The organism is Nocardia sp. NPDC002869, from assembly GCF_046764065.1.
Lineage (GTDB): Bacteria > Actinomycetota > Actinomycetes > Mycobacteriales > Mycobacteriaceae > Nocardia > Nocardia rhamnosiphila.
Genome location: NZ_JBKOOL010000029.1, coordinates 1 through 43,860 on the forward strand (window position 1 = coordinate 1; position 43,860 = coordinate 43,860).

40 protein-coding genes, 1 tRNA gene and 2 pseudogenes are annotated in these 43,860 nt (G+C 69.0%); 39 read left to right on the top strand and 4 right to left on the bottom strand.

From position 1 onward, the window contains the following. The 5 genes from ACLML9_RS08235 to ACLML9_RS08255 form a co-directional block, all read left to right on the top strand. Window positions 1-473 (top strand): replication initiator (locus tag ACLML9_RS08235; protein WP_411944934.1); only part of this gene is annotated, 473 nt, incomplete at its 5' end. A 13-nt stretch (window positions 474-486) separates the two neighbouring features. Then, a complete protein-coding gene (locus ACLML9_RS08240; RefSeq protein ID WP_411944965.1) occupies window positions 487-705 on the top strand; it encodes a helix-turn-helix domain-containing protein in 219 nt (72 codons plus the stop codon). Beyond that, a complete protein-coding gene (gene xerC / locus ACLML9_RS08245; protein WP_411944935.1) occupies window positions 705-1,826 on the top strand; it encodes a tyrosine recombinase XerC in 1,122 nt (373 codons plus the stop codon). Before ACLML9_RS08240 ends, xerC begins: the two co-directional genes overlap by 1 nt. Then, a tRNA-Val gene (locus tag ACLML9_RS08250) sits at window positions 1,827-1,934 on the top strand. A 362-nt stretch (window positions 1,935-2,296) separates the two neighbouring features. Beyond that, window positions 2,297-3,397, top strand: a complete 1,101-nt coding sequence (locus ACLML9_RS08255) for a CapA family protein (protein ID WP_411944936.1) — start codon at window positions 2,297-2,299, stop codon at window positions 3,395-3,397. 170 nt (window positions 3,398-3,567) lie between these two features. Here ACLML9_RS08255 and ACLML9_RS08260 read toward each other — a convergent pair whose 3' ends face one another. Next, window positions 3,568-4,323, bottom strand: coding sequence for a molybdopterin-dependent oxidoreductase (locus tag ACLML9_RS08260; RefSeq protein WP_411944966.1), 756 nt, complete (start codon window positions 4,321-4,323; stop codon window positions 3,568-3,570). Window positions 4,324-4,745: 422 nt separating this feature from the next. On the opposite strand from ACLML9_RS08260, the gene ACLML9_RS08265 reads away from it, so the two are divergent. From ACLML9_RS08265 to ACLML9_RS08350, 18 genes are all read left to right on the top strand, one after another. Next, a complete protein-coding gene (locus ACLML9_RS08265; RefSeq protein ID WP_411944967.1) occupies window positions 4,746-5,276 on the top strand; it encodes a biotin transporter BioY in 531 nt (176 codons plus the stop codon). Next, window positions 5,269-6,390 (top strand): class I adenylate-forming enzyme family protein, encoded by a 1,122-nt coding sequence (locus ACLML9_RS08270; RefSeq protein ID WP_411944937.1) that lies wholly within the window; start codon window positions 5,269-5,271, stop codon window positions 6,388-6,390. Before ACLML9_RS08265 ends, ACLML9_RS08270 begins: the two co-directional genes overlap by 8 nt. Then, window positions 6,387-7,514 (top strand): thiolase family protein, encoded by a 1,128-nt coding sequence (locus ACLML9_RS08275; protein WP_411944938.1) that lies wholly within the window; start codon window positions 6,387-6,389, stop codon window positions 7,512-7,514. Before ACLML9_RS08270 ends, ACLML9_RS08275 begins: the two co-directional genes overlap by 4 nt. Next, window positions 7,511-8,191, top strand: a complete 681-nt coding sequence (locus ACLML9_RS08280; RefSeq protein ID WP_411944939.1) for an energy-coupling factor ABC transporter ATP-binding protein — start codon at window positions 7,511-7,513, stop codon at window positions 8,189-8,191. Before ACLML9_RS08275 ends, ACLML9_RS08280 begins: the two co-directional genes overlap by 4 nt. Further along, window positions 8,188-8,790 carry an energy-coupling factor transporter transmembrane component T family protein gene (locus ACLML9_RS08285; RefSeq protein WP_411944940.1) on the top strand — a complete coding sequence of 201 codons (603 nt, stop codon included), beginning with the start codon at window positions 8,188-8,190 and terminating at the stop codon, window positions 8,788-8,790. Before ACLML9_RS08280 ends, ACLML9_RS08285 begins: the two co-directional genes overlap by 4 nt. Then, complete coding sequence (locus tag ACLML9_RS08290) at window positions 8,783-10,153, top strand: AMP-binding protein (RefSeq protein ID WP_411944941.1); 1,371 nt, start codon at window positions 8,783-8,785, stop codon at window positions 10,151-10,153. The genes ACLML9_RS08285 and ACLML9_RS08290 overlap by 8 nt, the downstream gene beginning before the upstream one ends. 902 nt (window positions 10,154-11,055) lie before the next feature. Next, window positions 11,056-13,362, top strand: a complete 2,307-nt coding sequence (locus tag ACLML9_RS08295) for a SulP family inorganic anion transporter (RefSeq protein ID WP_411944942.1) — start codon at window positions 11,056-11,058, stop codon at window positions 13,360-13,362. Between the two features lie 134 nt (window positions 13,363-13,496). Further along, the gene (locus ACLML9_RS08300) at window positions 13,497-13,937 is read left to right on the top strand and encodes a TIGR02611 family protein (RefSeq protein ID WP_030521565.1); all 441 of its coding nucleotides are present in this window, start codon (window positions 13,497-13,499) and stop codon (window positions 13,935-13,937) included. Then, window positions 13,934-14,581 carry a (2Fe-2S)-binding protein gene (locus ACLML9_RS08305; RefSeq protein WP_411944943.1) on the top strand — a complete coding sequence of 216 codons (648 nt, stop codon included), beginning with the start codon at window positions 13,934-13,936 and terminating at the stop codon, window positions 14,579-14,581. The genes ACLML9_RS08300 and ACLML9_RS08305 overlap by 4 nt, the downstream gene beginning before the upstream one ends. A gap of 238 nt (window positions 14,582-14,819) precedes the next feature. Beyond that, window positions 14,820-16,892, top strand: coding sequence for a threonine--tRNA ligase (gene thrS / locus ACLML9_RS08310; protein WP_411944944.1), 2,073 nt, complete (start codon window positions 14,820-14,822; stop codon window positions 16,890-16,892). A gap of 36 nt (window positions 16,893-16,928) precedes the next feature. Beyond that, window positions 16,929-17,528: an HIT family protein gene (locus ACLML9_RS08315; RefSeq protein ID WP_411944945.1), complete on the top strand. Its 600-nt coding sequence runs from the start codon at window positions 16,929-16,931 to the stop codon at window positions 17,526-17,528. A 78-nt stretch (window positions 17,529-17,606) separates the two neighbouring features. Continuing rightward, window positions 17,607-18,278 (top strand): phosphatidylinositol phosphate synthase, encoded by a 672-nt coding sequence (gene pgsA / locus ACLML9_RS08320; RefSeq protein ID WP_411944946.1) that lies wholly within the window; start codon window positions 17,607-17,609, stop codon window positions 18,276-18,278. Continuing rightward, a complete protein-coding gene (locus ACLML9_RS08325) occupies window positions 18,275-19,246 on the top strand; it encodes a phosphatidylinositol mannoside acyltransferase (protein WP_411944947.1) in 972 nt (323 codons plus the stop codon). Before pgsA ends, ACLML9_RS08325 begins: the two co-directional genes overlap by 4 nt. After that, window positions 19,243-20,367: a glycosyltransferase family 4 protein gene (locus ACLML9_RS08330; RefSeq protein WP_411944948.1), complete on the top strand. Its 1,125-nt coding sequence runs from the start codon at window positions 19,243-19,245 to the stop codon at window positions 20,365-20,367. Before ACLML9_RS08325 ends, ACLML9_RS08330 begins: the two co-directional genes overlap by 4 nt. Beyond that, complete coding sequence (locus tag ACLML9_RS08335) at window positions 20,367-21,416, top strand: NUDIX hydrolase (RefSeq protein WP_411944968.1); 1,050 nt, start codon at window positions 20,367-20,369, stop codon at window positions 21,414-21,416. Before ACLML9_RS08330 ends, ACLML9_RS08335 begins: the two co-directional genes overlap by 1 nt. A 382-nt stretch (window positions 21,417-21,798) precedes the next feature. Then, window positions 21,799-22,719, top strand: coding sequence for a pyridoxal 5'-phosphate synthase lyase subunit PdxS (gene pdxS, locus ACLML9_RS08340; protein WP_411944949.1), 921 nt, complete (start codon window positions 21,799-21,801; stop codon window positions 22,717-22,719). Window positions 22,720-22,836: 117 nt separating this feature from the next. Next, the gene (locus ACLML9_RS08345; RefSeq protein ID WP_411944950.1) at window positions 22,837-23,730 is read left to right on the top strand and encodes a LysR substrate-binding domain-containing protein; all 894 of its coding nucleotides are present in this window, start codon (window positions 22,837-22,839) and stop codon (window positions 23,728-23,730) included. A gap of 114 nt (window positions 23,731-23,844) precedes the next feature. After that, window positions 23,845-24,579, top strand: coding sequence for an SDR family oxidoreductase (locus tag ACLML9_RS08350; RefSeq protein ID WP_411944951.1), 735 nt, complete (start codon window positions 23,845-23,847; stop codon window positions 24,577-24,579). Between the two features lie 48 nt (window positions 24,580-24,627). On the opposite strand, the gene ACLML9_RS08355 is transcribed toward ACLML9_RS08350, so the two are convergent. Then, entirely contained in the window at window positions 24,628-25,242 is a 615-nt protein-coding gene (locus ACLML9_RS08355) for a hypothetical protein (protein ID WP_411944952.1), read from the bottom strand. A 94-nt stretch (window positions 25,243-25,336) separates the two neighbouring features. Here ACLML9_RS08355 and ACLML9_RS08360 point away from each other — a divergent pair, with 94 nt between their 5' ends. The 3 genes from ACLML9_RS08360 to ACLML9_RS08370 all read left to right on the top strand — a co-directional run bounded on the left by ACLML9_RS08360 (window position 25,337) and on the right by ACLML9_RS08370 (window position 27,696). Further along, window positions 25,337-26,155, top strand: coding sequence for an acyl-CoA thioesterase (locus tag ACLML9_RS08360; protein ID WP_411944953.1), 819 nt, complete (start codon window positions 25,337-25,339; stop codon window positions 26,153-26,155). 110 nt (window positions 26,156-26,265) lie between these two features. Beyond that, window positions 26,266-26,928 carry a pyridoxal 5'-phosphate synthase glutaminase subunit PdxT gene (gene pdxT, locus ACLML9_RS08365; protein WP_411944969.1) on the top strand — a complete coding sequence of 221 codons (663 nt, stop codon included), beginning with the start codon at window positions 26,266-26,268 and terminating at the stop codon, window positions 26,926-26,928. A 12-nt stretch (window positions 26,929-26,940) separates the two neighbouring features. Next, window positions 26,941-27,696: a YebC/PmpR family DNA-binding transcriptional regulator gene (locus ACLML9_RS08370; RefSeq protein WP_030521551.1), complete on the top strand. Its 756-nt coding sequence runs from the start codon at window positions 26,941-26,943 to the stop codon at window positions 27,694-27,696. Here ACLML9_RS08370 and ACLML9_RS08375 read toward each other — a convergent pair. Continuing rightward, entirely contained in the window at window positions 27,693-28,052 is a 360-nt protein-coding gene (locus tag ACLML9_RS08375; protein WP_411944954.1) for an SRPBCC domain-containing protein, read from the bottom strand. The two genes, ACLML9_RS08370 and ACLML9_RS08375, sit on opposite strands and share 4 nt — an antisense overlap. A 244-nt stretch (window positions 28,053-28,296) precedes the next feature. Between ACLML9_RS08375 and ACLML9_RS08380 the strand changes: the two genes are divergently transcribed. The 4 genes from ACLML9_RS08380 to ruvB all read left to right on the top strand — a co-directional run bounded on the left by ACLML9_RS08380 (window position 28,297) and on the right by ruvB (window position 31,179). After that, window positions 28,297-28,821, top strand: a complete 525-nt coding sequence (locus tag ACLML9_RS08380) for an O-acetyl-ADP-ribose deacetylase (RefSeq protein ID WP_411944955.1) — start codon at window positions 28,297-28,299, stop codon at window positions 28,819-28,821. Between the two features lie 94 nt (window positions 28,822-28,915). Beyond that, the gene (gene ruvC, locus ACLML9_RS08385) at window positions 28,916-29,485 is read left to right on the top strand and encodes a crossover junction endodeoxyribonuclease RuvC (RefSeq protein WP_411944956.1); all 570 of its coding nucleotides are present in this window, start codon (window positions 28,916-28,918) and stop codon (window positions 29,483-29,485) included. Next, window positions 29,482-30,084 carry a Holliday junction branch migration protein RuvA gene (ruvA, locus tag ACLML9_RS08390; RefSeq protein ID WP_411944957.1) on the top strand — a complete coding sequence of 201 codons (603 nt, stop codon included), beginning with the start codon at window positions 29,482-29,484 and terminating at the stop codon, window positions 30,082-30,084. Before ruvC ends, ruvA begins: the two co-directional genes overlap by 4 nt. A 6-nt stretch (window positions 30,085-30,090) precedes the next feature. Further along, window positions 30,091-31,179, top strand: coding sequence for a Holliday junction branch migration DNA helicase RuvB (gene ruvB, locus ACLML9_RS08395; protein WP_411944958.1), 1,089 nt, complete (start codon window positions 30,091-30,093; stop codon window positions 31,177-31,179). 21 nt (window positions 31,180-31,200) lie between these two features. Here ruvB and ACLML9_RS08400 read toward each other — a convergent pair whose 3' ends face one another. After that, complete coding sequence (locus ACLML9_RS08400; protein WP_356954736.1) at window positions 31,201-31,446, bottom strand: DivIVA domain-containing protein; 246 nt, start codon at window positions 31,444-31,446, stop codon at window positions 31,201-31,203. A 193-nt stretch (window positions 31,447-31,639) separates the two neighbouring features. Here ACLML9_RS08400 and yajC point away from each other — a divergent pair, with 193 nt between their 5' ends. The 9 genes and pseudogenes from yajC to ACLML9_RS08445 form a co-directional block, all read left to right on the top strand. Beyond that, the gene (yajC, locus tag ACLML9_RS08405) at window positions 31,640-32,020 is read left to right on the top strand and encodes a preprotein translocase subunit YajC (RefSeq protein WP_411944959.1); all 381 of its coding nucleotides are present in this window, start codon (window positions 31,640-31,642) and stop codon (window positions 32,018-32,020) included. Between the two features lie 104 nt (window positions 32,021-32,124). Further along, on the top strand, window positions 32,125-33,999 hold the full coding sequence (secD, locus tag ACLML9_RS08410) for a protein translocase subunit SecD (RefSeq protein WP_411944960.1): 1,875 nt from the start codon (window positions 32,125-32,127) through the stop codon (window positions 33,997-33,999). A 2-nt stretch (window positions 34,000-34,001) separates the two neighbouring features. After that, the gene (gene secF / locus ACLML9_RS08415; protein ID WP_411944961.1) at window positions 34,002-35,210 is read left to right on the top strand and encodes a protein translocase subunit SecF; all 1,209 of its coding nucleotides are present in this window, start codon (window positions 34,002-34,004) and stop codon (window positions 35,208-35,210) included. A gap of 18 nt (window positions 35,211-35,228) precedes the next feature. After that, window positions 35,229-36,914 carry an ABC transporter substrate-binding protein gene (locus ACLML9_RS08420; RefSeq protein ID WP_411944962.1) on the top strand — a complete coding sequence of 562 codons (1,686 nt, stop codon included), beginning with the start codon at window positions 35,229-35,231 and terminating at the stop codon, window positions 36,912-36,914. A gap of 96 nt (window positions 36,915-37,010) precedes the next feature. Further along, on the top strand, window positions 37,011-37,517 hold the full coding sequence (locus tag ACLML9_RS08425) for an adenine phosphoribosyltransferase (protein ID WP_411944970.1): 507 nt from the start codon (window positions 37,011-37,013) through the stop codon (window positions 37,515-37,517). Between the two features lie 185 nt (window positions 37,518-37,702). After that, window positions 37,703-38,672: pseudogene (locus tag ACLML9_RS08430) on the top strand (ATP-binding cassette domain-containing protein). 176 nt (window positions 38,673-38,848) lie between these two features. Next, window positions 38,849-41,245 carry a RelA/SpoT family protein gene (locus tag ACLML9_RS08435; protein ID WP_411944963.1) on the top strand — a complete coding sequence of 799 codons (2,397 nt, stop codon included), beginning with the start codon at window positions 38,849-38,851 and terminating at the stop codon, window positions 41,243-41,245. A 432-nt stretch (window positions 41,246-41,677) separates the two neighbouring features. Beyond that, on the top strand, window positions 41,678-43,324 hold the full coding sequence (locus tag ACLML9_RS08440) for a cutinase family protein (protein ID WP_411944964.1): 1,647 nt from the start codon (window positions 41,678-41,680) through the stop codon (window positions 43,322-43,324). Between the two features lie 57 nt (window positions 43,325-43,381). Next, window positions 43,382-43,860: pseudogene (locus ACLML9_RS08445) on the top strand (hypothetical protein); the annotation flags it as partial.

Below are 43,860 nucleotides of genomic sequence, written 5' to 3' on the forward strand. Positions count from 1 at the left end.
CCGACCGCACCCGCGCCCACTACAACCGGCTCCACGCCGAGTTGCAGCACACCCCGTGCTCGAAACGGTGCCCGGTCTGGCTGCGCTACGGCATCATCCCCCAAGGTGCCACCGAGAAGACCATCCCGGGCCGCTGCAAAGGCAAAGCACACCGCCGCGACACCCTCGGCCTGCCCGGTCGCCGGGTCCTGGTCTCCCGGCAGTGGTCGAACAAGACCCTGCCCGACCACAAGGCCGACCGCGCCGAATTCGTTCGGCAACTGCTCGCCTCGGTGGGGATCGTCAAACCCGACACCTCACACCTCAAGCTCTCCATCGTCCGGCCCGGGGACCGTTCGGTACCGCCGCGGGATCACCTGATCCTCTCGGCCATCGCCAAACGCAAGATCTGGCGCGCCGAGTACACCCGCGCACTGCTCGCAGCGGGCCCACCAGCACAGCAAGACACTTCGGCAATTCCAGTAGCGGCATAGGGGAGTGGAAGAAATGGAAGTTCGTTCGCAGTATCTGAGCGTGGCTGAGGCCGCCGCCTACCTGGGTACCGGGGTTCGGTTCATTCGACGGCTCGTGGCTGAGCGCCGGGTGGTGTTCTACAAGGTCGGCGGACATGTTCGGTTCAAGGTCTCGGACTTGGAGACGTACGCGCAGGCAGGTCGGGTGGATCCGGTAGAGGTCCGGTGGTCCGGCGGCAAGGCGGTCGCCTGATGGGTCGTCGTCGCTTCGGTTACGTCCGGCCGTTGCCGTCTGGCCGGTTTCACGCATCGTTCATCGGCCCGAACGGCAAGCGCCAGAATGCCCCCCAGACCTTCCGTACGAAGACGGATGCGGACAGATGGCTGGTCAACGTCGAATCGGATATCAGCCGGGGCGTCTGGCTGGATGAGAAGCTGGGTCGGCAACCGTTCGAGGAATACGCTTCGGCCTACCTGCGTGATAGTCCAGATGTGGGTCCTCGGTGGGAGGAGACGTGCCGCCGGAATATGCGGCTGCACATGGTCGATCTGTTGCCGTTGCCGTTGGTCGCGATCACTGCTCCGGTGGTGCGGTCGTGGCATGCGAAGGCGTTGGCGGGTTCGGGCGGCCGGACCTCGATAGCGCAGTCCTACCGGTTCCTGCGGACTGTGATGAACCAGGCCAAGCGTGACGGTGCTATCTCGGCAAATCCTTGCACCATCAAAGGCGCTGGTACCGATCGTGCGAAGGAACGCGGTATCGCTTCACCGGTTGAAGTGGCGGAGCTCGTGGACAACATCACCCCGAGGTATCGGGCGGCCGTCCTGCTCGCTGCCTGGTGTGGCCTGCGCCGTGGTGAGATTGTCGGCCTCGCGGTGGTGGATCTCGATCTGGTGGCGAACGAGGTATGGGTTCGCCGGAATCGCGTTGAACTGCTCGAATCGCCGGTGGCATTCGACAAGGACCCGAAATCCGATGCTGGCAAGCGCGCGGTTTCGATCCCTCCCCACCTGCGGCCGTTCCTTGTGGAGCACCTACAGAAGTGGTCCGGCGATCCGTGGCTGTTCGTCGGGCGGGATCGGCAGCGGATGCGTGGTAACGCGATCTATCAGGCGTTTGTCCGGGCTCGGAACCGGGTCGGGGTGGAGGTGAGCTTTCACGATCTGCGCCATACCGGTCAGACCCTGGCGGCCAGCACCGGTGCCACGCTCGCGGACCTGAAGAAGCGACTCGGGCACGCCTCCACCGCTGCGGCTATGCGGTACTTGCATGCGGTCGACGGTCGGGACAAAGAGGTCGCGGCCGAGCTGAGCAAGCTGGCTGCACGTGGAAACGCCGTAGACCTTCCTCGAACCATCGTGCTCAAGCACTGAGGCCCTATCGCACGAGGATCGCACGATCGGATGATTCGGCGCTCTGACCTGCGAATGTGTGCCTGCCTCACACGCGGAAGGTCGCTGGTTCGATCCCAGCTGGGACCACAGACAGAAATCGCCCCCTACCTGCCAATCGGCGGGTAGGGGGCGGTTGTCATTTCTGGCCGATTGCCGCTACCGCATCCTTGGGCTCGGTTCTCGCGCCGGTTCGGAGTTCGATACCTGCGGCGCAAGTAGGAGAAGTGCTTCCGCTCTCCGGCACTACGTGTCGATACCCGGATATGCGCATCCGAATATGTCAACCAGCCCGGGGAGCGCCTCGGCCCTGTATCGCCGCAGACTCGGTGATAGCTTTCAGGTATGAGTTTCGGGGCGAAGTCGATGGTTCGCGCGATCGCCCCGACGTGGCTTGTTGTCGGTTCGGGAGTGTGCCGGGCCGGACCCGCGCTGCGCCGGGTGGTGTCGTGATGGCGGTCACGGTTCTTCTCGGTGGTGATGTGATGCTGGGTCGCGGTGTGGACCAGATCCTGCCGCATCCCGGAGCCCCGGAACTGCGGGAGCCCTGGGTCCGGGATGCCCGGCGTTACGTCGAGTTGGTAGAGTGGGCTCACGGCTCACTGCCGCGGCCCTGTGGCTACGACTGGGTGTGGGGTGAGGTGCCGGGCCTGCTGGACGAGCTGGCGCCCGAGGTACGCCTGGTCAATCTGGAAACCGCGGTCACCGCGGACGGGTGCTTCGCCCCGGGCAAAGCCATCCACTATCGGATGCAGCCCGGTAACCTGCCGGCGCTCACCGTGTTCGCTCCCGACGTCTGCGCGTTGAGCAACAACCATGCCCTCGATTTCGGTATCGGCGGATTGATGGACACACTCGACGCATTGGCCGGCGCGGGTATCCGGGCCGTGGGTGCGGGGGACGACCTCGCGGCGGCGCAACAGCCCGTCGCGGTGCCGCTACCGGATGGACGCCGGGTCTTGATCGAGTCCGTATCGACCAGGTCCAGTGGGGTTCCATCGGACTGGGCCGCCACCACCGGCCGCCCCGGAGTCCGGCGCATCGATCACCCGTCGGCGGGGCACGCCGACGATATCGCGGCGCATCTATCGGCCCACCGGCATGACGGTGATCTCACGATCGTATCGGTCCATTGGGGTGCCAACTGGGGGTACGGAATCGGCCTGAGCGAGCGGCAGTTCGCGCACCGCCTCATCGACGCCGGTATCGATATCGTGCACGGCCATTCCGCGCACCATCCCCGGCCGATCGAGATCTACCGCGGCAGACCCATCCTGTACGGGTGCGGTGATGTGATCGACGATTACGAGGGCATCGGCGGCCACGAGTCCTACCGGCCCGACCTGCGGGTGCTGTATCTCGTCACTCTCGACCCCGCCGGCCCGGCCGTGCTGCACATGCTGCCCCTCCGCATCCGGCGAATCCGGCTCGAGCGCCCGGGGCTATCGGATACGCAATGGCTCCGGACTCGGCTCGCCGAGATCAGCCACAGTTTCGGCACGCGGGTCGAGATCGGGCCCGGCGATCTGCTGACTGCCGGGTCGGCGGTGTGAGGCTCGAAGGGCCGGGAATGCAGGTGATCGGGTGAGGCCGGTCGCTGAGCATTGTCTCCCACTTCGAGTAGGCCTCGAAGTCGTGGATTCGGAGAGGGCTGTCGTTCGGCGATGTTCGTGCCGTTGTGTTCCGCCGGCGAATCGATCACGGTGGGCAGGCCGTGCGCCGATCATGCGGGGTGGGCGCCGACCTCTCCGGTCGAAATCAGCTCCGGGGGCCGGTGAATGCGCAGGGGCGGGGGGTCGCCCGCGTAGCGTTCGATCTCGACCAGGCAGCTGTTGACCGACGGCCCCTGGGCCAGCGAACTGGTGCCGATGTCGAGGGTGACGGTGTTCGGGTTGCCGTGTACATCCAGTGATTCCGGGTCGTCGGGGTCGAGCGGGTCGTACCAGGCGCCGGTGGCCATGTGCACGACCGCGGGCCGGACCGCGTCGGTGAGCCGGAGGCCCGCGAGGTCGCGGTAGCCGTGGGCGCCGAAGCTACCGGGGTTGACCTGCGCGTTTCGCGCTGCTGCCCCGCCGAAGAAGACGATGCGGGCACAGTGCCGCGCGAGCTCCTCCGTGGTGGGGGACTGCCGCGCCGCGTAATAGGCGTTCATCCCGAGCACGTGCGGGATCGTGACCTCGGCGGCGGCGAACGAATAGGTGTCCACCGAGGCGGTGTAGCCGCCGAACATCCGCAGGAAGCGATGGATCTGCCCCTGGGTGTGGTGGAACCGGCCGGCGCTGGCCCAGCCGTAGGAGCCGCCGTAGATCGCGCGGTTGCCGGCTCGCTCCCGGGTGGACCGCAGGGCGCCGGCGGCGATATCCAGTGCTTCGTCCCAGTCGACCTCCACGAACGGTTCGCGGCCCCGGCGCGTGGTGTCGCTGTGCTCGCGGTCCCGGTAGTAGCCGAGCCGGATGGCGGGCCGGGGCGATCCGGTGATCGGGGTCGTGGGTGGCGGTGAGCGAGCGGCCGATCGGCGAGGGGTCGGGGTCGGACCCGGCGGGAGTGACGCGGAGTTCGCCGTCGGTGGCGCGGTCGATCAGGTAGTTGCCCCAGTGTGTCGCGGTCGGTAGCGGCTGCGTCATCGTGGTCCTTCGGGCGGTGGTACGGCGATCCGGGTCATCGATCACCGTACGACCGGGTCGCTGTTCGACGCGGAGCGCGGGGTGGACGGGGTGCGGGATCCGTACGCCGGGCGCGCCCGGCCGCCGCGGGCCCGGATGACCACCGTGGGGGACCCGTCGGCGGGTCACTCGGCGATTGCTATCTTGAACGTCGTTCAAGTCATGGTGTTGCGGAGGTATCCCGGTGAGCGGTGTCGACAACGAGCGGAGGCCGCGGGCCGGTATCACCGCACGCGATATGGCACAGATCGCGGTATTCGCCGCGTTGATCGCGGCGTTGGGCCTGCCGGGTTCCATCACGGTCGGATTCACCGGTGTGCCGATCACCGTGCAGACGCTGGGTGTCCTACTGGCCGGGGCGGTGCTGGGACCGCGTAAGGGCACGGCCGCCGTGGCAGTCTTCATCGCCCTGACCATCATCGGGCTGCCGCTGCTGTCGGGTGGCCGCACCGGGCTGACCGCGCTGGCCGGCCCGAGCGCCGGCTATCTGGTCGGCTGGCTCCCGGCGGCGCTGTTCATCGGGCTGCTCACGGCGCGGATCGTGCCCAAGTACCCGGTGCTGCCCGCGCTGCTGATCAACGCGGCCGGCGGCATCGTGGTCATCTACTTCTTCGGGACCCTCGGACTGTTGCTGCGCACCGATATCGTACTGTGGCCGGCGATCACCTCGAACGGCGTGTACCTGCCCGGTGACCTGCTGAAGGTGGTCGTCGCGACGACGGTGGCCAAAGGTGTACACCGCGCCTACCCCGGGTTGATCCGTGCCTAGCCGGGAACTCGGCGGAACCGGCGACGCGCCCGCGCTCGATCTCGGCGGGCAGCGATACAGCTACGCCGAACTCGACCGCGCCGTCGACCGCTGGATCGACCGGCACGAGCCGGGCCCGGGTGGATACGACGCCTCCACCCTTCCGGTCGCCGAAGCGCTGATCTGCGTCTGCGCGGCCGCACGGCGCGGTGTCCCGGTCGCCGTGGAGGACCCCGCCGCGCGCCCCGACCGCACCGAATGGCCGGCCTCGGCGTTCCTGCTGGTCGCCACCTCGGGGTCGACCGGCCGGCCCCGGCCGCTGGCCCGCACCGCCGCCTCCTGGTACGACAGTTTTCCGGCCTTCACCGCGCTCACCGGGGTCACGGCCACCGACCGGGTCCTGCTCACCGGCCCGCTGCACGCGACGATGCATCTGTTCGGGGCCCTGCACGCGCTGTGGTGCGGGGCCTGCGTCACCGACGACCCGCGGCAGGCCGGCGTCGTGCACGCCGTCCCGGCGGTACTGCGCGAGGTCGTGCGTACCGCGCCCGAACTACGCACCGCCGTCGTCGCCGGTATCGCCGCCGACCCCGGCGCGCTCGCGGCGGCCCGTCATCTGCGCGTCGTCGAGTACTACGGTTCCTCCGAGGTATCGCTGGTCGCTGCCCGGCGGGTCCCCGAACCGCTGCGGTTGCTCGACGAGGTGGACGCCGAGATCCGCGACGGGTTGCTCTACGTCCGATCGCCCTACACGGTGCTCGGTGCGCCCGAATGGTTCTGTGTCGGCGATCTGGCCGTACTGGGGGACGACCGGGAACTCGCGGTCCGGGGACGCGGCGAGGCGGTGATCAATGTCGGCGGTACCACCGTCGTCGCCGAGGATGTGGAACGGGTACTGGGCGGTATCGACGGGGTGGTGGCGGCCGCGGTGATCGGTTCGGCGCATGCGGTATTCGGCGAAACCGTCACGGCGGCGGTGCAATTGGACGGTGTCGCCATCGAAGAGGTGCGGCGGCGGGCGCGCGGGCTGCTGAGCCGGGAAGCGGTGCCGCGGCGCTGGGTGCGGGTCGGTGAACTTCCCACCACGACCGCGGGCAAGGTCGCCCGCGGCCGGTTGAAAGACTTGCTGGCGTGAGTGCTGTTCCTGTCCTGGTCGCCGCCCGGCGCACCCCGATCGGTACGGCCGGGCACGCGTTCGCCGGCCTGACCGTCAGCGATCTGGCCGCCCCGGTCCTGCGGGCCGTCGCCGGGGAGGTGCGCGCGGCCGGACTGGACGACGAGATCGACGATGTGGTGCTGGGCAACTGTCTGGGCCCCGGCGGGGATCCGGCCCGGGTCGCGGCGCTGCGGGCCGGGCTCGGAACGCAGGTACCCGGCGTCACCGTGGACCGGCAGTGCGGTTCCGGGCTGGACGCGGTGATGCAGGCCGCGCTGCGGGTGCGTAGCGGCGCGGACGGGTTGATTCTCGCCGGTGGCGTCGAATCCGCGAGTACCGCGCCGTGGCGGTTCTGGCCGCCCGAGCCGGAGCGGGAACCGGTGCGCTACACCCGCGCGCCGTTCGCGCCCGCGGGTTTTCCGGACCCGGATATGGGCGTCGCCGCCGATGATCTCGCCCGCCGCCGCGGTATCGGCCGGGAACGGCAGGACGCCTACGCCGCGCGCTCCCATGCCCGCGCCGCCGCCACCGATTTCGGCGCGGAGCTGGTACCGGTCGCGGGGGTGGGCCGGGACCAGCGCATCCGGCCGGGAATGACCGCGCAGCGGCTGGCCCGGCTGCGGCCCAGCTTCGGCGCCGACGGCACCGCGACCGCGGGCAACTCCTGCGGGATCTCCGACGGTGCCGCCGTCCTGGCCGTGACGAGCGAAACACGCGCGGCCGGGTTGCCCGCCCTACGGATCCTCGGGTCGGCGGTGAGCGGCTCTGATCCCGCCCTGCCCGGGCTTGGCCCGGTGCCGGCGATCCGGACGGTACTGCGTCGCACCGGTCACTCGGTGGCCGACCTCGGCATCGTGGAGATCACCGAGGCCTTCGCCTCGGTGGTGCTGGCCGTGGCCGACGAACTGGAGCTGGACGAAGCGGTGCTCTGCCCGGAGGGCGGCGCGATCGCCATGGGCCACCCCTGGGGCGCCTCGGGTGCGGTCCTGCTGGTGCGGCTGGCAAGTCAGATGTTACGGCCGGACGGGCCTGCCCTCGGACTGGCGGCCTGTGCCATCGGCGGTGGTCAGGGGATCGCCGTACTCGTGGAGCGGAGGCAATGAGCGAGATCGTCTTCGATGCGGTGAGCCACCGCTACGGTGAGCGCCGGGTCCTGCGTGCAGTGGACCTGCGGATCACCGAGCGCCGGGTCGGAATCATCGGCGCCAACGGGTCCGGGAAATCGACCCTGGCCCGGATGATAAACGGCCTGCTGACCCCGACCTCGGGCACCGTCACCGTGGACGGTGTCGACGCCTCGAAGAAAGGTGCCCGGGTCCGTCGCAAGGTGGGATTCGTGTTCACCGATCCCGACTCCCAGATCGTCATGCCGACCGTCGCCGAGGATCTGGCGTTCTCGCTGCGGCGGACGGGCCTGAGCAAACCGGAGATCGCCCGGCGGGTGGCCGGGATACTGGACCGCTTCGGCCTCGCCGCCCACGCCGACCATCCGTCCCATCTGCTCTCCGGCGGGCAGAAACAGTTGCTGGCGCTGGGTGCCGTCCTCATCCGGCGCCCGGAGGTGATCGTCGCCGACGAGCCGACCACCCTGCTGGATCTGCGCAACGCCCGCGCCGTCGCCGCGGCGCTCGATTCGGTGGACCAGCAGGTGATCGTGGTGACCCATCAGCTCGGGCTGCTGGACAGTTTCGAACGGGTGATCGTCGTCGACGAGGGCGCGGTGGTCTTCGACGGCACCCCCGCCGCGGCCGTCCCCGCCTACCGGGAGCTGATCGAATGATCGGGCTGTACCTTCCCGGTCACTCGCTCCTGCACCGGATGTCCGCCGGGGTGAAACTGCTGTCGCTCGTCGCGGTCATCGTGGCGGCGACCGTGCTCGTGCGGACTCCCGCGCAGGTGGGGGGCGTCGCGCTCGGCGTCGCCGCAGTGTTCGCGCTCGCCCGGATCCCGTGGCGGGTGGCGCTGGCCCAGCTGCGGCCGGTGGTGTGGATGCTGGTGTTCGTCGCGGTGGTCCAGGTCCTGATGACCTCGCCCGCGCGTGCCACGGTGGTGTGCGGGCTGCTGCTGATCTCGGTGGCGCTGGCCGCGCTGGTCACCTTGACGACCCGGGTCACCGATATGTTGGACGCCGTCACCCGGGGGCTCGGCCCGCTGCGCCGTCTCGGCGTCGATCCCGAACGTATCGGCCTGCTGCTGGCGCTGGCGATCCGCTGTGTGCCGCTGCTGGCCGGGATCGTCCGGGAGGTGGCGGACGCCCGGCGCGCGCGGGGACTGCAGTGGTCGGTGACCGCCCTCGCCACGCCGGTGCTGGTCCGGGCGCTGCGCACCGCCGACGCGATGGGCGACGCGCTGGCCGCCCGCGGAGTCGACGATGACTGAACTGCTCGCCGAGCGGATCGCGCGGCAGGCCGCCCGGGATCCGGCGGCGACCGCCGTCGTGGCCGCCCGCGAACAGGCCACCTACGGCGAATTCCTGGAGCGGGTCACCCGTACCGCCGCCGGTCTGGCCGGCGCGCACCGGGTGGCGGTACTGCCCACCTCCGATATCGGCTCACTGGTCACCGTGGCGGCGGCGATGTACTCCGGGGTCGGTGTGGTGCTGCTGCACCGCCATCTGCTGCCGCGGCAGCTGGACCGGGTCCTGACGCTGTCCCGGCCCGCGCAGGTGTGCGCCGCCCCCGGCCATCATCGGCTGCTGCGCCGGCTGGGCTGGACGGGCACGATCCGCACCGCGGCGGAACTGGAATCGGACGGGCCGTGCGGGCGCGCGGGCCCCGGAAGCGAACTACTGGTGGGGATCACCTCCGGCACCACCGGCGAACCCAAACTGTTCGTCCGGGATCAGCGATCGTGGGCGGCGACCCTGGACCGCTCCGACGCGACCTTCGATATCGGCAGGGGAGACCGGGTCTCCACGCCGGGCGTACTCGATCACACGCATTTCCTCTACGGCGCGCTGCACGCGCTGACCCGGGGCGCGACGGTCGATCTGCGTCCGGTCACCGCGGCGCTGGCCGATGACCCCACCCACCTGTACTCGGTCCCCGCCATCGCCTGGGATGTGGTGCGTTCGGGCGCGGGGCCGGTCGGCAGCGTGCGTGAGGTGCTGTCCTCGGCGGCGCGCTGGCCGCGGCCGGGTCGGGCGGCCTTGCGGGAGGTACTGCCGAATGCCGCGCTCACCCATTTCTACGGGGCCTCGGAACTGAGTTTCGTCTCGTTCGACCGCGGTCTCGGCGATACCGACGACAACGCGGCGGGGGAACTGTTCGACGGGGTCGAGGCGGAGGTCCGTGACGGTCTGGTCCATGTACGCAGCGATATGGTCTTCACCGGGTATCTGACCGAGGACGGCGTGGTGGACGGCCCGGTCGACGGCTGGTTCTCGGTCGGTGACCGAGGAGCGTTGGCGGGCAACAGGTTACGGCTCTTCGGTCGCGACGGCGAAATGCTCATCCGGGGCGGCCTGAATGTGGAGCCGGCGGCGGTCGAGGCCGCGCTGACCGCGATCCCCGGGGTCACCGAGGCCGCCTGCGTCGGACTCGCCGACCCGCGCTGGGGACAGGTGCCGGTGGCCGCCGTCGTCGTCACGGGCGACGCGCCCGGACCCGAGGAGATCCGGCGGCGGCTGCGGGCGGTGCTGCCGGCCCCGAGTATGCCGGATCGAGTGCGGGTGGTGGACCGGCTGCCGCGGACGCCGCGGGGCAAAGTGGATCGCGCCGCGCTGACCGCCCTGTTCGGCTGACACCGCGCGTTGCGGGCCGCGGGTGGCGCGGCGCTTGCGTGCGACGCCACACGGTAGGAGATCTCCGCGCGCGAAACCCATTCCGGTAGGCCGGAAGTGAGCCGGACGTGTTTGGCATCGTCCGGATCCGGTGTGTACTCGATACCCCGGTCCGACACGCCGATGGGAATACCGCCGCGGCGCCCCGGGCGGCGGTGGTCCGCCGGTCGTCCCGGCTGCTGCCGGGGCGGCGGTGGGGCGTTCCGGCCGCAGCGCCGTGGTCCTGCGGTCGGTTGTGGCCGGGTCGCGGCGAATATTGTGTTTTCGCTGTTCAGAGCTCAGCTTTGTTCGATAGAGTCATGTCGATTCAATGTTGGGATGCGCGTGTCGCTGGCTCGGGCGCCCGCTGGCGCTTCCGCGGCGCCGCACCTCACCGCATCTCAATGACACGTATCGTTTGGGTAGCGATTGTCATTTTCGTCTCGCAACCTCTATTGCTGAGCTTGGGTAGTTCTTTACTATGTGTGGAGCTGGACTGTGGCATCTCATATCGATGGGACGCCACGGGCATGATTGTGACGGTGCCTCGGAAGGGTTCGCCCGATCGCTGTTCGCCGATCTTCGATCAGCTGTCCTGCATGGGTTTTCAACAGTATTCTGGTAGTCGAGTCTGCTCGTTCGATGTGGTTCCGATGGTGGGATCGCTGTGGTTCGGCCTGGGTGGTGGCGGTGTCGCCGGACGCGAGGTCCAGTTCTTAAGCTTTGCTAAGGCTTTACCAATACCATAGCTATGGTTTGAAACTCGGCTCGTTGCCGTGCCGAGGACCTGCTTCACCGCGAGATGCCGGTTCGCGGTCTGTGCCCGACTGGACATGTTGATCGTCAACCGACCTCGGCTCGTGCCGAGTCGGCGAAGGAGACCAATGGCAACCAAGATCCCGAATGCCCATGTGTCACCGCCTGGACCGGGCTCGTCCGTAGCCACGGCCGGGTCCGGATCCCGCGTACGCTCGCTGGTCCCGGCCTCGATCCTGCGCCATGATGTCCCGGCCTCGATCGTGGTCTTTCTCGTCGCGTTACCGCTGTCCATCGGTATCGCGATCGCCTCCGGCGCCCCGGTGGCCGCCGGTCTCATCGCCGCGGTGATCGGTGGTGTGGTCGCCGGTGCCCTCGGCGGCTCCGTTCTGCAGGTGAGCGGCCCGGCCGCGGGCCTCACCGTGATCGTCGCCGAATCGATCAACCAGTTCGGCTGGCGCGTAACCTGTTTCATCGTCGCTGCGGCCGGTGTCCTGCAAATCCTGTTCGGCTTGAGCCGGGTCGCCCGGGCGGCACTGGCGGTGGCGCCGGTGGTGGTGCACGCCATGCTCGCCGGAATCGGCATCACCATCGCACTGCAACAGTTACACGTACTGCTCGGTGGTGAATCCAACAGCACCGCGTGGACCAACATCATCGACCTGCCCGCGCAGCTGGCCGCGCTGCACGGGCCGGCCGTCTTCCTCGGCGCGGTCGTCATCGGCATCATGCTCGGCTGGAAGTACCTCCCGGAACGGGTCCGGGTCGTCCCCGGCGCCCTGGCCGCGATCGTGGTGGCCACCGTGCTGTCGCTGGCGTTCTCGCTCGACGTCAAACGGGTCACCATCGACGGTTCGCTGTTCGATGCGATCGGGTTGCCCGAACTGCCCCGCAGCGACTGGGCCGGGGTCGTGATGATGATCCTGACCTTCGCGCTCATCGCCAGTGTGGAGAGCCTGCTGTCGGCCGTCGCGATCGACAAGATGCACACCGGGCCACGGGCCGATTTCGACCGTGAGATGCTCGGCCAGGGTTCGGCGAACGTACTGTCCGGCCTGGTCGGCGGCCTGCCCGTCACCGGTGTCATCGTCCGCAGTTCCACCAACGTCGCGGCCGGTGCCCGCAGCCGCGCCTCGGCCGTACTGCACGGTGTCTGGCTGCTGATCTTCTCGGTGGCCCTTGTCTCGCTGGTGGAGCAGATCCCGCTCGCCGCCCTGGCCGGTCTGCTCATCGTCATCGGCGTACAGCTGGTCAAACTGGCGCATATCCGGCTCGCCCACCGCACCGGCGACCTCCTCGTCTACGTCGCCACTCTGGGGTCGGTGGTCTTCCTGAACCTGCTGGAAGGCGTGCTCATCGGTTTGGCGCTGGCCTTCGCGCTCCTGCTCTGGCGGGTCGTCCGGGTCACCATCACCGCGGAACCGCTCGGCGGCACCGATCGCTGGCTGATCCAGGTCGACGGATCGTGCACGTTCCTGTCGCTGCCGAAACTGTCGTCCACCTTCGCGAAGGTCCCGCAGGGCATCCCGATGACCGTGGAGATGGCGGTCGACTTCCTCGACCACGCCGCCTACGACGCGATCACCGACTGGGCGCGGCAGCACGAGAGCAACGGCGGCACTGTCGAGTTCGTGGAAATCGGTGCCGCGCGGATGGCGAACGTGGAGGCGGCACCACCCTCGCGCAGTATGAGCCGGGTCGCCCTCGACGGTGTCCTCGGGCCCTGGCAGGTGGATCGCAACGGTACGTCCGACGGTGCGGGTGACAATGGTGATCCGCTGGTCAGCGGTATCGCGGCCTACCACCGCAGCCACGCGCATCTGGTGCGGCCGCATCTGGACGAGCTGCGTGACGGGCAGGATCCGGATTCCTTCTTCCTGACCTGCTCGGATTCCCGGATCGTGCCCAATGTGATCACCAACAGCGGGCCGGGCGATCTGTTCACCGTGCGCAATGTGGGCAATCTGGTGCCCGAGCACGGTGACGCGTCGGTGGAGGCGGCGCTGGTCTTCGCGCTGGAGAAGCTGAACGTCCGATCCGTGGTGGTCTGCGGTCACTCCTCCTGTGGGGCCATGGGTGCGCTGCACTCTGGCGAACCCGCGGGCCCGGGCATCGACCGCTGGCTCGAATACGGCCGGCCGAGCCTGGAGAGCTACCGGGCCGGGCATGCGGTCGGCCGCGCCGCCGAGGCCGCCGGTTTCGGTCCGGTGGAGCAGTTGAGCATGGTCAATATCGCGGTGCAGCTGGAGAACCTGCGACGGCATCCGTCGGTCCGCCGGGCCGCCGACGAACGCGGACTCACCGTCTCCGGTCTGTTCTTCGATATCGCCAGCGCACGGGTCATCGAAGTCCGCCCCGACGGTATCGCCCCCATCGAGGACAACGACGAGTTACTGGCGCAGTTACAGCGGGAACCGGCGCAGTCCGCCCGGTGACGCGCCGGAACGTGACCCGTCCGGGCGTCCCGGGCGGGTCACGTCCGCGCTCTCGTCCCACGGCGCCTCGTAGGCTGGTACCCGTGGAAAATCGTTCCGATTCTGTCGCGGATCGCCCCTCGGCCGAGGCCGGTGTGCCCGGGGAGGCCACCGAGCCCGAGTCCGGGCACCGGTCCGGCCCCGCGTTCTGGCGCGCCTACCGGGACCGGATCGCGCGGCGCCCTACGCTCGAGCTCGTCTACCGGGTCGGGGTGGCGGTCGTCGGCACCGCGGTGTTCGTCGTCGGGGTGATCACCATCCCGTTTCCCGGTCCGGGCTGGGCACTGGTGTTCGCCGGTATCGGCATCCTGGCCACCGAATTCGCGGTGGCGCGGCGGGCGCTGGTGTGGTTGCGGGACAAGTACCGGCGCGGGATGGCCTGGTACATCTCCCGCGGGCCGGTTATGCAGGTGATCGCCTTCCTGGCGACGTGTGCGCTGGTCGTGGCGACCCTGTGGGTACTGGGGACGTTCGGATTGGTCGGTGACTGGATCGGAGTCGATTGGCAGTGGTTGCGCAGCCCCCTGATGTCGTGACGTCGGTGAGCGGCCGGATGCTCACCGACGAATCGTGGCTGGCGGCTCGAATAGCGGCTCTCGGCGCGTCCTGGCGTACCGATTCGATGCGGGTGAGCACGACGCTGTGGTGGTGTATGACGGCCTCGGCGCTGGTCGAACAGGTGGTGCGGGCGCTGGCGCAGCGGCGTCCGATTCCGGCACCCACCCTGGACCGGCTCGCGCTGACCCTGCGCGCCGACGGGACGGTCGAACGGGTAGAGATCGACGAGGCCGGGTGGCACGCGGCCGGCGCGGACTCCGGGATCGAGGCCACCGAGGCCGCTATCGCGGTGGCCCTGCGGGAGACCCTCACCACGGTGATCGACCGCCTCACCACGGTGTCGGGGGTCCGGGGACCGGCGCTGTGGGCGGTGGTCACCGATGTGGTGGGGAGCTGGGCCGTCGACGCCGGGCAACCTCCGATCGGCCGGCGGCTGGCGGCGGCGGTCGGCACGGCACTGCCCGAACCCCGTTTCGTCGAGGTGGCCGGGCGCACCTTCGTCCGCCGTGCCTCCTGCTGCCTGGTGTACGAGGCGCCGGGCTGCGAGAAATGCGTCAGCTGCCCCAAGCGCCGCCCCCACGAGCGTGAAGCGCTGCTCGCGGACTACGCGCGGCGGGGGTGAGGAGCCGGTCCCGGCACCGGCCGGGCGTTCGCGCGGGCACGGCGAGCGACCTCGCCCGGTCCATCGACACGCGTTCCCGGCTGTGCCGATAGCATGGTCGCGGCCGGGCTGTGCCCGGTCACCGACAGACGGATCGAGCCGTCACCGAACCGGAACGAGCCGGAATGATGCGGGCGATCCGTTGCCCGAACGAGCCGAACCGTAACCGGCCACCCAGATACCCGAGGAGAGCGCCACCGTGACCACCACAGCCCCCCGCAGCCCAGCCACCCTCGTCCGGGTGCCTGCCGGGACGACGGCGGGTGCCGCGGTGCGTGAGGCGGGCCTGCCGGCCAAGGGCCCCGATACCGTGGTCGTCGTCCGCGACGCCGCGGGACAGTTGCGCGACCTCTCCTGGGCGCCGGAACTCGACACCGAGGTCACCCCGGTCGCCGCGGACACCGAGGACGGCCGCAGCGTGATCCGCCATTCGGCCGCCCACGTGCTGGCCCAGGCGGTGCAGCAGGAGTTCCCCGAGGCCGTGCTGGGTATCGGCCCGCCGATCAAGGACGGCTTCTACTACGACTTCCGGGTCGAGCGCCCGTTCACCCCCGAGGATCTGGCCAGGCTGGAGTCCCGGATGAAGAAGATCGTCAAGGGCGCGCAGCGGTTCTCCCGCCGCGTGGTCGAGGTGGATCAGGCGCGGATCGAACTCGCGAAGGAACCATTCAAACTCGAACTGATCGGCGACAAATCCGGGATCGACGATCCGGAGATCATGGAGGTCGGCGGGAACGAGCTGACCATCTACGACAATCTCGACCCGCGGACCGGTGAGCGGGTGTGGGGCGATCTGTGCCGGGGTCCGCACATCCCCACCACCAAGTTCATCCCGGCCTTCAAGCTGACCCGTAGTTCGGCCGCGTACTGGCGCGGTGACCAGAACCGGGAAGGCCTGCAGCGCATCTACGGCACCGCCTGGGAATCGGCCGAGGCGCAGGACGAGTATCTGCACATGCTCGCCGAGGCCGAGAAGCGCGACCATCGCAAACTGGGCCTGGAACTCGACCTGTTCTCCTTCCCGGACGAACTGGGTTCGGGTCTGCCGGTGTTCCATCCCAAGGGCGGCATCATCCGCAAGGAGATGGAGGACTACTCCCGTCAGCAGCATGTGGCGGCAGGCTACGAGTTCGTCAACACCCCGCACATCACCAAGGCGCATCTGTTCGAGACCTCCAAGCACCTCGAGTGGTACGCCGACGGGATGTACCCGCCCATGCACCTGGACGCCGAACTCAACGAGGACGGCACCGTGCGCAAGCCGGGGCAGGACTACTACCTCAAGCCGATGAACTGCCCGATGCACAACCTGATCTACCGGTCCCGGGGCCGGTCGTACCGGGAACTGCCGCTGCGGCTGTTCGAATTCGGTTCGGTGTACCGGTACGAGAAGTCCGGGGTCGTGCACGGCCTGACCCGGGCCCGCGGTTTCACCCAGGACGACGCGCATCTGTACTGCACCCAGGAGCAGGTGGTCGAGGAACTGACCGGCACCCTGCGGTTCGTACTCGACCTGCTGAAGGCCTACGGTCTGGACGATTTCTACCTGGAACTGTCCACCAAGGACCCGGACAAGTACGTCGGCTCCGACGAACTGTGGGACGAGGCCACCGAGACCCTGCGCCAGGTGGGGGAGGCATCCGGCCTGGAACTGGTGCCCGATCCCGGGGGCGCCGCCTTCTACGGTCCGAAGATCTCGGTGCAGACCCGCGACGCGCTCGGCCGCAACTGGCAGATGTCGACCATCCAGCTGGATTTCTTCGAACCGGATCTGTTCGAGCTCGAGTACACCGCCTCCGACGGCACCAAGAAGCGGCCGGTGATGATCCACCGGGCCCTGTTCGGTTCGATCGAACGTTTCTTCGGCGTCCTCACCGAGCACTACGCGGGTGCGTTCCCGGCCTGGCTGGCGCCGGTACAGGTCGTCGGCATCCCGGTGGCCGATACCTTCGTCCCGCACCTGGACGCGGTGGTGACGCGGCTGCGCGCGGCCGGGGTCCGGGCCGAGGTCGATCGCGGTGACGACCGGATGCAGAAGAAGATCTTCAACCACACCGCGCAGAAAGTGCCGTTCATGCTGCTGGCCGGCGCGCGGGATGTGGAGGCCGGCGCGGTGAGCTTCCGGTTCCGGGACGGCACCCAGGTCAACGGGGTGCCGGTGGACGATGCGGTGCGAGTGGTCGCGGAGTGGATCCGCCGCCGCGACAATTCCTCGCCCACCGCGGACACGGTTCGCGCCCTGGTGGACAGCGAAGGCGGTGCGCCCGAGTGACACCGGGTCCGTCCGGGCGGGGAAAGGGTATGGAGCATGAGTGAGCGCACGGCGCCGGACGAGCTGACCGAGGAGTCGGGCGCGACCCCGCAGCGGTCCGGCGAGATCGTGGATCGCGGTGCGGGCGAACCGGACCGGTTGCAGCGGCTGTGGACGCCGTATCGGATGTCCTATATCGCGGAGGCCGCCACCACGGCCCCCAAGGGCGCGACCGGGCATCCGTTCACCGATATCCCCACCATGTCCGACGAGGACGGTCTGGTCATCGCCCGCGGTGAGCAGGTGTACGCGGTACTGAACCTGTACCCCTACAACCCGGGGCACATGATGGTGGTGCCCTATCGCCGGGTCGCGAACCTGGAGGATCTCACCGCCGCCGAATCCGCCGAACTGATGGAGTTCACCCAGCGGGCCATCCGGACGATGAAGAAGGTGTCCCGGCCGCACGGTTTCAATGTGGGACTCAACCTGGGTGGTGTCGCGGGGGGCTCACTCGCCGACCACCTGCACCAGCACATCGTTCCGCGCTGGGGTGGTGACGCGAACTTCATCACCGTGATCGGGGGCGCGAAGGTGATGCCGCAGTTGCTGCGCGAAACTCGGGAGCTACTCGCGTCGGCCTGGGAGGAGGCGTAGATGAGCGACGCCGCACTACGGGCGCGCGCCGGAGCCGGACGGGTGCGGGTGACCCACCGGGCAGAGCAGGAGGGGTAGGTGCTGAGCATCTTCGGCCGGGCGACCTTCGCCAAGGCCACCGCGCCGCTGGGCAGGGCACTGGTCGGCACCGGCCTCACCCCCGACGCGGTCACCCTCATCGGCACCGCCGCCTCGATCGCCGCCGCGGTCACGCTGTTCCCCACCGGGCATCTGTTCTGGGGAACCATGCTCATCTGGTTGTTCGTCATGTTCGACATGCTCGACGGCGCGATGGCCCGGGCCCGGGGCGGTGGGACCCGCTACGGGGCGGTGCTCGACGCGACCTGCGACCGCGTCGCCGACGGCGCCATCTTCGGTGCGCTGGCCTGGTGGGCGGTCTACCACGAACAGAGCAGGCCGCTGTTCGTGGCCACCCTGGTCGTCCTGGTGACCTCGCAGGTCATCTCCTACGCCAAGGCCCGGGCCGAGGCCAGTGGGCTGTCCGCCGACGGCGGCCTGATCGAGCGCCCGGACCGGCTGGTGATCGTGCTGGTGGGTGCCGGGCTCACCGGGATCGGCGGGTACTGGGGGATCGAATGGCTCACCTGGGCCGTGCACGTGGCGATGTGGGTCCTGGCCGTACTCAGCATCGTGACGGTGGGCCAGCGGGTGCTGGCGGTGCGCAATTCACCCGGGGCCCGCGAGATCCTGGATAGCACGAACAACAACGGAACGGAGCGGCCGTCGTGAGCAGGTGGCGGGCGACCGCGAGCGATCGCGGATACGCCGCGGGCTGGCGGCTGGTGCGCGCCCTCCCGGATCGGGCGGCGCGCACACTGTTCGACCGGGGTGCGGATTTCGCGGCCCGTAAGGGCGGTCCGGTCCAGTTGCGCCGCAACCTGGCCCGGGTGGTCGGGATGCCCGCGGAAGCCGTATCCGACGAACTCGTCCGGGCGAGTATGCGTTCCTACGCCCGCTACTGGCGGGAGACGTTCCGGTTACCGACGATGGATCACGCCGAACTGGTGCGGTCGGGCCGGATCGCGGTGATCGGCCTGGAACACCTGGACGCCGCGCTGGCCCGCGGTCGCGGAGTGGTGTTCGTCCTGCCCCATTCGGGTAACTGGGATATGGCCGGTACCTGGCTGGTCCAGAACTACGGGACGTTCACCACCGTCGCGGAACGGCTGGAACCGGAATCGCTGTTCGAACGGTTCGTCGCCTACCGGGAGAGTCTCGGCTTCGAGGTGTTCCCGCTGACCGGCGGCGAGCAGCCGCCGTTCACCGCGCTGGCGCAGCGGTTGCGTGACAACAAGATCGTCTGCCTGATGGGGGAGCGCGACCTCACCGGTCGCGGTGTCCCGGTGACCTTCTTCGGTGAACGGACGTGGATGCCCGCCGGAGCGGCCGCGCTGGCCGTGGAAACCGGTGCCGCGCTCATGCCGGTACACGTCTCGTTCACCGTGGACGACCGCGGCTGTGAGGGCTGGGTGGTCCGTACCCGGGAGCCCCTGGACGTCACGGACGGTGTCGCGGCCGCGACGCAGGCGCTGGCGGATTGTTTCGCCGCCGGTATCGCCGAGCACCCGGCCGACTGGCATATGTTGCAACCGTTGTGGGAAACGGATCTGTCCGAGGCCCGGCTGGACCGTATCCACGCCGCACAGGCGCGGCGCGAGACGTATTCGATCGAAGCCGGTGGAGACCGCGCCCCATGAGAATCGGCATGGTCTGTCCCTACTCGTTCGACGTACCGGGCGGCGTGCAGGCGCATGTGGTGGAGCTCGCGCAGGTTTTCCTGGAACGCGGTCACAAAGTTAGTGTGCTGGCGCCCGCCTCCGAGACGACCGAGCTTCCCGATTTCGTCGTCTCGGCCGGGCGCGCGGTGGCGATCCCGTACAACGGCTCGGTCGCCCGGCTCTCCTTCGGGCCGACCGCCTATACCCGGATCCGCCGGTGGATCGAGGGCAACGAGTTCGATGTCCTGCACATCCACGAACCCAACGCGCCCAGTCTGTCCATGCTGGCCCTGAAGATCGCCGAGGGCCCGATCGTGGCCACTTTCCACACCTCCACCACGAAGTCCCTGATACTGGCGACATTCCAGGGTGTGCTGCGGCCCTATCACGAGAAGATCAGCGGCCGGATCGCGGTATCGGAACTGGCCCGCCGCTGGCAGGTGGAGGCACTCGGTTCCGACGCGGTGGAGATCCCGAACGGGGTGGATGTGCAGGCGTTCGCCCGCGCCCCGCGGCTGCCCGGCTATCCCCGACCGGGTGGCACCGTCCTGTTCCTCGGACGCTACGACGAGCCGCGTAAGGGGATGCAGGTCCTGCTGGGGGCGCTGCCGGCCCTCGTCGCGCGGCATCCCGAGGTAGAGGTCCTGGTCGTCGGTCGCGGTGACGAGGAACGTCTGCGCCGGGAGGCCGGTCCGCTCGCTCGGCACCTGCGTTTCCTCGGCCAGGTCTCGGACGCGGAGAAGGCCTCGGCCATGCGCAGCGCCGATGTCTACGTGGCACCGAATCTGGGCGGGGAGAGTTTCGGGATCATCCTCATCGAGGCCATGGCCGCCGGGACCGCCGTGGTGGCCAGCGAACTGGACGCTTTCCGGCGGGTACTGCGCGACGGCGCCGCCGGGTTGCTGGTGCCGATCGGTGACGCAACGGCTCTGGCCGATGCCCTGGACACGGTGCTCACCGACGAGGCCCGGCGCGGCGATCTGGTGCGTACGGCGACCCAGGTGGTCGGCACCTACGACTGGCCGGTGGTGGCCGAACAGATCCTGCGGGTCTACGAAACCGTGGTGGTCGGCGATCTGCGGGTGCGGGTGGCCGGATGATCACCTTCTCCGCGACCACGGTTCTCGTTCTCACGTTCGTCGCCGCTCTCGTGGTCGCACTCGGGGTGTGGGCCTATTCCACCGCCAACCGGCTCGACCGCCTGCATGTGCGCACCGATCTGGCCTGGCACGCGCTGGAGGCGGCGCTGGCCCGCCGGGCCGTGGTGGCCCGGGCGGTGGCGATATCGCTGTCCGGTGCGCACGCCGGCCCGGAGCCCGATACCGCCGAGTCCGCCCGGCGGCTCACCGCACTGGCCGACCGCGCCGAGCGCACCGGCCGCGAAGACCGGGAAACCGTGGAGAACCAGCTGGCGGCGGCCCTGTCGGCCGTCGATATCGCCGAGCTGCCGACCCAGCAGGTCGCCGAACTGGCCGATGCCGAAGCCCGGGTGCTCATCGCCCGCCGCTTCCACAACGACGCTGTGCGCGACACCCTGGCGCTGCGGGCCCGCCGCCCGGTGCGCTGGCTGCACCTCGGCGGTACCGCCCCCATGCCGACCTATTTCGAGATCGCCGAACGGGCCACTCCCGCGGCCTCCACCGGACTGGAGGTCGACACCACGCGGGTCTCGGCGCGGGTGGCCCTGCTCGACGAACAGGACCGGATCCTGCTCATGCGCGGCCACGATCCGCTGGCCCCGGAGGTATCGTTCTGGTTCACCGTCGGCGGCGGGGTGGAGCCGGGGGAGAGCCTGCGCGAAGCCGCCGTGCGCGAGGTGTACGAGGAAACCGGGCTCCTCGCCGATCCGGCGGCGCTCCGCGGTCCGATCTGGCGGCGGGTGGCGGTCTTCCCGTTCAACGGCGATCTGATCCGGTCCGAGGAACTGTTCTTCGCGCTGCGGGTACCGCGATTCGAACCCGAGGCGACCGATCTGACCTATGTCGAGCAACGCTCCATCACCGGTAACCGGTGGTGCGGTCCGGACGATATCAGGGCCCAGGTCGCCGCAGGTGAGATGGTGTATCCGTACCAGTTGGACGAGCTGCTCGCGGAAGCCGCGGCGGCGGCCGACGCCGCGGGCGATCCGGAGGTGCGCTCCATCCGGTGAAATGTGACCGGGCTCACCGGCGTGATAGGGTCGCGGACGGTTTGACACGCCGAGGATGTGTCGATTCGGTGTGTGGAGGTGAAGACGTGTCCTACATCCTGTTCGATTACCTGTTGCCGATTCTGGGTCCCGGCGCCGCCGAGTACTGGGCGAAGCTGCTGGTGGTCGATCCGATCTGAATCGGTTCGCAGTGCCCCGCCGGGCCGGTGTCACACCGGTCCGGCGGCGGCGTTTTCCGGTCCAATAGCCGGAGGTCGACGGGAAATCGCAGGTGGTTGCCAGGCCAGTGTGCGTCAACTGGCTATGAAGCCGGTTTGTCGCCCCACCTAGAATCGTGGTGTTCATCGACGATCACCACCTGGCAACAGACACAGGAGCTGCCGTGACCACGCCCGAGACCACCCAGACCGCCGACGCGACCCGCGAGGCCGGTACCGCCCGCGTGAAGCGCGGTATGGCCGAGATGCTCAAGGGCGGGGTGATCATGGACGTCGTCACCCCGGACCAGGCCAAGATCGCCGAGGATGCCGGCGCCGTCGCGGTGATGGCGCTCGAACGGGTACCGGCCGATATCCGCGCCCAGGGCGGGGTGTCCCGGATGAGTGATCCGGACATGATCGACGGGATCATCGAAGCGGTCTCCATCCCGGTGATGGCCAAGGCCCGGATCGGGCATTTCGTGGAAGCGCAGGTGCTGCAGAGCCTCGGTGTCGACTACATCGACGAATCCGAGGTCCTCACCCCCGCCGACTACGCCAACCACATCGACAAGTGGAACTTCACGGTGCCCTTCGTCTGTGGCGCCACCAATCTCGGTGAGGCGCTGCGCCGGATCACCGAAGGCGCGGCCATGATCCGCTCCAAGGGCGAGGCGGGCACGGGCGATGTCTCCAACGCCACCACGCATATGCGCAAGATCCGGCAGGAGATCACCCGGCTGGCCTCTCTGCCCACCGATGAACTGTTCGTCGCCGCCAAGGAACTCCAGGCGCCCTACGAACTGGTGAAGGAGATCGCCGACACCGGGAAACTGCCCGTCGTGCTGTTCACCGCCGGCGGTATCGCCACCCCGGCCGACGCGGCCATGATGATGCAGCTCGGCGCCGAGGGCGTTTTCGTCGGTTCGGGCATCTTCAAGTCCGGTAACCCGGCACAGCGCGCGAGCGCGATCGTCAAGGCGACCACGTTCTACGACGACCCCGATGTGCTCGCCAAGGTCTCGCGCGGGCTGGGCGAGGCGATGGTCGGTATCAATGTCGACGAGATCCCGCAGCCGCACCGGCTGGCCGAACGCGGTTGGTGATCGGCGCGCGGAACTCCGGCGGCATCGTGCCGCCCCCGTGCCAGGCGTGCGCCGGCGGCCTCGATCCGGTGCCGCGGTGCGGCACCGGGGCGCGGTGGGCTCGGTAGCGCGGCGCGGATGGAACTGCGGCAGCTGCGGTACTTCGTCGTACTCGCCGAGGAACTGCATTTCGGTCGCGCCGCCGGCCGCTTGTTCATCACCACGCCCACTCTGAGCCAGCAGCTGAAGGTACTGGAACGGGAGCTCGGTACGCCCCTGGTGCTGCGCGGCCGCCGGACCGAATTGACTCCGGCGGGAGCGGCACTGCTGGTATCGGGTCGTGCGGTGTTGCGCGCCGCCGACGAGGCGGTCCGGTCGGCCCGGCGAGCGGGCGGCGTCGACGATCCGCGCTTGCGTCTCGGGCTGGTCAACGGCGCACCGCCCTGGTTGCCCGCCCGGATCGGCGAACGGGCGCGGGCTGTGGTCCCGGGTGCCCGGACGGTCCTGACCAGCGGTACCACTACCGAGCAGGCCGAGTTGCTGGCCGCGGGCGCGGTGGATCTGGCTCTGCTACGGGCACCGGTCCAGCTGCCTGCCGCCTTCGTCCGGCGACCCGTGGCCGCCGAGGAACTCGGGATCCTGATGTCGGCCACCCATCCGCTGGCCGGCGCCTCGATCCTGACTCCGGACGAGCTGGATGGACACGAACTGATCCTCTTTCCCCGCGACGTGGCTCCCGGACTGCACGACAGGCTGCTCGACGAGCTCCGTGCGCGGGGCGTGCGGATGCGGCTCAGCGACAGTGTGCTCGGCCATGCCCAGATGGTTTCGGTGCTGCCGTCCCGGGACGATGTGGTGGGTGTGGGGTCGTTACGGGCACGGCGCCCGGGCTTGGTCTGGCGTGCTTTCCCCGGCGATCCGCTGATCGTCACCTATGTCGCGGCATGGCCGCGCGACAGCCGCCATCCGGTGCTGCGCGGTGTGCTCGAGACGCTGCCGGCGGGTGCGCTCACCGGACCTGCCGAACTCTGACCGCGCGCCATGGGCGGTGCGCAAAGCCCTCCCGGCAGCGACGTTCGCCGGAGCCGAACGGTTGTGTGCAACTACCACATGGACCGGGGATTCCGCCGGTGGTCGACTGGCACCATGACAGCAGATACGACGGCGACCGAACGGGTCGTCATCATCGGTGGCAGCTCCGGAATGGGTCTCGCGCTCGCCCGGGAACTCGTCGCTACGGGTGCCGAGGTGGTGATCGCCGGCCGGTCCGCCGCCCGGCTCGCGACGGCAGCGGCCACGCTGCCCGAAGGACCCGGTACGGTGCATACCCGGCAGGTCGACATCACCCGGGAAGCCGAGGTCGAGACGCTGTTCGCCGACCTCGGCCGGATCGACCACGCGATCGTCACCGCCGCCGATGTGCGGGGAATGTATGCGCCCATCCGGTCCTTCGAACCCATGGCGACCCGAGCCCTCGTCGATACGAAACTCTTCGGACCCGCGCTGGTCGCCAAGTACGCCGAGTTCGGTCCGAGGGGTTCGCTCGTACTGACCTCGGGTATCGCCGCCTATCGGCCGGGCCCGGGTTCGGCGATGGTCGCCGCCGTGAACGGCGGCGTGGCCTCGCTGGCCTATGCGCTGGCGCTCGAACTCGCACCGACCCGGGTCAACGTCATCTCGCCGGGTTGGGTGGATACCCCGATCTGGGAGTCGATCGGTGGTGGTGACCCGGGACAGCGACAGCGGGACATGGCGGCGCGGCTACCGGTGGGCCGTATCGGGCGGCCGGACGATATCGCGGCCGCGATCCTCGCCCTCATGCGCAATCCGTTCGTCACCGGCACCGTTCTGCACGCGGATGGCGGTCACCGCCTGGTCTGATGTTCCGTCACCCGGCGTGGACCGGTAGATCGGCCGTTTGTCGCGCGGTCAGCCGATGCCGGTCCGCAGAGCCGGCCGGTCGGGATGGTCCCAGCGCACGAAATATTCCGCTGCCTTGCTGTTTTCGCGATCGTGGGCGAGCAGTGCCGGTACGGTCCAGGCATCGTCGTCCGGGGTGCCGCGGGTGAGCGCGGCCGCGCTGAGGTCGAGGCGGACGGTGCGATCGAAGGGCAGGCCGCGACCCAGCAGCATGGGGCCCGCCACGAACAGCACGGTCCCGGGCAGCGCGGCGCGCCGACGGGCCCGCGCGGAGCGATCGGCGGCCTCGTCCCACAGCGCGGGTAGCCAGGTGCCGGTGTGGTGCACCGCATCGAGTACTTCGCGCCGCAGTGCCGCATAGTCGAACCAGCTCGAGCGATACGAGGTCTCGTCGCGGCCGAACTCCATCCGTAGCGAGGCGGGCCGGACGTAATCGTGCAGCGATACCGTTTCGGCGGGCCGTCCGTCCGCCCGCACTCGCTCGGCGGCGCGTCGGGCGAACCCGAGCGGGCCCGCCGCGTCGGCGCCGTCGACACCGACCACCCGGTACCCGTCCAGCGTCCGCAGGTCCCGGGTCACCAGTTCGGCGAGAGCGTCGGGGGTGGTCGGTGTGAAACGCGGCACCGAAACATCACAGCAGGTCCGGCCGGGCGGCCGGTGACGGGGATTACCCGTGACCGGATCGTGGAAAAACGGGGGCTCGGGATAATGTCGGCGGATGGCGACTATCGAAGAGGCACTGGAGATCGAACGCCTCGAGCGGGATATCTTCCGCGGCGCGTCCCCCAAGACCCAGCTGCCGCGTACGTTCGGCGGCCAGGTGGCGGGCCAGGCGCTGGTGGCGGCGGTGCGCACGGTGGAGCCGCGGTTCCAGGTCCATTCGCTGCACGGCTACTTCTTGCGGCCCGGCAATCCCGGGGCGCCCACCGTCTACCTGGTGGACCGGATCCGGGACGGTCGCTCCTTCTGCACCCGCCGCGTCACCGGGGTGCAGGACGGTGCCGCGATATTCACCATGTCGGCGTCCTTCCATATCGGGGACGAGGGCCCGTCGCATCAGGACGAGATGGCCGATGTGGAGCCGCCGAACGATCTTCCCGGTGCCGCGACCAGTATGGATCCCGAGCGGCTGTGGGCCATGCGGGAATGGGAGCACTGGGATATCCGTCCCGTGCCGCAAGAGCAGGTGACCAAGCGGCCCGGGGTCGTCTCCCCGCAGCAGGTGTGGTTCCGCTATCGGCATCCGCTGCCCGATGATCCGCTGTTCCATGTGTGCACGCTCGCCTATATGAGCGATATGACGCTGCTCGGCTCGTCCAAGGTCACCCATCCCGACGAGCCCACCCAGAACGCCTCGCTCGATCACGCGATGTGGTTCCTGCGCCCCTTCCGCACCGATGACTGGCTGCTCTACGACCAGTCGTCGCCGTCTGCCGGGTTCGGCCGGGCCCTGACCGGCGGGAAGATCTTCGATCGCGACGGCCGGCTGGTGGCCGCGGTGGTGCAGGAGGGCCTGATCCGGACACTGCGTTCCTAGCCGGGACGGTCTGCGGCCGCCGGGGGTCCGTCCGGAAGCGGCGTGACCCCGCGCACACCGGTCCGGCTCGTAAGCTCGCACACGTGAACGAGTCTGCGGTGTCCCCCGAAGTGGCGGCCGCACCGGATGCCGGTGCCGCGCCCGACCAGCCCACCATCGGCGTGCTGGCCCTGCAGGGCGATGTCCGGGAACATATCGCGGTGCTCGCCGACTGCGGTGCCCGCCCGGTTCTGGTCCGCCGCCCGGACGAACTGGCCGCCGTCGACGCGCTGGTCCTGCCCGGCGGGGAGTCCACGGCGATCAGCAAACTGCTCGAGATCTTCGAACTGCTCGAACCGGTGCGCGCCCGGCTGCGCGCCGGGATGCCGGCGTTCGGGTCCTGCGCCGGGATGATCTTGCTGGCGAGCGAGGTGCTCGACACCCGCGCCGATGCGAAACATCTCGACGGAATCGATATGACGGTGCGCCGCAACGCTTTCGGGCGTCAGGTCGACTCGTTCGAAACCGATATCGAATTCGCCGGGCTGCCCGGCGACCCGGTCCGGGCGGTATTCATCCGCGCGCCGTGGGTCGAACGGGCCGGTGACGGGGTGGAGGTGCTGGCCCGGGTGCCGAGCGGTCCGGCCGCCGGCCGGATCGTCGCCGTCCGGCAGGGCCGCGTGGTGGCCACGGCCTTCCACCCGGAAGTCACCGGTGATCACCGTGTGCACCGAATGTTCGTCGATCTGGTCCGTGGCGTAGCGTTGTCGAACGATACCGTGCCATCGACCTGAAGGAAGTAGGGAATGAGCGGCCACTCCAAATGGGCCACCACCAAGCACAAGAAGGCGGCGATCGATGCTAAGCGTGGCAAGCTCTTCGCCAAGCTGATCAAGAACATCGAGGTGGCGGCCCGGACCGGCGGTGGCGATCCGGAAGGCAACCCGACGCTGTTCGACGCCATCCAGAAGGCCAAGAAATCGTCGGTTCCCAACGACAATATCGAGCGGGCACGTAAACGCGGCGGCGGCGAGGAAGCCGGCGGCGCCGACTGGCAGACCATCATGTACGAGGGCTACGGCCCCAATGGTGTCGCCGTCCTGATCGAATGCCTCACCGACAACCGCAACCGGGCTGCCGGTGAGGTCCGCGTCGCCATGACCCGCAACGGCGGGAACATGGCCGATCCGGGATCGGTGTCCTACCTGTTCCACCGTAAGGGCATCGTCACCCTGGAGAAGAACGGTCTGTCCGAGGACGATGTGCTGATGGCGGTGCTGGACGCCGGCGCCGAGGAGGTCAACGACCTCGGTGAATCCTTCGAGATCATCAGCGAGCCCGGCGACCTGATCGAGGTACGGAAGGCGCTGCAGTCGTCCGATATCGACTACGACTCCGCCGAATCCGGTTTCCAGCCGTCGGTGAGCGTCGCGGTCGACGCGGACGGTGCCCGCAAGGTGTTCAAACTGGTCGACGCGCTGGAGGACAGCGACGACGTCCAGAACGTCTACACCAATGTCGACATCTCCGACGAGGTGCTGGCCGAACTGGACGCCGACTAACTGTACCGACCCGTGAGTGCGGTGTAGTGGCCCCGCAGGGCGGGGTAGTAGTCGTCGAAGTCGGGGCGTCGCGAATCGGTGCGTGACGCCCCGAGTGCGTCCAGGTAGTAATCCCGGCCGGGCCCGATCTCGGGCAGCTGTTCGGGCGAAACCAGGTGGTGGACGAAGATGAGCTCGGTCCGCCCCTCGTGTTCGGTGAGCGTGACCTCGAGATGCCGGCTGCCGTGCTCGTCGACGGCGCGCAGGGCGAGGTGACGTGGCGGCTCGCACGCGTCGACGGTGTATTCGCTCCACGGCTGCCCCTCTTCGTAGGACAACCGCACCCGTATCGTCCGGCCCGCTCCCGGTCCTGCCACGGCCCGACCAGCGGGCGGTGCGCTCGGATTCGGTGATACTGGCCCATACGGATGGGTGCGCGATAGGTCCGGGTGAGGACCAGATCGTGGGTAAAACGTAACCAGTTGGTTACGCTTCTGTCCAGAGGTCGACTCGGGTATGTCACGGATGACCGGCGGTAGTGCCGGGACATGCAGGTATCGATCGGGGGAGCGCGGGCGTGCCACCGGGGGGAGGGACGGCGGGCGGCGGCACAATGGCGGCATGGTCGCTGTGACTCTCGTGCACGGGGATATCACCGAGCAGCAGGTCGACGCGGTGGTCAATGCCGCCAACTCGGAGCTGCTCGGCGGCGGGGGTGTGGACGGTGCGATACACCGGCGCGGCGGACCCGCGATCCTGGCCGAATGCCGGCGGCTGCGGGAGACGGACTACCCCCGCGGACTGCCCACCGGGCAGGCGGTGGCGACCACGGCCGGTGACCTGCCGGCCCGGTGGGTCATCCATACGGTCGGCCCGGTGTGGTCGGCCCGCGGCGGCCGTGCGGCCCAGCTCGCCCCGCTGCTGGCCTCCTGCTATCGCGAATCACTGCGGGTCGCGGACGAACTGGGCGCGCGGACGGTCGCGTTCCCGGCGATCTCCACCGGTGTGTACCGCTGGCCGATGGAGGACGGGGCCCGGATCGCGATCGACACCGTCCACGCCACCGCGACCCGGGTCGAGGAAGTGCGGTTCGTGCTCTACGACGCCGCCGCGTACGACATCTTCGCAGCGCAGCTGGGTCGCTGAGCCCCCGGCGACCCGGGTCCGTGTCCCTGGCGCCCAGATACCCGGTCCTGCACTAGACTTCGAACAACTGTTCGTTCTGGGAAGGGATTCGTCGGTGCGGGTGATGGGCGTCGACCCCGGGCTCACCCGGTGTGGGGTGAGCATGGTCGAGGGGGGCGCAGGGCGCACCGTGCGGGCGATCGCGGTGGATGTGGTCCGCACACCGGCCGAGATGGACCTGGCCCGGCGACTGCTGCGGATCTCCGACGCCGCCGAGGAGTGGATGGAAACCCACCGTCCCGAGGTGGTGGCGATCGAGCGGGTGTTCGCGCAGCTCAATGTGCGCACCGCCATGGGCACCGCGCAGGCGGGCGGGGTCATCGCACTGGCGGCCGCGCGCCGCGATATCCCGGTCATGTTCCATACTCCCAGTGAGGTGAAGGCGGCCGTCACCGGTAACGGCGGTGCGGACAAGAAACAGGTGACCGCGATGGTCACCCGGATTCTCGGGCTCGCGACCCCGCCGAAACCGGCCGATGCCGCCGACGCGCTGGCGCTCGCCATCTGCCACTGCTGGCGGGCGCCGCTGCTGGAGCGGATGGCACGGGCCGAAGCCCTGGCCGAACGGGCCCGGCAGCAGTACACACAACGACTGGAACAGCAGCGGAAGGCGGTACGCGGGTGATCGCGTCCATACGCGGCGAAGTCCTCGAACTCGCCCTCGATCATGTGGTGCTGGAGGCGTCGGGCGTCGGATACCGGCTCAACGCCACCCCCGCGACCCTGGCCGGTCTCACCCGCGGTGCGGAGGCCACGCTGTTCACCGCGTTGATCGTGCGCGAGGACGCGATGACCCTCTACGGGTTCGCCGATACCGAGTCGCGCGAGCTGTTCGGTCTGTTGCAGACCGTGTCCGGGGTGGGTCCGCGGCTGGCCATGGCGGTGCTGGCGGTGCTGGAACCCGAGGCGCTGCGCAAGGCGCTGGCCGCGGGCGATATCGCCGCCCTCACCCGGGTGCCGGGCATCGGCAAGCGCGGGGCCGAGCGGATGGTCGTGGAACTTCGGGACAAGGTGAACCTGGTCCCCGTACCGGCGGACCGCGCGGCCGTTGTCGCGCCGGTATCCACGCCGGTCCGCGATCAGGTAGTGGAGGCGCTCACCGGCCTCGGGTTCCCGCTCAAACAGGCCGAGCCGGCCGTGGACGCGGTACTGGCCGAGAATCCCGACGCCGGTACATCGGCGGCATTGCGTGCCGCGCTCGGGACACTGGGCAGGAATCGTTAGGCCGTAATGGAATACGACGACGACCAGACCTCGCCGGAATCGCCGGTCAGTGCCGGCTATCTCGCCTCCGACGGTGATACCGACTCCGGACTGCGTCCTACATCGCTGGACGGTTTCATCGGTCAGCCGCGGGTGCGGGAACAACTCGCCCTGGTGCTGCGCGGCGCCCGGGCGCGGGGCGGTACACCCGACCACATCCTGCTGTCGGGTCCCCCGGGGCTGGGTAAGACGAGCCTGGCGATGATCATCGCCACCGAACTCGGCACCGCGTTGCGCATCACCTCCGGTCCGGCCCTGGAACGCGCGGGTGATCTGGCCGCCATGCTCAGCAACCTGGTCGCCGGGGACGTGCTGTTCATCGACGAGATCCACCGTATGGCCCGGCCCGCCGAGGAGATGCTCTATCTGGCGATGGAGGATTTCCGGGTCGACGTGGTGGTCGGCAAGGGACCGGGCGCGACCTCGATCCCGCTCGATATCGCGCCGTTCACCCTGGTGGGCGCCACCACCCGCTCGGGTGCGCTCACCGGCCCGCTCCGCGACCGGTTCGGTTTCACCGGCCATATGGACTTCTACGAGCCCGACGAGCTGCTGCTCATCCTGCAACGCTCCGCGCAGATCCTCGGCCTGGGCATCGATACCGATGCCGCCGCCGAGATCGCGGGCCGCTCCCGGGGGACGCCCCGGATCGCCAACCGGCTGTTGCGCCGGGTGCGCGACTACGCCGAGGTCCGGGCCGACGGCCTGATCACCCTGGCGGTCGCCCGGGCGGCGCTCGAGGTCTACGACGTCGACCCGATGGGCCTGGACCGGCTCGACCGCGCCGTGCTGGGCGCCCTGGTCCGGGGTTTCGGCGGGGGACCGGTGGGTGTGTCGACGCTGGCCGTGGCGGTCGGTGAGGAACCGGCCACGGTCGAGGAGGTGTGCGAACCGTTCCTGGTGCGGGCCGGGATGGTCGCACGGACCCCGCGCGGCCGGGTGGCGACCGCGGCCGCCTGGACACATCTGGGTCTCACGCCGCCCCCCGACCTGGCTTTCGGCGGGCTGGAGGTCCGGAGCCGGGAACCCCACCCGACACTCGATCTGTTCGAGTGAGGGGCGGCGCCCGCCGTCCGGTCAGAGACCGAATTCACGCCGCACCCGCTCCACGAAGGCATCCACCTGATCCGGGTGGTAGCCGCGCCCGAACACACCCGAGGGCGCCCGGAAACCGCGATTCAGGATCTCGCCGGTCAGCGGGACGCGGTTCTGCAGGGCGGCGGCCACGAGGTCCAGCAGTTCGTCGACATCCTGCTCCCGATAGCCCCGGCGTCCGAACGGCGCTCGCGCGAAAGTGATCTCGTGAACTTCCTCTGGGGTCATCCATCGATTATCCGTGGGGCCGGCCGTTGCCCGCCGGGTGTTCACCGGAGGGTGTGATGTGCCACCGGCCCACCCCCGGCGCCACCCGGACACCGCGTGTTCGGGCGTGCGGGTGTGGCGCGGATCCGAAGAACTGGCAGACTGTGTGCGTACCTGTCCCCCTCCCCACCCAGATCAGGAACTGACTTCGACCATGGATCTGCTGTTTCCGCTCATACTGGTCGCGCTGCTGGTGCCGATGTTCCTAGGCATGCGCCGCCAGAAGAAAGAGGCCGACAAAGTCGCCCAGATGCAGGACAGTCTGAAGGTCGGTGACCGGGTCACCACCACCTCGGGCCTGTACGGCACCGTGGTCGACGCCGACGACACCAGTGTCGATCTCGAGATCGCCGAGGATGTCGTGACCACCTGGCTGCGTGCGGCCGTCCGCGACGTGCGCGTCGACGATACCGACGACGAAACCGCTGGTGACAGCACTGTGGGCGCCGAGTCGACCGACTCCGCCGGCGCCCCCGCCGCGGCCGCCGCCGAGGAGACCCCGGCACAGACCGAAACCCGGCTGACCAAGGACTGATCACCACGGCCCGGCCACCGGAACCGGATATCCCGGGCAACCGGTGGTATAGGCATGTGCCGTGGCCGTTCCACCCAGAACTTCCGCCTAGGAGATGACGACCTGTGCCACCGTCCCAGGGATCGGCGCACCAATTCCGCTGGCTCGCCTTGTTCGGCGTGCTGGTGGCCGCGATCTACGCGCTGGTGTTCTTCACCGGTGACAAATCACCGACACCCAAACTCGGCATCGACCTGCAGGGTGGTACCCGGGTCACCCTGACCGCGCGAACGCCCGACGGGAACCGGCCCAGCAAGGACAGTCTCGCCAAGGCACAGGAGATCATCGAGAACCGGGTCAACGGTCTCGGTGTCTCCGGATCCGAGGTCGTGATCGACGGGGACAACCTGGTCATCACCGTCCCGGGCGAGGACAGCCAGCAGGCCCGCACCCTGGCGAGCACCGCCAAGCTGTACATCCGGCCGGTCCTGAACGCTGCGCCGGCGCCGAGCGCGCAGCAGCCGGCCCCGGGCGGCGCCACCCCGGCCCCTGGCCAGACCACCCCGGCGCCCGAGCCCGCTCCCGCACCGGCCGGCGCGGAGGGCGCGGTACCCGGTACCGGTGCGGAGGGCACCGCTCCCGATGCGGGCACCACGCCCGATACCGGCGCTCAGGACGGTACGGTTCCCGATACCGGCGCCACCGCACCGGCCGAGGAGACCCCCGCCGCCGCGCCCTTGCCGGAGAGCGAGGTCGATGTCCATCCGGCTCAGGCACCCGGTGAACCGCCCGCCGAACCTTCGGCGCCCGCCGAGACCACTCCGGCTCCCGCTCCGCAGGATCCGAACGCTTCGCCGGCCACTCCCGCCCAGGGAGCGCTGAGCCCGCAGGAACGGGCGCAGCAGGAGATCGAGATGGCCAAGGCCATCCGGCAGAGCACCGATCCCACCACCCAGCAGCTCGCCATGGCATCCCTGAACTGCACCGCCGCCGATCCGCTCGCCGGCAACGACGATCCGAACCTGCCGCTGGTCACCTGCTCCACCGACGGTAAAGAGGTGTTCCTGCTCGACAAGAGCCGGATCGACGGGCAGGAGATCGCCGACGCGACCTCCGGCTTGAACACCGAGCAGGCACGGCACGAGGTCAACCTCGAGTTCAAGGGCAGCGGTAGCGATGCCTGGGCCTCGCTCACCGGTGAGTACGTGCAGCAGCGGGTCGCCTTCGTCCTCGATTCGGAGGTGGTCAGCGCACCCGTGGTCCAGCAGGGCCCCCAGCTGGGCGGACGCACCTCGATCTCCGGTGATTTCAACGCGGCCAGCGCCAAGGAACTGGCGAACACGCTGAAGTACGGTTCGCTGCCGCTGTCGTTCCAGACCTCCGAAGCCGAGACGGTGTCGGCGACTCTCGGGCTGTCCTCGCTGAAGGCGGGCCTGCTCGCCGGGGCCGTCGGCCTGGTCGCGGTGCTGATCTACTGTCTGGTCTACTACCGCATGCTCGGATTCCTCACGGCATTGTCGCTGATCGGGTCCGGTTTCGCGGTGTACGGGATCATGGTTCTGCTCGGCCGCTGGATCGGGTTCACCCTGGACCTGGCCGGTATCGCCGGTTTGATCATCGGTATCGGTATGACCGCCGACTCGTTCGTCGTGTTCTTCGAACGCATCAAGGACGAGATGCGGGAGGGACGAAGTTTCCGGTCGGCGGTACCACGCGGCTGGCAGCGCGCGCGCAAGACCATCCTGTCCGGTAACGCCGTCAGCTTCATCGCGGCCGCCGTGTTGTACGCGCTGGCCGTCGGCCAGGTGCGCGGCTTCGCGTTCACGCTCGGTTTGACCACCATCCTCGACGTGGTGGTCGTGGTCCTGGTGACGGCACCCCTGGTCCACCTGGCCTCCCGGTCCACTTTCTGGGCCAAACCGTCGGTGAACGGGCTCGGTGCGATGCAGGAGCTCGCCCGGGAACGCAAGGCGGCCGAGGCCGCGGTCGGGAAGGCGTGACGATGAACAGCCCCGTGACGATGGACAAACCCGCCGCGCCGCGCCCCTCCGGCGCCCGGCACAGCTGGTTGAACCGCCTCTACACCGGCACCGGTGTACTCGATGTGGTCGGCAACCGCCGCCGCTGGTACCTGATCACCGCCGCGATCGTGCTGGTCTGCCTGCTCAGCATGGCGGTGCGCGGTTTCACCTTCGGTATCGATTTTGTCGGCGGCTCCCGTATCCAGCTGCCGGCCGGTGATGTCACCACCGAGCAGGTGGAGACGGTCTACAGCGACACCATCGGTTCGGCGCCCGAATCGGTGCAGACCGTGGGTACCGGCGCCGGCAAGACCATCCTGATCCGTTCGGAGACACTGGATGCCGAACAGCTCGGCGCCCTGCAGACCGCGCTGTTCGACCAGTTCCAGCCGCGCGACGACAGCGGGAACCCCAGCCGCAACGCCATCAGCGCCTCCGATGTCAGCGAGACCTGGGGCGGGCAGATCACCAGGCAGGCGCTGATCGCGCTGGCAGTGTTCCTGGTACTGGTCAGCGTCTACATCGGTATCCGCTACGAACGCGATATGGCCTTGGCGGCGCTGGCCGCCCTGGTCTTCGACATGCTGGTCACGGCCGGGGTGTATTCGCTGGTCGGCTTCGAGGTGACCCCCGCGATGGTGATCGGCATGCTCACCATCCTCGGGTTCTCGCTCTACGACTCGGTCGTCGTCTTCGACAAGGTCGAGGAGAATACCCGCGGGGTGCTGCACACGAGCCGGCGCACCTACGGGGAACAGGCGAACCTGGCCATCAACCAGACCCTGATGCGTTCCATCAACACCACCCTCATCGGCGCGCTGCCCATCATCGGCCTGATGGTGATCGCGGTGTGGATGCTGGGGGTCGGCACACTGCAGGATCTGGCGCTGGTGCAGCTCGTCGGCACCCTGGTCGGCGCCTACTCGTCGATCTTCTTCGCGACTCCGCTGCTGGTATCCATCAAGGAACGCTGGGGTCCGGTGGCGGCGCATACGAAGAAGGTGCACGCGCGGCGCGCGGCGCAGGCGAGCGGACGGCCCGTCCCCCGTGCCGACCGGCCCGCGGCGGCACCCGGCCGGCGCCCCGCGGGCGCACCCGAAGACCTGGATCAGCGCAACCCACGCAGGACCGGGCCCGGCGGGCCTCCGCCCGGCGCCCGCCCCACCGGAAAACGACAGAGGCGGCACTGACAGACGAGGGGTAGTTCGATGCGACACTCATCTCTGCGCCGGACGATCGCGCTGCTCGCGGCCACGGCCGCGGCGGCCGGACTGGCGGCCGGATGTTCCGGCAAGGACAAGGTGCCGTCGATCGGCTACGCCGTCGACACCACCGTCACCAGCTACAACGGCGGGACCACCGCCGGGGCGGCCGCGGCCCAGGCGGTGTTCGGCCGGGTGCTCACCGGCTTTTTCTACACCGGTCCCGACGGGCAGCCGATCGCCGATAGCGATACCGGGTCGGCCAAGGAGGTGCCGGGGGAGGCGCAGACCATCCAGTACCGGCTGAACCCCGCGGGTGTCTATTCCGACGGGGTCCCCACCTCATGCGACGACCTGGTGTTCACCTGGGCCGCACGCAGCGGCCGGTTTCCCGGGTTCGATTCGGCGAGCACGGCCGGCTACGAGGAGATCGAGCGGGTGGAGTGCCGGCCCGGGTCCAAGGACGGCACGGTGGTGTTCCGGCCGGGCCGTCGCTACTCGCCCTGGCGCACCCTGTTCGCCGCCGGTGAACTGATGCCCGCGCATGTGGCGTCCCAGGCCGCGAATGTGCCCGATATCGTCGCCGCCGTCCAGAACGACGACCGGCCCGCGCTGGACCGGCTGGCCCAGTTCTGGAACACCGGGTGGAATCTGGCGCCCGGTGATCTCGATATCACCGCGTTCCCGTCCTCCGGGCCGTACCGGATCGACTCGTTCGATCTCGACAACGGACTGGCCCTGGTGGCCAACGAACGATGGTGGGGTGATGCCCCCGCCACGGGCCGGATCGTGGTGTACCCGAAACCGGCCGATCTCGCCGCCCATATCGCGGACGGTTCGGTCTCGGTGGTCGATATCGGTACGGGCTCGCTGCCGGACCTGAACCTGGACGCATTCGCGGTCGAACAGCAGCCCAGCCGCGGGGTCGAGCAGTTGGTGCTCGGCACGGGTGGAGTTTTCGAAACCGATGCCGCGCGGCGCGCGTTCGCGCTGTGTGTGCCGCGCCAGGCGCTGTTCGACCAACTGGGCCGGGTAGCGGAGGCGCCGGAGACCGGACTGGGTTCGGGTCTCGCGGATTCGCGTACCGTGCAGCCGGATTCGCCATTCTACCCGGCGGTGACCGGCGCCGCCGATCCATTCGCCGGCGGTGATGTGGCCGGGGCGAAGTCCGCGCTCGCCGAGTCCGGGAAGAAGCAGCTCACCGTTCGTGTCGGCTACCTCGCCCCGGATGCCCGCCGCGCGCGCACCGTATCGATGATCGCCGACTCCTGCCGGCAGGCCGGGATCACCGTGGAGGACGCCGGCACCCCGGACTTCGGCACCGCGCAACTGGCCGGCGGCGCGGTGGACGCGGTTCTCGGCGGCCCCGGCGGACTGCCCGGTCCGGCCGGTTCGCTCGACGGTGTCGCCGCGGTGAGCGGACTGCGCAGCGGCAGTGGACTCAATGCCGGTCGGTTCCGCAGCGGCCGTTACGATGCGATCACGGATCAGCTTGCGGCCGAAGAGAACTCGGCAGATCAGCTGAATCTGCTCACCGAGGCGGAGAACCTGCTGTGGGCACAGCTGCCGAGCGTTCCGTTGTTCGCGACGCCGCGCACCATCGCCTTCGGCGGAGGGCTGCAGAACGCCGTCGCGGGGCCCACCCGGGCCGGGTCCGGCTGGAATATGGACCAATGGGTCCTGCAGCGCTGAGCTGCGCGGTAGCCGATCATGGAGGTGTCGATGAGCAAGCATGCGGCGGCCGAACCCGCGGACGTGGTGGCCGAGCGATCCGGTCAGGCCGCCGCGATGGTGCGCAGATACACCCGCTGGGCCGACGACTTCCCGGAGCCGGGGGTGCGATTCGCCGATCTCACCCCCGTTTTCGCCGATCCCCAGGGCTTCCGCACGGTGGTCGACTGTCTGGCCGCACTGGCGCCGGATGCCGATTTGGTGGCCGGGGTCGATGCCCGGGGCTTCCTCCTCGGCGCCGGAGTCGCCACGACACTGGGAACCGGTGTGCTGGCCGTCCGTAAGCGCGGCAAACTCCCACCGCCGGTGATCACGCGGGAGTATGAACTCGAATACGGTACGGCGGCGCTGGAGATTCCGGCCACCGGCGTGGCGCTGGCGGGTCGCCGCGTCCTGCTACTCGACGATGTCCTGGCGACCGGCGGCACGCTGGCCGCGGCAGCCGACCTGTTCGCCGATGCCGGGGCCGAGGTGGTGGCCGCCGCGGTCGTGCTGGAACTCGAGGCGCTGGGTGGCCGGGACCGGCAGGGCGAGTACCCGGTCACATCGATCGTCACCGTGTAAGCCATTCGACTCCCGAGCCGAACTGTGACCAGGTGCGTAATGTGCTGGCGTCCGTGGTGGCCGGCGCGTATCGTCGCCGGAGTCTTGTTTCCGAGGATCGGAGCTGCCGTTGCTCTCATGAGGTAGTCGCTCGTGCGGCCCGCGTTCTGCGCGTCGCCTCCGCATCGATACCTCCAGGGGCAGCCATGGCCGATATTTCTCTTTCCGATCTTTCGTTCACCTGGCCGGACGGGACTCCGGTGTTCGATGGGCTCGACGCGGTGCTCACCGCGGGCCATATCGGGCTCGTGGGAGCCAACGGCGCCGGGAAATCCACTCTGCTGCGGCTGGTCGCGCGCGATCTGCTGCCCGCTCGCGGGTCGATCACCGTGACCGGGGAGCTGGGCTATCTGCGCCAGGATCTCGGGCTCGCCGTCGGTCGACGCGTCGACGAGGTACTCGGTATCGCCGGGATCCGCGAAGCGTTGCATCGCATCGAGTCCGGGAGCGGCGCCGAGACCGATTTCGACATCGTCGGGGCGCAATGGGATATCGAAGAACGCGCGGTGGCGATGCTCGGCCGGCTGGGACTCGGCTACCTCGCCGACGGTGTACAGCAGCTGGACCGCCGCCTGGCGACGCTGTCCGGTGGCGAGACCGTACTGCTCGGTCTGGGCGCGCAACTGCTGACCGAACCGGATGTGCTGTTGCTCGACGAACCCACCAACAACCTCGACCGGGCCGCCCGCACCCGCCTCTACGAGGTGGTCGCACAGTTCGCCGGGACCGTCGTGGTGGTCGGCCACGACCGCGATCTGCTGGAGCGGATGGACACCATCCGACGCCGCCCCGCACGCCGCACCGGAACGGATCCGCGCCCGGCTCGCCCGCTTCCTGTTCCGCGGTGCCGCCGCCGATGTGCCCGCCGCCGCCCTGTCCGGTGGCGAGCGGCTGCGGGCCGCGCTGGCTGTTCTGCTGCTCGCCGAACCCGGGCCCGGCCTGCTGATACTGGACGAACCCACCAACAATCTCGACCTGGTGAGTCTCGGCCATCTCACGCAGGCGCTCGCCGCGTACCGGGGAGCGCTGCTGGTGGTGAGTCATGATCAGCGGTTCCTGGATGAGATCGGGGTCACCCGGCAATTGGAACTGACCCCGGCCGGTCTGGTGGAATGACCCCCGACCGCGCCGCCGGGGGAACGCCGGGGTGCGATCGGGCGTTCTCCCGGGTGGCCGGGGATATCGATCGATGTCGATGGTGTTGCGGCGGGGGTCTCCCACGGTGCTGTGGGGGTTAAAGTTGGTGGTCTGGAACGTTGCGGTGATCTGCCGCGGCACGGAGAGGTGGTGGCATGACTCAGCATCTGGGCGAGGCGAATGTCGAGCAGACGTCCGGTTCGCAGTCGAACGGTGCCGCCACCCCTGCCCCTGCCGCCGGTTCGCGCCCGGAGCCCGCGCTCGAACCCGACGGTGGCCGGTCCTCCGGCGCGGTACCGAGTTCGGCGTCGCGCCGGGTACGGGCCCGGCTGGCCCGCCGGATGACCGGTCAGCGCGGCATTCCGGCGGTCAAACCGGTGCTCGAGCCGCTGGCCACGGTGCACCGCGAGCTGTATCCGAAGGCCAATCTCACCCAGCTGCAGCGGGCGTTCGATGTGGCCGACGAGCGGCACGCGACCCAGTTCCGCAAATCCGGTGATCCTTACATCACCCACCCGCTGGCCGTCGCGAATATCCTGGCCGAGCTGGGGATGGACACCACCACCCTGGTCGCGGCCCTGCTGCACGACACCGTCGAGGACACCGGGTACTCGCTCGAACAGCTGACCGCGGATTTCGGTTCCGAGGTGGCCCACCTCGTCGACGGCGTCACCAAGCTGGACAAGGTGAACCTGGGCGCCGCGGCGGAGGCCGAGACCATCCGCAAGATGATCATCGCGATGGCGCGTGACCCGCGTGTCCTGGTGATCAAGGTCGCCGACCGGTTGCACAATATGCGGACCATGCGGTTCCTGCCCCCGGAGAAGCAGGCCAAGAAGGCGCGCGAAACCCTCGAGGTGATCGCGCCGCTGGCGCACCGGCTGGGTATGGCCACCGTGAAATGGGAACTGGAAGATCTCGCGTTCGCAATCCTGCATCCCAAGAAATACGACGAGATCGTCCGCTTGGTCGCCGACCGGGCGCCGTCACGTGACACCTATCTCGCGAAGGTGCGCGCGGAGATCGTCAACACCCTCGCGGCGTCCCGGATCCCGGCCACCGTCGAGGGCCGCCCCAAGCACTACTGGTCGATCTACCAGAAGATGATCGTGAAGGGGAAGGATTTCGACGATATCCACGACCTGGTGGGTATCCGGATCCTGTGCGACGAGGTGCGCGACTGCTACGCCGCCGTCGGTGTGGTGCATTCGCTGTGGCAGCCCATGGCCGGGCGGTTCAAGGACTACATCGCTCAGCCCCGCTACGGCGTCTACCAGTCGCTGCACACGACGGTGGTCGGCCCGGACGGTAAACCACTCGAGGTACAGATCCGCACCCACGATATGCACCGGACCGCCGAATTCGGGATCGCCGCGCACTGGCGCTACAAGGAGACCAAGGGCCGCCATTCCGGGGACGCCGCCGAGGTCGACGATATGGCCTGGATGCGGCAGCTGCTCGACTGGCAGCGGGAGGCCGCCGACCCGGCGGAGTTCCTGGAATCGCTGCGCTTCGACCTCAAGGCGCCCGAGATCTTCGTCTTCACCCCCAAGGGTGATGTGATCACGCTGCCGCAGAAGTCGACTCCGGTGGATTTCGCCTACGCGGTGCACACCGAGGTCGGGCACAAATGCATCGGTGCCCGGGTCAACGGGCGGCTGGTCGCGCTGGAACGCCAGCTGGAGAACGGTGAGGTCGTCGAGGTCTTCACCTCCAAGGCGCCCAATGCCGGGCCCAGCCGTGACTGGCAGACCTTCGTCGTCTCGCCACGCGCCAAGGCAAAGATCCGGCAGTGGTTCGCCAAGGAGCGTCGCGAAGAGGCACTGGAGAGCGGCAAGGAACAGATCAACAAGGAGGTCCGCCGCGTCGGACTGCCGCTGCAGCGGTTGATGAGCGTCGACGCCATGACCGCCGTCGCCCACGAACTGCACTACAGCGATATCTCCGCGCTCTACACCGCCGTCGGCGAACATCAGGTCTCCGCACACCACGTGGTGCAGCGGCTCATGGCCCAGCTGGGCGGAATCGGTGATGTCGAGAACGAACTCGCCGAACGGTCCACGCCGTCCACCACACCGTCGCGGCAGCGGCTCACCGGTGATGCCGGCGTACTGATCCCGGGTGCCGAGGGGACCGTCGCGAAGCTGGCCAAATGCTGCACTCCCGTACCGGGCGACGAGATCATGGGTTTCGTCACCCGCGGCGGGTCGGTGAGTGTGCACCGGGTCGACTGCACCAACGCCGATTCGCTGCGCGCCCAGTCCGAACGCATCATCGCGGTGGAGTGGGCGCCGTCGCCGCATTCGGTATTCCTGGTGGCCATCCAGATCGAGGCGCTGGACCGCACCCGGCTGCTCTCCGATGTCACCAAGGTGCTCGCCGACGAGAAGGTCAACATCCTGTCCGCGTCGGTGGCCACCCATGGCGACCGGGTGGCGATCAGTAAATTCACCTTCGAGATGGGTGATCCGAAGCATCTCGGGCATTTGCTGAATGTTGTCCGCAATGTCGAAGGTGTCTACGACGTGTACCGGGTGACTTCCGCCGCCTGAACGTCCCCTGCGTCGGCTGTGGTCGTCGTCTTCCCGGGTGCCACGGTGTCCGCCGTGGCCGTGTGTACGTGTGTGCCCGCTGTGGTGGTCCCGGCGGCCGAGCGGTGCGCAGGCGTCGGCCGGTGTTCCGGGTGTCCCTGTGGTGACCGCGTGGGTCTCCTGCGAAGTCCACTCTTCACCGAGACGGGAAGAGGGTGCCCCGGGAGGTGTTTCGGGGCCTTGGCAGCCCTTCCGCGGTTGCCGGAAGAATATAACGTTCGGGCTTCGGCGCGCCGCGTCACATACGGGTCGTGCTGGCGGGTCGCGTAAACTCTTCGGCGCGTCAGCGGTCATAGCTGGAATCTGTTACCGTTTACTGCGTTTCGTCGCGCTCGGTAACTGCGGTAGGACTGATTGCGGGTCGCTATGGCTGGATGCACAAGATTCTCGGGGATGCTGATCGCATTCACCGTCGCTGTGGCGACGGCGGCAGCGGGCACACTCGCCGCTCCCGCGTACGCTCAACCGCCGAATCCGGCGGGCCCCTCGACCGAACTCGCGGTGACGTCGTGTCCGGCACTGTACGCGTTGGGGGTCCAGGGCACCGGCGAATCCTCGCCGGATGCCGCCCCCACTACCGATACCGGCATGCTGTCCACCGTCTTCCGGCCGCTCATGGCCGCGGCGCCCGACCAGGGACTGGTCGAGCGTGCCTACGTGCCGTACGAGTCCAGCTTCGGCGGGGTCGACGGCGGTAGCGCCACACCGTATTCGGATTCGGTGAAGGGCGGCCTGATCCGGCTGCGCAGTATGGCGGGTTCGGTGGCGCAGCGCTGCCCGGAGACCCGCTTCGCGATCGTCGGGTATTCGCAGGGCGCGCATGTGGCCTCGGTCTTCGCGCAGGAGATCGGCCAGGGGCAGGGCGGCCTGCCCGCCGACAAGGTCGCCGCCGTCGCCTTGATCGGTGACCCGACCCGCAACGCCGGAGCCCCGCTGTTCCCCGGTGCGCCGGGCAAGGCCAACCCCGACCCCGCGCCCGGCACCGAGGGCACCGAGATCGGGCATATCGCGGCACTGAACCAGACCCCGGCCACCGGCGGCGGTATCGCGCCCGATCGGGATACCGCGGAGAATTTCGGTGCGCTCACCGGGCGTGTGGCCAGTTTCTGTGCCGCGGGCGATCTCGCCTGCGATGCCCCCGAGGGCGCGCCGATCCTCAAGGCGGTGGCCGGTGTCGTGGGGCAGATGAAGCTCAGCGGCGGCGATCCGATCGCCTCGCTCACCTCGATCGCGCAGGCCCTGGCGTTCACCTCGATCAAAACGGCCACCAAGGTGGTCAACGAGGACATCCAGGGCACCTCGCTGGCGACGCTGAACATCTCGCCGAAGAAGTCGATCTCCGAACGGCTGGCCGATGCCGCCGATCCACGGACCCCGCTGGATATTCCGGGCGCCATGCGAGCCCTGCTGAAAGTGGGCATGATCGGGCTGAACGCGGTGGTCACCGTGGTCCGTACGGTGTTGAACCCCACGGCGATCGCCGAACTGGCCACCGCCGGCCTGGCGAATCCCCCGGCGGCGCTGCTGATGCTGGGAGTCAAACTGCTGGGCGCCGTTCCGCAGCTCGTTCCCCCCACCACCGGTATCCGGTTGGTGAGTCAGGCCTTCGACGCGGTCGTCGACAACATCACCGACAACCATGCCCTGCTCGACACCACGACATGGGTGCGCTACTGGGACACCATCCAGCGGCACCAGGCCTATGGCAATGCGGCCATTTCGGCCACCGGTGAGGCGCCCACCCGCTTCATCGCCGACTGGTTCGCCGCCGCCGCGCGAGATCTCGCCGCGGTACACGGCAGCGGCAACGAACCCGTCGCGGAAAAGGCGATACCGCAGGTCCCGAGCATGCCGGACAGTGGAGTTCCCGCTCCGAACGGATTCTCAGGTGCCGATCCCGGCGCGTCGCCTGCGCCCGCTCCCTCCGGTACGGGACAATTCCCTTTTGGGACAGGAGTGAACAATGGTGCCCCGGAGGGTCCGGTGACCACCACTCCCACACCCCGTACAACCGAAACCGACTCGTTCTCCGTGAACTGATCGCCGAGAGGGATCGATGATGCCAGATCACGCGCCCGGCGCCACGGGAATGGGGGAATGTTGAAGTCCTACAAAAAGCTCGATCGATGGTACGGTCCGCTGGAGCCGGAGGGGACGCGCGACACGGATGTGCCGCCTCGCGCGCCGGAGCCCGGCGGCGAGGTCGTCCCGGGGGCCGACGACGGCCCCGCCAGGTACCCCGACTACATCGCCGAGGCCGGCAGCGCGACAGCCCGGCCCGATCCGGCGCCCGCCGAACTGTCCGGTCGCCGCACCGAATTCACCGGTGGCTGGTCGGACTGGGTGGACGCGCCCGGCGACGACCGGGACGCGGACCTGGTGCGTTTTCCCTGGGCCGACGACGAGGAGCTCACCGAACCGGCGCGGATCGGCCGTACCCCGGCCCGGCTCCGTGATATCGGGGCCGAGCCCGGCGCCCGCCGTCGCCGTACCGCCGGAGTCCTTCTCGCCGCTGTGATACTGCTCGGTATCGCCGCCGCCGTGGTCCTGTACGTGCTGGCGCCCGGCACCCCCGG

Excerpts from the sequence above, each read along its gene's own strand:
- ACLML9_RS08380 (WP_411944955.1), top strand. The coding sequence starts at position 28,297 with ATGGTCGCTGTGACTCTCGTGCACGGGGATATCACCGAGCAGCAGGTC.
- xerC (WP_411944935.1), top strand. The coding sequence starts at position 705 with ATGGGTCGTCGTCGCTTCGGTTACGTCCGGCCGTTGCCGTCTGGCCGG.
- ACLML9_RS08360 (WP_411944953.1), top strand. The coding sequence starts at position 25,337 with ATGGCGACTATCGAAGAGGCACTGGAGATCGAACGCCTCGAGCGGGAT.
- ACLML9_RS08290 (WP_411944941.1), top strand. The coding sequence starts at position 8,783 with ATGACTGAACTGCTCGCCGAGCGGATCGCGCGGCAGGCCGCCCGGGAT.
- secF (WP_411944961.1), top strand. The coding sequence starts at position 34,002 with ATGAACAGCCCCGTGACGATGGACAAACCCGCCGCGCCGCGCCCCTCC.
- ACLML9_RS08345 (WP_411944950.1), top strand. The coding sequence starts at position 22,837 with ATGGAACTGCGGCAGCTGCGGTACTTCGTCGTACTCGCCGAGGAACTG.
- ACLML9_RS08280 (WP_411944939.1), top strand. The coding sequence starts at position 7,511 with ATGAGCGAGATCGTCTTCGATGCGGTGAGCCACCGCTACGGTGAGCGC.
- ACLML9_RS08435 (WP_411944963.1), top strand. The coding sequence starts at position 38,849 with ATGACTCAGCATCTGGGCGAGGCGAATGTCGAGCAGACGTCCGGTTCG.
- ACLML9_RS08400 (WP_356954736.1), bottom strand. The coding sequence starts at position 31,446 with ATGACCCCAGAGGAAGTTCACGAGATCACTTTCGCGCGAGCGCCGTTC.
- ACLML9_RS08240 (WP_411944965.1), top strand. The coding sequence starts at position 487 with ATGGAAGTTCGTTCGCAGTATCTGAGCGTGGCTGAGGCCGCCGCCTAC.
- ACLML9_RS08370 (WP_030521551.1), top strand. The coding sequence starts at position 26,941 with ATGAGCGGCCACTCCAAATGGGCCACCACCAAGCACAAGAAGGCGGCG.
- yajC (WP_411944959.1), top strand. The coding sequence starts at position 31,640 with ATGGATCTGCTGTTTCCGCTCATACTGGTCGCGCTGCTGGTGCCGATG.
- ACLML9_RS08440 (WP_411944964.1), top strand. The coding sequence starts at position 41,678 with ATGCTGATCGCATTCACCGTCGCTGTGGCGACGGCGGCAGCGGGCACA.
- ACLML9_RS08425 (WP_411944970.1), top strand. The coding sequence starts at position 37,011 with ATGGTGCGCAGATACACCCGCTGGGCCGACGACTTCCCGGAGCCGGGG.
- ACLML9_RS08420 (WP_411944962.1), top strand. The coding sequence starts at position 35,229 with ATGCGACACTCATCTCTGCGCCGGACGATCGCGCTGCTCGCGGCCACG.
- ACLML9_RS08330 (WP_411944948.1), top strand. The coding sequence starts at position 19,243 with ATGAGAATCGGCATGGTCTGTCCCTACTCGTTCGACGTACCGGGCGGC.
- ruvB (WP_411944958.1), top strand. The coding sequence starts at position 30,091 with ATGGAATACGACGACGACCAGACCTCGCCGGAATCGCCGGTCAGTGCC.
- ACLML9_RS08350 (WP_411944951.1), top strand. The coding sequence starts at position 23,845 with ATGACAGCAGATACGACGGCGACCGAACGGGTCGTCATCATCGGTGGC.
- ACLML9_RS08255 (WP_411944936.1), top strand. The coding sequence starts at position 2,297 with ATGGCGGTCACGGTTCTTCTCGGTGGTGATGTGATGCTGGGTCGCGGT.
- ACLML9_RS08265 (WP_411944967.1), top strand. The coding sequence starts at position 4,746 with ATGGCACAGATCGCGGTATTCGCCGCGTTGATCGCGGCGTTGGGCCTG.
- ACLML9_RS08315 (WP_411944945.1), top strand. The coding sequence starts at position 16,929 with ATGAGTGAGCGCACGGCGCCGGACGAGCTGACCGAGGAGTCGGGCGCG.
- ACLML9_RS08295 (WP_411944942.1), top strand. The coding sequence starts at position 11,056 with ATGGCAACCAAGATCCCGAATGCCCATGTGTCACCGCCTGGACCGGGC.
- ACLML9_RS08285 (WP_411944940.1), top strand. The coding sequence starts at position 8,188 with ATGATCGGGCTGTACCTTCCCGGTCACTCGCTCCTGCACCGGATGTCC.